This window comes from Amycolatopsis sp. NPDC043889, assembly GCF_056435645.1.
This window is the reverse complement of sequence record NZ_JBWKEC010000009.1, coordinates 223,550-276,546: the sequence shown is the minus strand read 5'-3', so window position 1 is coordinate 276,546 and position 52,997 is coordinate 223,550. Positions and strand designations below refer to the sequence as shown.

43 protein-coding genes and 2 pseudogenes (1 of these 45 cut by a window edge) are annotated in these 52,997 nt (G+C 68.2%); 15 read left to right on the top strand and 30 right to left on the bottom strand.

The window, feature by feature from the left end:
• The 5 genes from AC0685_RS20075 to AC0685_RS20055 all read right to left on the bottom strand — a co-directional run.
• A partial coding sequence (locus tag AC0685_RS20075) for an SAV_2336 N-terminal domain-related protein (protein ID WP_478226903.1) occupies window positions 1-2,090 on the bottom strand: 2,090 nt, incomplete at its 3' end.
• A gap of 19 nt (window positions 2,091-2,109) precedes the next feature.
• Window positions 2,110-3,192, bottom strand: coding sequence for an AAA family ATPase (locus AC0685_RS20070; protein ID WP_478226902.1), 1,083 nt, complete (start codon window positions 3,190-3,192; stop codon window positions 2,110-2,112).
• Between the two features lie 13 nt (window positions 3,193-3,205).
• The gene (locus AC0685_RS20065; protein ID WP_478226901.1) at window positions 3,206-5,017 is read right to left on the bottom strand and encodes a VMAP-C domain-containing protein; all 1,812 of its coding nucleotides are present in this window, start codon (window positions 5,015-5,017) and stop codon (window positions 3,206-3,208) included.
• A 170-nt stretch (window positions 5,018-5,187) separates the two neighbouring features.
• Entirely contained in the window at window positions 5,188-5,904 is a 717-nt protein-coding gene (locus AC0685_RS20060) for a S1 family peptidase (protein WP_478226900.1), read from the bottom strand.
• Window positions 5,905-6,075: 171 nt separating this feature from the next.
• Window positions 6,076-7,110 carry a PucR family transcriptional regulator gene (locus AC0685_RS20055; protein WP_478226899.1) on the bottom strand — a complete coding sequence of 345 codons (1,035 nt, stop codon included), beginning with the start codon at window positions 7,108-7,110 and terminating at the stop codon, window positions 6,076-6,078.
• A gap of 96 nt (window positions 7,111-7,206) precedes the next feature.
• On the opposite strand from AC0685_RS20055, the gene AC0685_RS20050 reads away from it, so the two are divergent.
• Genes AC0685_RS20050 through AC0685_RS20035 form a run of 4 tightly spaced genes read left to right on the top strand, consistent with a single transcriptional unit; the run spans window position 7,207 to window position 12,773 of the window.
• The gene (locus tag AC0685_RS20050; RefSeq protein WP_478226898.1) at window positions 7,207-8,109 is read left to right on the top strand and encodes an alpha/beta hydrolase; all 903 of its coding nucleotides are present in this window, start codon (window positions 7,207-7,209) and stop codon (window positions 8,107-8,109) included.
• The gene (locus tag AC0685_RS20045; protein WP_478226897.1) at window positions 8,106-9,860 is read left to right on the top strand and encodes an ABC transporter ATP-binding protein; all 1,755 of its coding nucleotides are present in this window, start codon (window positions 8,106-8,108) and stop codon (window positions 9,858-9,860) included. The genes AC0685_RS20050 and AC0685_RS20045 overlap by 4 nt, the downstream gene beginning before the upstream one ends.
• Window positions 9,857-11,557 (top strand): ABC transporter ATP-binding protein, encoded by a 1,701-nt coding sequence (locus AC0685_RS20040; RefSeq protein WP_478226896.1) that lies wholly within the window; start codon window positions 9,857-9,859, stop codon window positions 11,555-11,557. The genes AC0685_RS20045 and AC0685_RS20040 overlap by 4 nt, the downstream gene beginning before the upstream one ends.
• Window positions 11,558-11,588: 31 nt before the next feature.
• Window positions 11,589-12,773 (top strand): GNAT family N-acetyltransferase, encoded by a 1,185-nt coding sequence (locus AC0685_RS20035; protein ID WP_478226895.1) that lies wholly within the window; start codon window positions 11,589-11,591, stop codon window positions 12,771-12,773.
• Here the strand turns inward: AC0685_RS20035 and AC0685_RS20030 are convergent, their stop codons facing one another.
• Entirely contained in the window at window positions 12,774-13,946 is a 1,173-nt protein-coding gene (locus tag AC0685_RS20030) for an MFS transporter (RefSeq protein ID WP_478226894.1), read from the bottom strand.
• A 178-nt stretch (window positions 13,947-14,124) separates the two neighbouring features.
• Entirely contained in the window at window positions 14,125-14,619 is a 495-nt protein-coding gene (locus AC0685_RS20025) for a MarR family winged helix-turn-helix transcriptional regulator (protein ID WP_478226893.1), read from the bottom strand.
• A gap of 189 nt (window positions 14,620-14,808) precedes the next feature.
• Here AC0685_RS20025 and AC0685_RS20020 point away from each other — a divergent pair, with 189 nt between their 5' ends.
• Window positions 14,809-16,014, top strand: coding sequence for an acyl-CoA dehydrogenase family protein (locus AC0685_RS20020; protein WP_478226892.1), 1,206 nt, complete (start codon window positions 14,809-14,811; stop codon window positions 16,012-16,014).
• 15 nt (window positions 16,015-16,029) lie between these two features.
• Here AC0685_RS20020 and AC0685_RS20015 read toward each other — a convergent pair whose 3' ends face one another.
• Window positions 16,030-16,566, bottom strand: a complete 537-nt coding sequence (locus tag AC0685_RS20015) for a dihydrofolate reductase family protein (protein WP_478226891.1) — start codon at window positions 16,564-16,566, stop codon at window positions 16,030-16,032.
• 90 nt (window positions 16,567-16,656) lie between these two features.
• Here AC0685_RS20015 and AC0685_RS20010 point away from each other — a divergent pair, with 90 nt between their 5' ends.
• A complete protein-coding gene (locus AC0685_RS20010) occupies window positions 16,657-17,244 on the top strand; it encodes a TetR/AcrR family transcriptional regulator (RefSeq protein WP_478226890.1) in 588 nt (195 codons plus the stop codon).
• 39 nt (window positions 17,245-17,283) lie between these two features.
• Here the strand turns inward: AC0685_RS20010 and AC0685_RS20005 are convergent, their stop codons facing one another.
• From AC0685_RS20005 to AC0685_RS19990, 4 genes are all read right to left on the bottom strand, one after another.
• Window positions 17,284-18,249 (bottom strand): sporulation protein, encoded by a 966-nt coding sequence (locus tag AC0685_RS20005; RefSeq protein WP_340685847.1) that lies wholly within the window; start codon window positions 18,247-18,249, stop codon window positions 17,284-17,286.
• A gap of 120 nt (window positions 18,250-18,369) precedes the next feature.
• Complete coding sequence (locus tag AC0685_RS20000) at window positions 18,370-19,674, bottom strand: erythromycin esterase family protein (RefSeq protein ID WP_478226889.1); 1,305 nt, start codon at window positions 19,672-19,674, stop codon at window positions 18,370-18,372.
• A gap of 232 nt (window positions 19,675-19,906) precedes the next feature.
• Window positions 19,907-20,749: a dioxygenase family protein gene (locus AC0685_RS19995; protein ID WP_478226888.1), complete on the bottom strand. Its 843-nt coding sequence runs from the start codon at window positions 20,747-20,749 to the stop codon at window positions 19,907-19,909.
• Between the two features lie 78 nt (window positions 20,750-20,827).
• Window positions 20,828-21,733, bottom strand: coding sequence for a helix-turn-helix transcriptional regulator (locus AC0685_RS19990; protein WP_340685844.1), 906 nt, complete (start codon window positions 21,731-21,733; stop codon window positions 20,828-20,830).
• Between the two features lie 134 nt (window positions 21,734-21,867).
• On the opposite strand from AC0685_RS19990, the gene AC0685_RS19985 reads away from it, so the two are divergent.
• The 4 genes from AC0685_RS19985 to AC0685_RS19970 all read left to right on the top strand — a co-directional run bounded on the left by AC0685_RS19985 (window position 21,868) and on the right by AC0685_RS19970 (window position 26,908).
• Entirely contained in the window at window positions 21,868-23,058 is a 1,191-nt protein-coding gene (locus tag AC0685_RS19985; protein WP_478226887.1) for a glycosyltransferase 87 family protein, read from the top strand.
• Window positions 23,046-23,795 carry an SDR family NAD(P)-dependent oxidoreductase gene (locus AC0685_RS19980; protein ID WP_478226886.1) on the top strand — a complete coding sequence of 250 codons (750 nt, stop codon included), beginning with the start codon at window positions 23,046-23,048 and terminating at the stop codon, window positions 23,793-23,795. Before AC0685_RS19985 ends, AC0685_RS19980 begins: the two co-directional genes overlap by 13 nt.
• Window positions 23,796-24,119: 324 nt before the next feature.
• Window positions 24,120-25,925: a ThiF family adenylyltransferase gene (locus AC0685_RS19975; protein ID WP_478226885.1), complete on the top strand. Its 1,806-nt coding sequence runs from the start codon at window positions 24,120-24,122 to the stop codon at window positions 25,923-25,925.
• A complete protein-coding gene (locus AC0685_RS19970) occupies window positions 25,922-26,908 on the top strand; it encodes a 3-oxoacyl-ACP synthase III family protein (protein WP_478226884.1) in 987 nt (328 codons plus the stop codon). The genes AC0685_RS19975 and AC0685_RS19970 overlap by 4 nt, the downstream gene beginning before the upstream one ends.
• A 484-nt stretch (window positions 26,909-27,392) precedes the next feature.
• Here AC0685_RS19970 and AC0685_RS19965 read toward each other — a convergent pair whose 3' ends face one another.
• On the bottom strand, window positions 27,393-27,659 hold the full coding sequence (locus tag AC0685_RS19965; RefSeq protein ID WP_478226914.1) for a transposase domain-containing protein: 267 nt from the start codon (window positions 27,657-27,659) through the stop codon (window positions 27,393-27,395).
• A gap of 207 nt (window positions 27,660-27,866) precedes the next feature.
• Here AC0685_RS19965 and AC0685_RS19960 point away from each other — a divergent pair.
• Window positions 27,867-28,069 (top strand): annotated as a pseudogene (locus AC0685_RS19960) (HNH endonuclease signature motif containing protein); the annotation flags it as partial.
• A 25-nt stretch (window positions 28,070-28,094) separates the two neighbouring features.
• Here AC0685_RS19960 and AC0685_RS19955 read toward each other — a convergent pair.
• From AC0685_RS19955 to AC0685_RS19945, 3 genes and pseudogenes are all read right to left on the bottom strand, one after another.
• Window positions 28,095-28,220 (bottom strand): annotated as a pseudogene (locus tag AC0685_RS19955) (IS30 family transposase); the annotation flags it as partial.
• A 29-nt stretch (window positions 28,221-28,249) separates the two neighbouring features.
• Complete coding sequence (locus tag AC0685_RS19950; protein ID WP_478226883.1) at window positions 28,250-29,446, bottom strand: FAD-dependent monooxygenase; 1,197 nt, start codon at window positions 29,444-29,446, stop codon at window positions 28,250-28,252.
• A 20-nt stretch (window positions 29,447-29,466) separates the two neighbouring features.
• Window positions 29,467-30,030 carry a TetR/AcrR family transcriptional regulator gene (locus tag AC0685_RS19945; RefSeq protein WP_478226882.1) on the bottom strand — a complete coding sequence of 188 codons (564 nt, stop codon included), beginning with the start codon at window positions 30,028-30,030 and terminating at the stop codon, window positions 29,467-29,469.
• Between the two features lie 763 nt (window positions 30,031-30,793).
• On the opposite strand from AC0685_RS19945, the gene AC0685_RS19940 reads away from it, so the two are divergent.
• Both AC0685_RS19940 and AC0685_RS19935 read left to right on the top strand, forming a co-directional pair.
• On the top strand, window positions 30,794-30,982 hold the full coding sequence (locus tag AC0685_RS19940; RefSeq protein WP_478226881.1) for a hypothetical protein: 189 nt from the start codon (window positions 30,794-30,796) through the stop codon (window positions 30,980-30,982).
• A gap of 142 nt (window positions 30,983-31,124) precedes the next feature.
• The gene (locus tag AC0685_RS19935) at window positions 31,125-31,316 is read left to right on the top strand and encodes a hypothetical protein (RefSeq protein WP_478226880.1); all 192 of its coding nucleotides are present in this window, start codon (window positions 31,125-31,127) and stop codon (window positions 31,314-31,316) included.
• A 7-nt stretch (window positions 31,317-31,323) separates the two neighbouring features.
• Here the strand turns inward: AC0685_RS19935 and AC0685_RS19930 are convergent, their stop codons facing one another.
• A complete protein-coding gene (locus AC0685_RS19930) occupies window positions 31,324-32,280 on the bottom strand; it encodes a GlxA family transcriptional regulator (RefSeq protein WP_478226879.1) in 957 nt (318 codons plus the stop codon).
• Window positions 32,281-32,366: 86 nt separating this feature from the next.
• Between AC0685_RS19930 and AC0685_RS19925 the strand changes: the two genes are divergently transcribed.
• Together AC0685_RS19925 and AC0685_RS19920 are read left to right on the top strand one after the other, a co-directional pair.
• Entirely contained in the window at window positions 32,367-32,510 is a 144-nt protein-coding gene (locus AC0685_RS19925; RefSeq protein ID WP_478226878.1) for a hypothetical protein, read from the top strand.
• A gap of 219 nt (window positions 32,511-32,729) precedes the next feature.
• The gene (locus AC0685_RS19920) at window positions 32,730-34,475 is read left to right on the top strand and encodes a BCCT family transporter (protein ID WP_478226877.1); all 1,746 of its coding nucleotides are present in this window, start codon (window positions 32,730-32,732) and stop codon (window positions 34,473-34,475) included.
• Between the two features lie 61 nt (window positions 34,476-34,536).
• Here AC0685_RS19920 and AC0685_RS19915 read toward each other — a convergent pair whose 3' ends face one another.
• From AC0685_RS19915 to AC0685_RS19855, 13 genes are all read right to left on the bottom strand, one after another.
• Complete coding sequence (locus AC0685_RS19915) at window positions 34,537-34,902, bottom strand: DoxX family protein (protein WP_478226876.1); 366 nt, start codon at window positions 34,900-34,902, stop codon at window positions 34,537-34,539.
• On the bottom strand, window positions 34,902-35,378 hold the full coding sequence (locus AC0685_RS19910; protein ID WP_340685831.1) for a carboxymuconolactone decarboxylase family protein: 477 nt from the start codon (window positions 35,376-35,378) through the stop codon (window positions 34,902-34,904). Before AC0685_RS19910 ends, AC0685_RS19915 begins: the two co-directional genes overlap by 1 nt.
• A 28-nt stretch (window positions 35,379-35,406) precedes the next feature.
• Entirely contained in the window at window positions 35,407-36,270 is an 864-nt protein-coding gene (locus AC0685_RS19905) for a sigma-70 family RNA polymerase sigma factor (protein WP_478226875.1), read from the bottom strand.
• Window positions 36,271-36,661: 391 nt separating this feature from the next.
• Window positions 36,662-38,554: an OmpL47-type beta-barrel domain-containing protein gene (locus AC0685_RS19900; RefSeq protein WP_478226874.1), complete on the bottom strand. Its 1,893-nt coding sequence runs from the start codon at window positions 38,552-38,554 to the stop codon at window positions 36,662-36,664.
• A 70-nt stretch (window positions 38,555-38,624) separates the two neighbouring features.
• Window positions 38,625-42,590 (bottom strand): ThuA domain-containing protein, encoded by a 3,966-nt coding sequence (locus tag AC0685_RS19895; protein WP_478226873.1) that lies wholly within the window; start codon window positions 42,588-42,590, stop codon window positions 38,625-38,627.
• A 13-nt stretch (window positions 42,591-42,603) separates the two neighbouring features.
• Window positions 42,604-43,626, bottom strand: coding sequence for a multicopper oxidase domain-containing protein (locus tag AC0685_RS19890; RefSeq protein WP_478226872.1), 1,023 nt, complete (start codon window positions 43,624-43,626; stop codon window positions 42,604-42,606).
• A gap of 14 nt (window positions 43,627-43,640) precedes the next feature.
• Window positions 43,641-44,516, bottom strand: coding sequence for a sugar phosphate isomerase/epimerase family protein (locus AC0685_RS19885; RefSeq protein WP_478226871.1), 876 nt, complete (start codon window positions 44,514-44,516; stop codon window positions 43,641-43,643).
• Window positions 44,517-44,526: 10 nt separating this feature from the next.
• Window positions 44,527-45,531: a sugar phosphate isomerase/epimerase family protein gene (locus tag AC0685_RS19880; protein WP_478226870.1), complete on the bottom strand. Its 1,005-nt coding sequence runs from the start codon at window positions 45,529-45,531 to the stop codon at window positions 44,527-44,529.
• Entirely contained in the window at window positions 45,528-48,620 is a 3,093-nt protein-coding gene (locus AC0685_RS19875; protein WP_478226869.1) for a ThuA domain-containing protein, read from the bottom strand. Before AC0685_RS19875 ends, AC0685_RS19880 begins: the two co-directional genes overlap by 4 nt.
• Before the next feature lie 218 nt (window positions 48,621-48,838).
• Entirely contained in the window at window positions 48,839-50,212 is a 1,374-nt protein-coding gene (locus AC0685_RS19870) for an alkaline phosphatase family protein (RefSeq protein WP_478226868.1), read from the bottom strand.
• Window positions 50,209-51,279 carry a metabolite traffic protein EboE gene (gene eboE, locus AC0685_RS19865; RefSeq protein WP_478226867.1) on the bottom strand — a complete coding sequence of 357 codons (1,071 nt, stop codon included), beginning with the start codon at window positions 51,277-51,279 and terminating at the stop codon, window positions 50,209-50,211. The genes AC0685_RS19870 and eboE overlap by 4 nt, the downstream gene beginning before the upstream one ends.
• On the bottom strand, window positions 51,276-52,139 hold the full coding sequence (locus tag AC0685_RS19860) for a TatD family hydrolase (protein WP_410652943.1): 864 nt from the start codon (window positions 52,137-52,139) through the stop codon (window positions 51,276-51,278). Before AC0685_RS19860 ends, eboE begins: the two co-directional genes overlap by 4 nt.
• A 4-nt stretch (window positions 52,140-52,143) precedes the next feature.
• Window positions 52,144-52,997 carry the 3' portion of an EboA domain-containing protein gene (locus AC0685_RS19855; RefSeq protein ID WP_478226866.1) on the bottom strand. It continues 559 nt past the right edge of the window, so only the last 854 of its 1,413 coding nucleotides appear in the window; its start codon lies off the right edge, out of view; the stop codon is at window positions 52,144-52,146.

The window sequence follows — 52,997 nt, the reverse complement described above, 5'->3', positions numbered from 1 at the left end:
ACCAAATCATAATCCTGAAGATGCCGATAAATATACTCAGTCGCCATCTGAGTCTTACCGATACCACCAAGACCATGCAACGCCGAAGGAAGCACGGCGGTGGTACCACTGCTCAATCGCTTGGTGAGCTGGTCGAGCAGTTCGTCGCGACCGGTGAAGTTGGGGTTCCGCGGGGGGACGTTCCCGAAGATCAGCGGCGGGTCGTCGGGCTGGCGGTCGGGGAAGTGCCGGAAACTGTCCGCCGCCGACGGGTGGACGATCCTGGTCGTCGGTTCGTTCGCGTCGGGCTCGCTGAGATAAGTCGACCGTCCCTGTGGCACAGGTGTCGAAGCAGGTGGACGTTCGGCCGTCTCAGGCATTTTTGGGCTCACAGCCTTCTTTATTGATTCAGATTCGAATGCGACGAGACCCCGGCCTCGTACCGCGTTCCGTAGCCGGTCGGCCCGGGACAGATACGGTCCGGAAAGCGCGCGCATGAGCGCGCTTTCCAATTCCACATCGGCCGGGGACTCGCGGGTGAGGTCTGGATCCGGTGTGTTGTTCGGGTCGGCGATGGCGTCCCGGAGGTGACCGAGCAACCTGATCCGGTCACCGAAATGGGTGGCGGCCACTCGGACGACACTGGCCGTTTCCGACCGTCGCGCGCCACTGAGCAGCAATTCCCGGACTGCCTCGGGAAAAGCGAAGACCCCGTCGGTGTCCCAAGTGGACTTGCCTTCCCTGAGTGCGGGAGCGTACATCATCCCCGAAAGCAAAAGCTCGAGGAGGTGCTCCACTCCCGCTTCCGGTACGAACCGTTGTCCCACCAGCTTCGCCACGTCGAGACGGACCGGTACCGCCGCGAGCAACTGCGCCAAGCGTAGCGCCGGCGGCGACGCAACACTGCGGAATCTGTGCACTCTTTCGGCGGGTGACAAAGTTACCGGCGGGTCCGCGAAATCGGACCGGGAACTCCGTTCCGCGGTGAGGACGACCGTTCCTTCGACGGCACCGGTGTTCTCGCCGGTCATCAGCCCGGCCCACCAGCCCAGCGACCGTGGCCGCAGTTCGAGCATCGGCACGGGGACGAGGTGGCCGGGCACTTCCGAGCCCGGTTCGAGCCAGGCGTCCGCGAGGTCGCAACCCCATCGGCTGTTGGGTGCCAACGCGTTCGGGACACGTAACCACGCCTTGTGCGGCTCCATTCCGCACCGGCCCCACAGCCATGGCGGGAGCAGGTGGACGATGCTCACCGGCATCCGCCTGCCCCAGCGCGCGAGCATCGGGTACAGCGCGTCCTTGTTCTGCCAGGCATCGCCGACACCGTCGGTCAGCAGCAATACGGCCCGCCGTCCCGAAGAATCCACGATCTCGTCCGGGTCGCGGGCGGGCGCGCCGGGCGTACCACCACGAAGAACGAGACCCTCTTCGCTGTCCTTCGCCGTTTCCAGCAGCCGGACCTGAATGGTGCGGAAAGCACCCACCTGCCGGAGTAATTCGACGAAGGCCGACACCCTCGGCCGCCACAAGGCCATCGAGGGACCATTGTCGAGGACGAGCGTCAGGTCCAGCCAGCGCTCTTTTCTCGATCGGGTGACCGGCCACCACCGGCCGGTCTCCGCGACCCGGACGGCGGTCGCCACTTCGTCCAGGACCACGTTGTTGTGTCGCCGCGACACCGTCTCCCGTTTCAGTGATCTCAGTGCGCGGAAGTACTCCAGCGATTCGAGGAGTACCACTCCCCCCGGCCCGGTGCCGTCCACCGCGGGTTCGGGCAGCTCACCGGGCACGGCCTCGATCCCGACGATCTCACCGTCGTCCCCGGCGGGCGCCTCGGTGTCGACGATCCGCGACGGCCGCGACTCGGGAGGTTCCGGGTTTTCCCCGCGTTCGGCGGGAGCATTGCGGATCCGCGTTTTCTCGGAAGGCCGCTCCGGCTCCTCGTCGGGCTCGGCTCGGTCTGCGGCCCGCCGCGGCGAAATGGCCGCGGCCAGCCACACGATGTCGGCGACGTCGGTCCAGCTCAGGTCCTCGAACCCGAACCGCTCGACCCCCTGGGGGGAACCGGTCTTCCGCCGCTCCGCCACCGGGGCGGAACGCGAGTCGGACACACCGCCCGGCCCCTCCATGTCACCGCACCGTCAGTCGTTGCCAGAGGGCGTCCACCAGCCGCGGCCATGCCTCCTGATCCGGCTGGTACGCGCCCGACGTCGCGAGATAGACGGCGTCGAGCAGCCTGTCGGTGGGGAGACCGCCTTCCGCCTTGCTCCGTTCGGCGAATTCCCGGATGAGCCTGTCCCGGTGTTCGCCGTTCTCGCCGACCAGATGGCCCGCCACGATCGCCGCGAGCTGCTCCTCGTCCGGGTTCTCGATCCGCAATTGGAGGCAGCGGCGCAGGAAGGCGGGCGGGAACTCCCGTTCGCCGTTGCTGGTCATGACGATGATCGGGAAGGCGTGGCAGGCGATCCTGCCGTCGCGGACCACCGCGGTGCGCTGCGGATCGGCGGTGTGCACGGTGACCTCGGGATGCCGGTTGCGCACGCGCGCCAGTTCCTCGATGGAGAATTCGCCGTCCTCGAAGACCGACAGCAGGTCGTTGGGCAGATCCGCCTCGGATTTGTCCAGCTCGTCGATCAGCAGTACCCGCGGCAGCCTGCTCGGGAGGAAGACGGTGCCCAGCGGGCCGAGCCGGACGAAATCGCCGATCGGTGGTTCTTCCGCCTCGCCGCCGCGCTGCGCCTGACTGGTCGCCGCGGCCTGGACCCGGCCGATCGCGTCGTAGCCGTAGAGGCCGGAACTCAGCGCGGTGTGGCTGGTGATCGCCCAGCGCAGCACCCTGCCGAGACCGAGTTCCCTGGCGATCCGGTACGCGAGGCTGGATTTCCCCGTCCCCGGGTTTCCGGTGACCAGCAACGGACGGCGCAGATACAGGGCGGCGTTGACCATGTTCAGCTCGCCGTCGTCGACGGTCAGCTCCGAAAGCGTGAACGCGGTGCCGAGACGGCGCTCCGCCTCGCCGTCGTCCGGCGGCGGCACGTCGTTCTCCGGTGGCGGGTCGCCGCGATACGAACGCCACGGCGGCGGCGCGGGCAGCAACTGCGCGAGGTCGATGTCGTGAATGGGCCTTCCGGTTCCCCGGTAGATCCACCAATCGGGTGCGTCGTGCTGAGGCGTCCGGCCGTTCACGGCCGCGTCCTGATCGTTCCCGCTCATCCGCGGCATCCCCTTACAGTCGAGTCGGGATCAACGGTTGGTCCAGAACGATCACCCGTTTCGGGTCGTCCCACATTACCACCAGATCGTGAGCCAGAGAATTCTTGAACGGTACCGCCGCACCCGAATTCGCCAGTTTGCGGCGATCCGGGAGTTCGATAAAACCGCTGTCCGCGGCCAATACCCAGTCGAGCAACTCGCGCAGGTTCTCCGGCTCGGCGTCCGGATGCCAGAGCACCACCGGAAGGCCGCTGCGGAGCGCGCTCGTCAGTTCGTCCGGCACGCCGCCCGGTTCCGCTTGGGGCGAAGGGGGTTTCGTCAATACCAGGCCGACCCAGTGATCGTCGCTCAGGATGGCGTCGATCGGATGATCCTCGAACTCCGCGCACCCGGAATAGTGCAGCCGATCGGCGGCGGGGTCCTTCACCATCGAATCCCAGCGAACATGCCATGCGCGATGCCAATGCCTCGCCCGCATCCTCTCCAAAGACCGTATTCCGAGCCGGTACCCGTAGCGCAACGGCTGGGGATGGCCGGTCTCATGTTCCTTCGCCCAGCGCTGCACGGGCAAATTGATCAACGTCCTCGGCAGCAGGAATTCCACCGACGCGGACACGCTCTGGCCGGACCAGACGCCTTCAGTCTCCAAGATGACGTCATCGACCCTGAACTCGACCTCTTCTATCCCGATTTCCCGCACTCCACCGAGTGACGGCGGCCAGACCTCCGGATCGTCCTGCCGCCAGAACGCGAGCGTGCACCGCGTGGGATCCCCGGAAACCGGTTCGAGCATGATCAACAGATGCAGATGGGGCCGCTCCGGAATCGGTGGCCTGCTCTGCCGCTGATGCAGAAGGGCGGGGCCGAGCCGCAACGACCTGGCCTGGTCGGCGATCCAGTTCGCGATCATGGCCGCGGGCTCGCCGTCCACGTTTTCCGCGAGCAGGCCCAGAAAAGTCATGGCCGGTGGGATACCGTCCGGCCCCGCGTTGAAGTCGGCGAGCAACTGGAAAGCACCCCACGCGTCGGTGATGCCCTCCAGCCGGGGCAAGGGGACCGCGGGGCCGAGCGCGCGGCTCACCATGACCGCCAAATGGGGGACTTCCAGCCGGGTCAGTCTTCGGTGCAGGCCGGCCAGATCCTTGCGGGGGATCAGCTCCAGAACGGCGCTGTCCAGGTCGGCCAGAAACAGGTCTTCGGCGGCCGGTACCGCCGGTTCGGGGAATTTGGCGACCGTCGCGGTACCTTCTCCGTGCAGTCGTAAATAAGCCGTTCCGGTGAAGGTCTTCACCGAAACGGGTATCGGACTGTACGACTCGGGCAACAGGCCCGGGTCCTTTTCGATGACGTCGGCGAAAAATCGCTGCGAACAGATGAACGCGATCATCCGGCCGGATTCCGCGAACGCGTCCTTCGCCTGTTGCGCGTCCAGAATGCGGAAAGCGATGTCGACCGCTTCCCCGACCCACCCGTTGCCGTCGTCGATCACCTCGCCGGAGTTGAAGCTCACCCGGAGCCGCATCTGCGCCTGCGGCGTCCGCGTGTGGTTGTACCGGCGGAGGGCGACCGCGATGCGATCCGGGAACAGGTCGGCGACCAGGCTTTTGGTCGTTCCGGGCGGCAGAAGGACCAGCACACCGTCGCCGCGGTCCTCGTGCGCGCAGGAATCGAAATCGATACCGCTTTCGGCGAAGGCCGTCTTCAGCACCTCGTACATGCCTTGGTGGACGGCGAGTCTGTCGAGCCGGTTGCGGTCCGGCGCGGTGAACCCCACGACGTCCACCACGACGATCGTGCGGTCGAGAGCCCGCGTCGGTCGCGCCACTGGCCCCCTCCCAAGGTCCACGGCGCCGCCCCACCGGCGCCGACCGCCACATTATCGCGTCGATCGGCCCTGAGGGTGAGTGTCAATTGACAAATAGGGTGCGGCGGGAGCGTGCTAGGGCTCGTGAGCGGTAAGGACGGTTCTAACCGTCCTTACCGCTCACGAGGCGGTCAGACGCCGGCGACCTGCTGGATCCAGCTGCGGTAACGGGTGATGTTGGTGTAGGCGGTGTTGTTCGACCGGTCGCTGGTCGAGGCGACGCCGACCTGGCGGCCGCCGGAGAACATCGGGCCGCCCGAGTCACCGCCGGCGGTGATGCCGTCGACGCGGTTCGCGCAGACCGCGACCCCGCCGTGGTAGTCACCGCAGTTGACCGAGTTGACCCGGACGGTGGCGACTTTCAGGTAGCGGGACTGGCAGTTGATCTCCGAACCGCACTGGCTGGTCGCGCCCCAGCCGTAGACCTGGACGTTCTGGCCGACCGCGACGTTGCTCGTGGTGCCGAGCGGCGCGTAGGTGGCGTTGACCGAACTCGTCAGCCGGACGATGGCGAGGTCCGCGCCCGAGTGGCGGGTGATGCTCGCCGCCGTGGCCATCGTGCCGCCGCTCTGCTGGTCGAGGCTGCCGATCCGGAACGTGTAGCTGCCACTGCTGGCGACACAGTGCTTCGCGGTGAGGATGTACTGCGGCGCGATGATCGTCGCGCTGCAGTTCTGCTGGCCGTTCACGAACAGCCGGGCCGCCCAGGGAGCGTTCTGCGCGTACTGACCACCGATGATCATCGGCTGCACGCCCGAGGGCTCGGCGGCGGTCGCGGTGGGGGCGGTCGAGCCGAGCAACGCCATGAAGGCGGTACCGGCCAGCAGGACAAGAGAGCGCAGTCGCATGTTCCGACTCATTTCTGCGGCGGGTTCCGGCCGCTTCAGTGGGGACGAACGCGCTGATTCTGTGTCGTGCCAAGGGAACCCGGAAACCGACGAAAGTTCGCGTCGGCTACCTATTTATTTCCATGACGCGCGGCGAAGGTTTTTGAGTATGCGCCGAAGATCATTAGGTAGTCACTCGCCGAGCAGCCGCCACGCGGTGAGGGCGAGCCTCGCCCTGGTCAGCCCGAACGGGTCGGTCAGGTCGACGGCCAGGCTCTTGCCGATCTGGGTCAGCCGTCGCGCGACGCTGCTGTGGTGCAGGTGCAGGGAATCGGCGGCCTGGCGTACCGAACCCGTGGCGCAGTAGGCGTCCAGCGTCCGCAGATCCTCGGGATCCGCCGCCAGCTTCGTGATCGCGACGACGTCGGCGTTGGCCCGCGTGTCCTCCTCCGGGATCCGCGCGAGCAGGGCCAGCGCTCCGAGGTCGTCGTAGTGGATCACCGGACGGCGCGCGGTCGTGAAACGCAAGGCCGTCTTGGCGTCCTGCCAGGACCGATGCGGGCAGCCGGTCTCCCCGATCCCCGCCCGGACGTCCTCCGGAAAGCGGTCCGGGTCCACCGCGGTGGCGAGGATGATGCCGACGTCGGTGAGCGACGCGGCCTTGACCGGGCGGCCGGGGCAGATCAGGTTCCCGATCTTCTCGAGCGGGAGCCCCGACCGGACGGCGACCACCCTGATCGACGCGTCGGCGGGGAAACCCAGCAGCCGCAGGGCCCGGCTCCTCGCGGCGTCGTCGCCGGCGGCACTGATCACGAGCTCCACCAGCGCCGGATCGGCCATGGTGGTACGGGCCGGTCCGTACCTTTCGACGACCGTCGCCACGGCGATCGCGAGCCGGTCCAGCACCGCTTCGTCGAGGGCGACGGGCGTTCCCTCGCGTTCCAGCCACACCGTGCCGATCTCCTCGTCGTCGAGGGTGACCGCCTCCGTGATGGGCGCGGGCGCGGCGGTCGGCGCGGCTTCGCGGCCGTCGGGTGCCATGCGGATGGTGCGTCCCGTGCTGTGGAGCCGGATGCCCGCCACGCATTCCGCCAAGCCCGCGGTGGCGCGAGCGAGCGCGGGGAGGTCGACCCGCCGCCGCATCAGGGTGTCGTAGAACATCACGACCCGGATCGCGCCTTCGACGTCGGGATCCAGATGCGACAACCGCGCGGCCAGTGCCTCCATGTCCGCGAGCGTACGCGGCGATCGTCGCACGAAGGGGCGATCACACGCGACGGATGGCGGCCGCCCTCCGGCCCCGGAGCCGGAAGGATCGTGGTCATGGATCCCGAACTCGAAGCCTTCATCGCCCTGTTCCCGCAGGCGAAACTCGACGACCCGGTCGCGGACCGCGTGAGCTTCGCGAAACTCGCCACGTCCGTGCCGCAGCCCGACACGTCGGACCTGGAGGTCGAAGACCGGACGGTGCCCGGTGAACCCGGCGTCCCGATCCGGATCTACCGGCCGCGTGAGGCACAGGGCGCCATCATCTGGCTGCACGGCGGCGGCTGGGTCATGGGCAACCTGGAGACCGAACATCCTTGGGCGGCGCGGCTCGCCGAAGCCTCCGACGCGACAGTGATCTCGGTCGAGTACCGGCTGGCACCGGAAAATCCGTTCCCGGCCGCGTTCGACGACGTCTACGCGGTGCTGAACTGGACGGCCGAGCACGCGGCCGAACTCGGCGTCGACCCCGACCGGATCGCGGTCGGCGGGCACAGCGCGGGCGGCGGGCTCGCGGCCGCGACGGCACTGCGAGCTCGCGACGAAGGCGGCCCCCGGATCTGCTTCCAGCTGCTCAACCAGCCGGGGCTCGACGACCGGCAGGAGTCCTGGTCGGCGCGGAACTTCACCGACACGCCATGGATGAACCGCGCCAAGATCACCGCAGCGTGGGGGCACTACCTGGACGGAAAGCCCGCGCCTTCGCCGTATGCCGCCCCTTCGCGGGCCACCGATCTCTCCGGGCTGCCACCCGCGTACGTGGCCTCCGCCGAGTTTTGCCCCAATCGCGACGAGAACATCGAGTACGCGCTCCGTCTGCTGCAGGCGGGGGTTTCGGTCGAGCTGCACCAGTGGGCGGGCACCTTCCACGGGTCGCAGGCCATCCTGTCCGCCGAGGTGTCCCGCCGTCAGATCGACGAACTCGGCGGCGTCCTGCGCCGCGCGCTGGCCTCGTCATGACCGCACCCACCGCGACACCCACGACGGCCGGGCTGCTGCGTCCGTTCGCCGGGAGTTTCGCCGCTGTCGTCGTCCTGCAGATCATCGGTGCCATCTCGGGGTTGGCGCCGCTGCTGGCGGTCGTCGAACTGGGCAGGGCGCTGCTGGTGCCCGGCCCGGCCGACGAGAGCCGGGTGTGGACGGCGGTGGCCGTCGGCGCGGCCGGGCTGTTCGTCCGGCTGGTGCTCACGGCCGCGTCGTCCGGGATCGGGCATCTGCTCGACGGCCGGGTCCAGCTCACGTTCCGCCGTCTGCTGGCCGCACGTCTGGGACGGGTGCCGATCGGCTGGTTCTCGAACCGCCGCACCGGTGAACTGGCCAAGGTCGTCGGCGAGGACGTCGGCGCCGTGCACCCGTTCATCGCCCACACCCCCGGCGAACTCGTGTCGGCCTTCGTCGTCCCGCTGGTGTCGCTGGTCTACCTGCTCACCATCGACTGGCGGCTCACCTTGATCACGCTGATCCCGGTGGTGCTGGCGGTGGCGCTGGTCCCGCTGATGATGACGCCCTCCCGCCTGCGCGAGCAGGAGGAGTTCGACCGGGGAATGGCGGGGATCTCGGATTCGGTCGTCGAGTTCGTCCAGGGCATCGCCGTGGTCAAGGCGTTCGGCGGCGCGGGCCGTGCCCATCGCAGGTTCCGCACCGCCGCGGACGCCTTCGTCGCCACCTTCACCCGGTGGGTGCACGGTATGGCCGGGCCGGCGGCGGGGATGCAACTGGCGCTGTCGCCGCCGTTCGTCCTGCTGGTGGTCCTGATCGGCGGCACGCTCCTGATCACCGGTGGCGGCCTCGCCCCGGTCGATCTCCTGCCGTTCCTGGTGCTCGGCCTGGGCTTGACCGCGCCTGTGGCCGCGCTCGGCCACGGCTTCGACGAACTCCAGGCCGCCCGTCGCGCCACCGGCCGGATCCGCGAAGTGCTCGCGGTGCCGTCGCTGCCGGAGCCGTCGAAGCCGGTCGCGCCGCGAGGCCATCGGGTGGAACTGCGCGGCGTCCGCTTCGGCTACGAGGCGGAGCGCGAGGTCCTGCGCGGGATCGATCTGGTGCTCGAACCGGGGACGGTCACCGCGCTCGTCGGGCCGTCGGGCGGCGGGAAGTCCACTTTGGTCACTCTGCTGCCGCGGTTCTTCGACCCGGCGGACGGTTCCGTGCTGCTGGGCGGCGTCGATCTGCGCGAGATCGGCAGCCGGGAGCTGTACCGCAAGGTCTCCTTCGTGTTCCAGGACGTCCGCCTGCTGCGCGCGTCGGTCGCGGACAACATCGCGCTCGCCGTGCCACACGCCGAGCTCGACGACATCGTGCGCGCGGCCCGGCTCGCGCAGATCCACGACCGCGTCCTCGAACTACCGCACGGCTACGAAACGGTGCTGCACGAGGAAACCGGGTTGTCGGGCGGCGAAGCGCAGCGGATCTCGCTGGCTCGTGCGCTGCTCGCCGACACTCCCGTCCTGGTGCTCGACGAGGCCACCGCGTTCGCCGACCCGCGGACCGAACTGGCCGTGCGCCGGGCACTGACGGCGGGGCGCGCCGACCGGACGGTCCTGGTCATCGCCCATCGCCTGGAGACGGTCGTCGACGCCGACACCGTCGTACTGCTGGAGAACGGCACCATCACCGAACGCGGGAAACCCGCGGAGCTGCTGGCGCGGAACGGGAGGTTCGCCGCCTTCTGGCGTTCCCACCGCTCCGCCGAACCACTGGGGGAACCTCGATGATCCGGATGTTGCTGAGCGTCCTCGGCCCCGACCACGCCCCGCCGGTGCGGCGCACCGTGGCGCTGATGACGGCGACCGCGATCGTCGAGGGCCTGTCGTACGCGCTGCTGGTCCCCCTGCTGCGGGCGCTGCTCGGGAGCACTCCGGGCGACGCCGTCCCGTGGCTGATCGCGTTCGGCGCGGCCTTCTCGGTGTTCGCGATCCTGCGTTACCGCGCCGATCTTTCCGGATTCCGCGCCGGGACGACGTTGCTGCGCGGGATGTACCACCGGCTCGGCGACCATCTCGCCCGGCTGCCGATGGGCTGGTACAGCGGGAAACGGGTCGGTGAGGTGTCGTCGCTGGCCGGACCCGGTGTCCTGCGGGCGATGGGCGTGATCGCGCATCTGCTGGCGCCGTTCATCGCCGCGTGTGTCACCCCGCTGACGATCGTGTTCGTGATCCTCGTCTTCGACTGGCGGCTGGGGCTGGCCGCGCTGATCGCGGCTCCGGTCGTGGCGGCCATCCAGGTCTGGACGGGTCGTTCGATGGCCGCCGCCGACGAGGAGACCGCGGAACGCGGGAACGAGGCCACCGGGCGGGTCATCGAGTATCTGCAGGCGCAGCCGGTGCTGCGCGCGGGTGGCCGAGCCGCGGAACGATTCCGGTTGCTCGACGACTCGCTGCGAGACCTTCAGCGAGCGAACCACCGGTCCACGCTGTCGGCGCTGCCCGGTGTCGTGGGGCTGACGTTCACGGTGCAGGCGATGTTCACCGGCCTCCTGGTACTGGGCGCGTTCCTCGCGCTCGGCGGGGGCATCGGGGCACCCGAGGTGCTGACGATCCTCGTCCTGGCCGCGCGCTGCGCGGATCCGCTGCTCTCGCTGACCGACATCGGCGGCAAGCTCCGCGGCGCGCGTACGGTGCTGACGAGGCTCGACGCGCTGCTGCGGACCGAACCGCTGCCGGAGCCGCCGGACCCCGTCCGGCCGGAGCGGCACGACCTCGAATTCGAGTCCGTCGTCTTCACCCGCGGCGGCCGCACGGTGCTCGACGGCCTCTCGCTGACCGTCCACGAAGGACAGAAGCTGGCCGTCGCCGGGCCTTCGGGCGCCGGGAAGAGCACGGTGCTGCAGCTGCTCGCCCGGTTCCACGACGTGGATTCGGGAGCGGTGCGCGTCGGCGGGGTGGACGTCCGCGCGATGAGCACCGAGGACCTGATGGCGCGGATCGCGATCGTCTTCCAGGACGTCCACCTCTTCGACGGCACGATCGAGGAGAACATCCGGCTCGGCCGCCCGGACGCCGGCGACGCCGAGGTGCGCGCCGCCGCGACGGCGGCCCGGCTGGACGAGGTGATCGAACGGCTGCCCGGCGGCTGGTCCGCGAACGTCGGCGAAGGCGGGGCGCTGCTGTCCGGCGGGGAACGCCAGCGGGTCTCGATCGCGCGTGCCCTGCTGAAGGACGCGCCGATCGTGGTGCTCGACGAGGTGACGTCGGCTCTGGATCCGGTCAACGAAACGGCCGTCCACGAAGGGATCGAGCGCCTCATGGCGGGCCGGACCGTGGTGATGGTGGCGCATCGGCTGCGGACCGTCGAACGTGCCGATCACGTGGTCTTCCTGGACGGCGGCCGGATCGTGGAGGAGGGAAGCCACGACGAGCTGGCCCGGCTCGGTGGCCGGTACGCCGGGTTCCTCGAGCCGCAAATCGCTTGACGCCACGCGCGAACGGCAATGCACTGTGGCGATGAAGATGCGTTCCACGACCGCCGAGGACCGCGACGTCTTCGTCGACACGATGTTCACCGCGTTCGCGCGTTTCCCGGACACCGCGGGCGAGACCTGGTCCGCGCTCGAACTGGACCGCGGCCTGCTCGCGGTGACGGAGGACGGGCGGTCCGTCGGCACGGCCGCCGCGTACTCCTTCGAGCTCACCCTGCCCGGTGAGGTCGTCGTCCCGGCCGCCGGGGTGACCGCCGTCGGTGTCCTGCCCTCGCACCGGCGGCGGGGTGTGCTCAGCGCGATGATGCGGCATCAGCTCGCCGAGTTCCGGGAGCGGGGCGAGTTCCTCTCCGTCCTGCTGGCGTCGGAGGCGCTGATCTACCGGCGGTTCGGCTACGGCCCGGCGACCTACACCCGGCGTCTGACGGTGCAGCGCCATCGGGCCGCCTTCGCCGGCGGGACGGCCGGTGGCTCGATCGAGGTGCTGCGCCGGGCCGAGTGCGGCGAGCTCCTGGAGGAGGTCTACGACCGGTATCGCCGTGCCCGGCCCGGCGCGCTGTCGCGGCCGCACCGCTGGTGGTCCTTGGGCGCCGGGCAGCCGCCGATCTCCCGGGCATCGCGCCACATCGCCGTCCACCGCGACGCCGACGGCGTTCCGGACGGGTACGCCTCGTACTCGCTCACCGAACCGAGCACCTTGACCGTCGACGAGACCGTCGCCGTCGACGACGAGGTGTCCACGGCGCTGGCCCGGTTCGTGCTCGAACACGACCTGATCACCGAGGTCGTGTTCGAGCACTGCCCGCCCGACCATCCGCTGCGGTGGCAGCTCGAGGACTTCCGCGCCGGCGAAGTCGGCGGTGACACGGACTGGCTCTGGGTGCGGCTGCTGGACGTGCCCCGCGCGCTCACCGCACGCGGCTGGTCCACCGACGGCGAGCTCGTCCTCGACGTCGACGACCCGGCGCTCGGCGAGCACGGCCGGTACCTGCTCACCGTCCGGGGCGGTGAGGCGGACTGCGTGCCGACCGACAGCGAACCCGACCTCTCCTTGGACGTGAGCGACCTGGGCTCGATCTATCTCGGCGGCACCACCCCGAGCCTGCTCGTGCGGGCCGGACGCGTCCGAGCCCATCACCCGGGTGCGGCCGCGCTCGCCGACGCTCTCTTCCGTACCGAGCGTTCGCCGCACTGCCTGCACTGGTTCTGATCAGGTCCGGCGGGTGCCGACCGTGAACAGCAGCGACGCCGCGGTCAGCACCACGCCGAACCACACCACGCTGGTGATCCCGGCGTGGTCCGCGAGCAATCCCGCGAACAACGCGCCCAGTGCGATGGAAGTGTTGTACGCCAAGGTGTTGAGCGACATGGCGGCCTCGAACGTGTCGGGTGCGGACCGCTGCGTCATGGTGAGCTGGCTCAGCTGCACCACGCCGTAGGACAGTCCCCAGAGCACGAGCGCGATCATCGCCCCCGCCTGCCCGTGGCCGATCGCGAGCAGCAGCAACAGTGACGCCACGAGCCCGGCCGCTCCGACCGCGAAGCTGACGAGCACGTTCTTCGCCACGAAATACCCGGCGACGAAGTTCCCCGCGGCTCCCCCGGCACCGAAGACGATCAGGCACACCGTGACGAAGGCGGGCGACGCCGACGAAGTGCCTTCCAGGAAGGGCCGGATGAAGGTGTAGACACCGAAGTGCCCGAGCACGAACAGGACCACCGTGATCAGGACCGATCGCAGGCGCGCGTTCACCCGCGGCAGGCCGAAGACCTCACGGACCGGGACCGCGTTCGCCGACGGCAGGGACGGGACCAGGACGAGCACGGCGAGGAAGACCAGGACGCTGAGCCCGCTCCAGATCAGGAACGTGGCCTGCCAGCCGACGAGACGCTCCAGGACGGTGCCCAGCGGCATCCCCAGCACGGTGGCGACGGAGATACCGGACATCACGACCGCCGCCGCCCGGTTAGCGTGGCGGCCGGGGACGATCCGCACCGCCATCCCCACGCCGATGGCCCAGAACGCGCCGTTGGCGAAGCCCATGACGAGCCGGGTCGCCAGTACCAGCGGATAGCCGGGCGCGAGGGCGGTGATCAGGTTGCCCGCGGTCAGGATCGCGAGCAACGCGGAGAGCAGGACGCGCCGGTTGATCCGCCGCGTCCACGCGACCACGAACGGCACGCCGAGCCCGGCCGAGACGCCGTAGAGCGTGACCATCAGGCCGGCGGCGCCCACCGAGATGTCCAGGCTGGAACTCACCGGGGTGAGCAGGCCGACGGGCATCAGTTCGGTGGTGAGGAAGACGAACAGGCTGGCGGTGATGGCGGCGACCCCTGCCCAGCCCTTCAGGGTCGAGTGCGCGTTTTCGGTTCGGGTGACCATTTCTTCTCTCTCGATTCACGAGCATGACGAAGAAACCCCTGCGGGCACGGCGATTCCGCCCCTGGGGTGCTTCGCTCCAGAAGGATCGACGGCGCGCGGGACGACCCGCGAACCTCTTAGCGCTAAGCTATTCGATGCTTAGCGCTAAGTCAAACTAGTACCCGAGAAGGTTCGCGCGTCAGTCGTCGAGGGCGACATCTCCCAGTGACCGCAACAGGTTTCGCAGCAAGGCGGCCAACTCGTCCCGTTCCTCGGCGCTGACCGCGCTCAGGAGCCGATGCTCGGTGTCCACATGATCGGGCAGGGCACGGTCGATGAGCTCGCGCCCTTCCTCCGTGAGGTCGACCAGCACGCGGCGGCCGTTCGTCTCGTCGGGCGCGCGGACCACCAGTCCGCGTTGTTCGAGCCGGTCGAGCCGCTGGGTGACCGCGCCGGAGGTGATCATCGCCGAACGCATCAGGTCGGCGGGGGTCAGCGTGCCCGCCCGGCGCAGGGTCGCCAGGACGTCGAACGACGACCGGTCGAGGTCGTGGCGGGCGAACGTCTTGCGCAGTTCGCCTTCCAGGACCCGGGTCAGCCTGGTCAGCCGCCCGATGACCGCCATCGGGGAGACGTCCAGGTCGGGACGGGCTTCGGCCCACTGGCGAAGAATGTGATCAACGTGATCCGGCACGACCGGAGATTACCCCGGTCCCAGAGCGCGGACGTTCGTTGACACCCCCGTAGCGCCACTGCTCTACTCGGACGCATGCTCCGTACGGCCTGAATCAGTGTCCGCCCAATTCGGTGAAAACCCGGGAATTCCGGGCGCTCCGTCCTGCCCGGAAACCCCGTTCGCCCTCGCACAGAACGGAATTCGCCCATGACCACGACCGAGAACCGGATCCGATCAGCCAGTGAATGGCTGGCGGCCGCGAAAGACGTCGCCGCCGAACTCGCGGTGGACGCCGCCGAGCGGGACCGTGAGAACGAGACGCCCTACGCGGAAGTACGACTACTCAAGGATTCCGGCCTGGTGACCCTGCTCGGCCCGGTCGAACACGGCGGTGGCGGCCAGAGCTGGGAGACCGCCTACCGCGTGATCCGCGAGGTCGCGCGCGGCGACGGCTCGATCGGCCAGCTGCTCGGCTACCACTACCTCTGGGCGTGGGCCGCCCGGCTGGCGGCGACCGACGAGCAGATCGCAGCGGTCGAAGAACTGTACACGCGGAACAACTTCGTCTTCGGCGGCGCGGTCAATCCCCGTGACTCCGATCTGAAGATCACCGAAGACGGCGACGAGATCGTCTACAACGGACACAAGTCGTTCTCCACCGGCAGCAAGGTCTCCGACCTGACCGTGCTCGAAGGTGTCCTCGAAGGCACCGAGGACCATGTCTTCGCCATCGTTCCGTCCGAACAGGACGGTATCGTCTTCCACGACGACTGGGACAACATCGGCCAGCGGCTCACCGAATCGGGCAGCGTGACCATCTCCGGCGTGCGCGTCCCGTGGGCGAGCGCGGCGGGCTACGTCGATAAGAAGTTCCGTCCCTTGACCTACAACACGCTCAACGTCCCGGCGATCCAGCTGGTGTTCACCAACTTCTACCTGGGCATCGCGCAAGGGGCACTGGAAACCGCACTGGCGTACACGCGCGAACGCACCCGCGCGTGGCCGTACGGCGGCGACAACAAGACCTCCGCCGGCGAGGAGTGGTACATCCTCGACGGCTATGGCGATCTCCAGTCGAAGCTGTGGGCGGCCGAGGCACTGGCGGACAAGGCCGGAACCGCGATCTCCGCCGTGCTGCACGCACCGCGCGAAGACCTGACACCCGGGGCCCGCGGCGAGGTCGCGGTCCTCATCGCGGCCGCCAAACAGCGCGCGATCGAAACCGGCCTCGAAATCGGCACGAAGATCTTCGAGCTGACCGGCGCGCGGGCGAGCGCCACGAAATACGGCCTGGACCGCTTCTGGCGGAACCTGCGCACGCACTCGCTACACGATCCGGTGGCCTACAAGCGCCGCGAAGTCGGTGCGTACGCGCTGCTGAACGAACTCCCGGAACCCACCTGGTACACCTGACCCCCGGGCGGCCGGCTAGCGCGCGACGGCGTAGGTGAGCAGCAGCGCGCCCGAAGCGAACCGTCGGTCGTCAACGAGCGTGAGCGCCGTCTCGGCGTACTCGCCATCGAACAGCCGCGTCCCGCCGCCGAGGAGCACCGGGTTCATCACGAGCCGCACTTCGTCGAACAGCCCGAGCCCGGCGGCGGACGTCGCGGCCCCTCCCCCGGCGAAGAGCGCGATGTCACCTTCGAGACCGGCGAGCGCCGAGGCGTCTTCGATCACGTGGGAGTTGTGCCAGTTCGTGGCTCGGAGAGTGCGCGAGAGGACATACTTCGGCAGTTCGTGCATCCGGCGCCGCTGCGTGGCCGAGACCTCGTCCCCGGCGGCCGGCCAATAGCCGGCGAGTTCCTCATAGGCCTTGCGACCGAAGGCCATGCCGTCGATCGACTCCAGCAGCTCGTCGATATGCCCCTGGAACTCGTCGTCGGCGAACCGCCAGTCGATGTCGCCCGCGGCGTCGGCGATGTACCCGTCGAGCGAAACGTTGATGTGCAGGAAGAGCCGCCCCATGTGAACTCCTCGGTTAACTTCTTGAACGAATGAACAAGAAGTCAAGGTACACTTCTTGAACGCACTGTCAAGAAGTCGTACGATGGCGCCATGCCACGCACGGGACGGCCGCGCTCCTTCGACGAAGACCAGGTGATCGGGGGTGCGCTCGACGTCTTCTGGCGGCGGGGTTACGCGGCCACGTCGATGCGCGATCTGAAGGAGGACCTCGGCATCCTGCCGGGAAGCCTGTACGCCGCGTATGGCGACAAGCACGCCCTCTTCCTGCGAGCACTGGAACGCTACGCGGGCGGCGCCGCGAACCAGGCGGACACTCTCGCCGAAGGACCGGTCCTCGCGCATCTGCGTGAGCTTCTGCTCAGCGTCCTCGAAGCGGCGCGGGAAACCCCGGGACGCGGATGCCTGCTGGGCAACACCGCCGCCGAACTGCTACCCGCAGACGAAGCCGCGGGAAAGATCGTCCACAGTGGATTCGACGCACTGGAAACCGGTATCACGCAAGGACTCGAAGCCGCCCAGCGGTCCGGCGAGGTCCGCGCGGACATCGACTGCGGGGCGCAGGCACGGCTCCTGCTCATCGTCATGCAGGGCCTGCACGTGGTGGCCAGGGCGGAGGCCGATCCGCGCCGGCTCACCGACGCGGTCGACGCCGCTTTGGCGCCCTTGACCGCGAAGTGACCCCTGGGCACACCAGCGCCGGCGTGCCCAGGAGCCGGATCACTCCTCGAAGCCTTCGTCGCCGCCGTCGAAGGCGTCCTCCATGACCTCGCCGAGGATCATGCCGCCGACCACGCCTGCCGCGGCACCGGCGACCACGCCGCCCATCCCCGGTCCACGCCTGCCGTGGTGCCCGTGGTGGTCGTAGTCGTGGCCGTAGTGCTCCTGGTGCCCGCCGAACATGGCGTGCCCGCCGCCGGACTCGGCGACCTTGGCCAGCCAGCCGTCGATGGCCGCCGCCCAGTCGGTGCGCAGGGCCTCCTCGTGCGAAACGTGGAAGCGGCCGAAGGAGTCGCCGCCGGAGCGGAACATGCCACCGCGCCGATCGGCCTCCAGCACCACCACGAGGTCGTCCGGGCCGGCGACGAAGGTCAGCTCCACCTGGCTGACGCGGCCCGCGTAGCGCGACGGCGGGAAGAACTCGATCTCCTGGAAGAACCCGAGCTCCTGCCGGACGCCGTGCAGCCGGCCGGCTTCGACGTCGGCGCTGCGGAACGAGAAGCCCAGCTCGCCGAACGCCTCCAGCACCCGATCCTGCGATTCCAGCGGCCCGACCAGCACCGGGTCGAGGTCGCCCTTGTCCGGCGCTCCGGCGATGACCAGTTCGGTCCGCACACCGACGACCATACCCGGCAGTTCACGTCCGCCGACCGCGCTGATCGGCGTCTCCCAAGGCAGCGCGATCTGGAACGGAACGGTGGTCAGCTGTCCCGCCGTCACCTTCACCTTGCGGCCCGCGCTGACCCGCAGGAACTCCGCGGTTCCGGCGCGCTCGTGGTCGCCACGCTCGACCTCGACCCGGGTGACCAGCGAAAGCAGGATCTCCTCGATCTGGGCGTCGCTCGAACCGCCCTGGATGCGGACCTGGCCGGTGATCACCTCGCCGGGAACGGCGTGCGGTGAGTCGAGCACGGTGTCGACGGACGGACCGCCGACCCCGAAGGCGCTGAGCATCCGTTTGAACATCAGGGATTTCCTCCGCTGGGTACTGGAACAGGGGGTACCGGAACACTTCGACTACTACCGAGATCCGTCGCGGCACGCCAGGTAAACCGGGTTAAAACCCCCTAAACGGGCGCAACGTCACTACCTTCTCAGATCGGCCTGGCGGACGTCGTGCAGGTGGATGACGACGTCGTAGGACCGCCCGAGCGAGATGGCCGCGGGGTCGACGGGGAACAGCGTGCCGATGGTGCGGGTGGGCCGGGCGGTGTCCAGCCAGGCGCGGGCGGCGGGCGGCGCGGTGCGAAGGTCCAGGTAGAAGTCCTCGAACCGGACCTGGTCGAGGGTGTCCTCGTTCGTCCCGGACGGCGCGGCCGGGACGGAGAACCGCTTCCACTCCCCGCCCACCGCGGTGTCCTTGGACAAGAAGGAACCCTCGTCGAAGCTGAACCCGATCGGCAGGTAGCCGCGGCCCAACGTCTCGCTCAGGAAGGCGCCTTGGGTCTTCGGGTAGATCGCCGGCATGTCGGGGATGTACGCGACGTGGGCGTTGTGCGCGGAGAGCAGGATCTTGTGCCCGGTCCGCCGCTGCCACCAGGCGACGTTCTGCGCCATCGCCTGGTCGCGCAGGATCTGTGCCGCGGGCAGGCCCTTCGGATCCGCGAGGTCGACGGCGAGGAAGCGGGCGGTCTGCGCGACGAACCGGGCGTGCTGCTCGGTCCAGCCGTGGGCGTCCGCGCCGGTCAGGCCCTTGACCAGCTCGAAGGCCTGCTCCGCCTGCGTGGCGAGCCGCTGTCGCTCGTCGACGGGTTTGCGCAAGTAAGCGAACGCGTCGTCGATCGGGCGCAGCCCGGTGTACAGCTCGTTGAGCCGGGGCAGCGCCTCCGGGTGATGGCGGCCGACATAGTCGGTGATCCGCGCGAAGAACCCGTCGTTCACCGATGGCGCGCCGAGGTCGTCACCGACGAAGTGCACCGTGCGGTCGGGGTGCGCGCGGTTGTGATCGCGCATCCACCGGATCAGGCTGACGAACTCCTCGCGGTCCCACGGGGAGCCGGCCAGCGTGCGCTTCGCGATCTCACGGGCGTCGCCGCGCCCGCTCTGGACGTACTCGTCGATCTCCAGGCCGGCTGACCAGCTGAGCTCCAGCGCGAAGGCCCGGAACCCCTTTTCCTCGACGAGGTAGCGGAACACCCGCTCCTTCATGGTGAAGAACTCGTGGGAGCCGTGCGTCGCCTCGCCGAGGCCCACCACCTTCGCGCCGCCGATCATCCCGCCCAGCGCCCGTAGATCGGCGGTGCTCCGGCCGGGCTCGGTCGAGCGCAACGGATGTGCCGCCCGGTCCAGCGACCGCACCGGATCCCGCCAGGCGGAGGTCGTCTCCGCCGCGAGAGCCGGACTCGCCGCGGGAGCGAGCACCGCCCCCGTCACCACCACCGCCGCGGCCACCAATCCGCGTCTCCCCCACCGTTTCCGGCGCTGTGTCATTACCGTCCACCCCTTCGCTCCGATGTCGAAGACGATCATCGTCCGCGGACCGGAGCGGCGCACTGAAGCAAAGCTCCCACTTGGGGTGAGGAAAACCCCACCCCACGAGGAAGCGGGTGGACCCCGCCGCCGGGGTGTGGGTCCCGGCGGCGGGAGTCCACCCGCGTTTATCTCCCTCCGCAGCGGCTGTCCGTCACTCCGCGCGCCACAACGCGGGTGTGGACGGCGGCTCCCAGCCTGGCTGGGCCGTGTGCGCCTGCAAGCACACGTAACCGCGACCGCTGTAGGTGACCCGGGCGCCCGCGGAATAGCCGGTTCCCGCCGCCCAGGTCGTCCCGCCGGGCGGGTTGGAGGTCGAAGTCGACGTCGTCGGCGTCGTGCTGGTCGGCCGCGAGGTCGACGTCGGCGTCTGCGGCACGTTCAGCACGAAGTCGAACGCGGCCTGCTTGCCGGAAGGCTGATCGCGCACGGTCATCAGCAGCCGCGGGTCGAAGATCGAGTCGGTGTTGTTGCGCGGCTCGTTGGGGAAGTAGAGCTGCGTGGTCAGCACCGGCCTGCCGGGCGCCTGGACCTTGACGTGGATGTGCCGCGTACGGCCGGGGTACAGGCCGGGCACGATCGTGCTCAGCGAGAACGCGCCCTGGTCGTTGGTGAACTGGTGACCGCGGAAGGTGTACCCCACGTTGTCGTAGGCGCCGTTGACGTCCGCCTGCCAGAAGTCCAGCAGCACCCGCGAGATCGGAAGGCACCCGAGACCGAAGACGTAGCCGGAGACGGTGAGCCTCGTCCCTTGCGTGTTCGGCGTGACAAGCGACGTCCGCTGCGGGGAATTCGGCTTGAAGTAAGGACCTTCGGTCTGCGGCGGGGTCGGGTCGTCACCGTCGTCACAGGCGGGGGTCAGCTCGGGTGCCTGGCCGCTCTCAACGGTGGTGCGCGCGAGAGCCGGGCCGCCGATCAACGCGACCGGAGCCGCCACACCCGCGGCGAGCGCGGCCTTCAGCACGGTCTTCCGGCTGAGCTTGTTCTCTTCGTCCATACCTGCTCCTCGTGGGGGCTTCGGGAATCACCCTCGACGGTATGGAGAAGATCAGCTGCGGACGATGGACTGAGGTGGTCAGTCGTGGTGAATCTCCGGGGGCGCGTCACCGGTCCTGCGGTAATCGCCGGGGCTCAACCCCGTTTCCCGCCGGAAGAACCGGCAGAAATAGGCGGGATCCGCGAATCCGACCCGGCTGGCGACCTGCCGCACGGTGAGATCCGTGCCGCGCAGGAATCGTTTCGCCTCCCTCGTCCTCGCCTCGCGCATCAGTTGTGCCGCCGTCCGGCCGGTCGCCGTTTTCACCGCGTCGGTGAGATATCCCGGCGTGACCCCGATTCGCTCCGCGAGTGCGCCGACCGACCACAGCCCCAGATCCGGCCTGCCGAGCAGCCGGGCGAATTCCGTGCCCACCGCCTGTGCCCTGGCGGGCGGGCGCGGGTCCGCCAATCCCGGAAGGCGTCCCGCCCGCACGATCAGCACGTGCATCAGGGCCCGCAGCACCGAATCGGTACCCTGGCCGCCACAACGGAATTCCTCGTCCAGTTCGGCGACCATCCGGGCCGTCTCCTCGGCCGCGCGCTCGTCGAGCCGCCACGGCTGCTGGCTGAGCCTTCGCAGGGTTTCGCGATCCGACGGATGTTCGAGCAGGAAATCGTCGGTGAACAACACGACGAATCCACTGAGATCGCGGGCATCCCAATGGTGCACCTGCCCCGGTGTTATGACGGCGAGCTGCGGCGGCCCCAATTCCCAGCGGGTGAAATCGATGACGTGGTCGCCGGTACCGCCGGTGACATGGACGATTTCGTAGAAAGTGTGCCGATGCGGGAACGCCGCCCGCGACATCGGCCCGATCGTGTCGAATGTGCCGACCGTGAACGGCAGAGCGTCCGGCGCGCGGACCTCCAGCCGATGCAGTGGCAATTCCCCCGCCTTCGGTTCGAGGCAAGGCGTCCTCGGCAACACCGTCGTTCCGCGCATGGACCGGTCCCTTTCACCACACTGGGAATGAAAAGTCTAGACCAATGACGGATCGCTGACTGCCGACGGAAGTCGCTTGTCGCCGTCGGGGTACAGTCAGGAGCATCGACGCACGTCCGAAGGGTCACCACGCGATGTCTCCCACCAAGTCGCGCGGTCGGACCTGGTGGCCGGTCGGCGCGTTCGCCGCACTGGTACTGGCGTGCGCCGTGGCCTGGGCGACGACGGGCGCTTCCCACAGCGACCTCGAGATCTACCGCTTCGGCGTCGACACCCTGTGGAACGGCGGCGACCTCTACGGCGCGTTGCCGCTTTCCGACGCGGGCATCCCCCTGCTGTTCATCTATCCGCCGTTCGCCGCACTGGTGCTCACCCCGCTGGCGCTGGTGCCCTGGACCGGCGCGGTGCTCCTGTTGTTCGCGCTCAGCCTGGCCGCGCTGGGGATCACCTTCTACGGGATCACCCGCACGCTGTGGCCGTCCGGGGACCGGCGGAAGGCGCTGCTCGTCGCGTCGCTGGCGATCACTCCGGCGCTCTTCCTCGAACCGGTCCGCCAGACGCTCGGCTTCGGCCAGATCAATCTGTTGCTGATGGGTCTCGTCGCGGCCGACTGCCTGCTGACTCGGGGCCGCTACCGGGGAATCGGCGTCGGTCTCGCGGCCGCGATCAAGTTGACGCCCATGGCGTTCTTGTTGTTCTTCCTGGTGCGCAAGGACTTCCGTGGCGCGTTGACCTCGTCGGGCACGTTCGTGGCCGCGTCCGCCGTCGCGTTCGCGGTCGCCCCGGAGGCTTCCGCGCGGTATTGGTTCGGCGGACTCGCGGGGGCGTCCGGGATCAGCGGTACCTCGTTCCACACCAACCAGACCTTGCAGGCTGTGCTGGCGCGATTCGGCGTCGAGGGCGCCGCGAAGCCGCTGTGGATCGTCCTCACCGGCGTTCTGCTGATTCTGGTGACCCTGACCATGTACCGCTCGGCCACGGTGCCGGCGCTGCTGCTGAACGCGACGTTCGCCCTGCTCATCTCGCCGACGTCGTGGTCACACCACTGGGTGTGGATCGCCCCGGCGCTGTTCACCACCGCCGCCTGCGCGGTACTCCATCGCCGAGATCGCCGCCGGGCCGCGGCCTGGCTCGCCGTCACCGGGGTCGCCGCCACGATCTTCGTCGGGGCACCGTTCCGGTACTTCCCCGCCTTCGACCGGCCGGGCCAGACGTGGACGACCGCCCAGCAGTGGCTGGGAAACTGCTACGTCGCCGCGGGCCTGGTCTTCCTCGTCGTCGCGGCCGTTCTCGCGCTGCGGAAAGGACCTCGATGCTCGACCTGAGCGGCACCACGACCCTCGTCACCGGGGCCAGCGGCGGCATCGGCCACGGCATCGCCCTGCGCTTCGCCGGAGCGGGCAGCGCCGTCGCCGTGCACTACCACCGCGATGAAGCTTCCGCGCTCGCCGTCGTCGAGCGGATCGAGGAAGCGGGCGGCACCGCCAAGGCGTTCTCCGCCGACCTCACCGACGACGGCGAATGCCGCCGTCTCGTGGCCGCCGCCGCGGCATGGACCGGACGGCTGGACACGTTGGTCAACAACGCCGGCGTGCAGCCGATAGACCCCTTGCCGGAGATGTCGGCGGAAAGCTGGCGCGCCGTCCTCGACGCGAACCTCACCAGCGCCTTCTCGTGCACGCAGGCCGCCGCCGACGTGATGGACGGCGGCAGCGTCATCCACATCGCCTCGATCGAAGCGGCCCACCCCGCGCCGGGACACGCGCACTACAGCAGCGCCAAGGCCGCCCTGGTCATGCACGCCCGCGCCGCCGCGCTCGAATACGGACCGCGAGGCCTGCGCGTCAACGCGGTCTCCCCCGGCCTGATCGACCGCCCCGGCCTCGGCGACGCTTGGCCGGAGGGCGTCCGCCGCTGGGAGCAGGCCGCACCCCTTGGCAGGCTCGGCACCCCCGGCGACGTCGCGAACGCCTGCCTGTTCCTCGCGTCGCCGCTCGCGGCGTGGGTCACCGGGCACAACCTGACCGTGGACGGAGGCGTCTCCGCACGTCCCACCTGGTGATCACGGACGCCCGCCCTGCTATGACCTCCGCCACATGCCGCGGAATGGCTTGCTCTCACTTCGAATCAGCCCGACACACCATCGGGTGGGAATTCCGGCGGGCTTCATCAGATCTGATTGCCTTCACCGTGACGGATTGTCGATCGCCGTGGCGGTAAACGATTTCCGCACTCGCTCGTGCGTACAGCAGGCTGCGGCATACACCTCAAGACGCTCCGTCACCACGCTGCTACAGTCCGCGCTAGTCCGGTTTCCGTAGAGTTTTCGGGCTTCTCCCACGATTATTTCGCCGATTTCCGGCGATTTCTCCAGAAAAGGCATCACTTGACGGATCTCAACCACCCGTGGATCGTGACCGCGTTCCTCGGGGCCGACACCTGCCTGCTCGGATCCGTGCGCGAACTCCGCGCGCGGATCCTGTTCGACCGCGGCCGCCGCCCGTCCTTTCGCCGGGCGGACGGTGCGCACATCGACGACCAGGACCTCGACTTCGGGGCCTGGCACTTCATCGCACGGCAGCGTCCGGACGGTCCGCCGCTCGGCTACATCCGGCTCTCCACCCCCGCCACCGGCGAAAACTTTCAGTCACGGACCTACCTCGGCGTCGAGCGGTACGAGGAATTGCTTGCCGCACAAGGCGTCGAACCGGGCCGGGTCTTCGAACACAGCAGGCTCGTCGTCGAGCACCGGTCCCGGAAGCTCGGACTCGGGCAGTACCTCAACGCGCTCGCGATCGGCGCCGCGCACCACCTCGGCGCCCACGCCATGATCGGCACTTCGGGCACGAAGGACGGCCAGGACCGGTTCCACGCGCAGTTCGGTTTCCGCGCGATGCCGGGCACCCGCCGCTATGTCGAGCAGTACACCGAAGACGTCGTGATCATGTTCCACCGCACCGCCGACGGCGCCGGGCGGCACCACGATCTCGTCACCCGGCTGCGGGACGAATTCCCCCGGATCGCCGCTTCCACGCCTGCGCTCGCCACCACCGAGGCGCCGTCGGGCAGGCCCGCGCCCGCCGGGCTCACCACTGCCCCCGGACCCGACCGCGACCTGTGGCGCCCGACCCTGCTCACACCCCGCAACGCGATGGATTTCCAAGCCCTGACGGCGTTGCTGGCCTACGGCGACGTCCGCGAGATCCACGACACCATCGACGAGCAACTGACCGAACTGGTCCGAAGCCGTGAACCGTCGTGCCGGGAAGAGACCGATATCGAGGTCAGGAAACGGGAACAGCTCGCCGGGATGGCGACCTGGGAGTACGGCACCTGGGTCTGGTACCCGTGGTCGCGGCGGCTCGTGCACGTCCTGCCGCGCGATGAGTTCCGGCTCGTGCGCACGGATCGCAACCGCGGCAAGATCGACCGGCCCGAACAGCGCCGCCTGCTCGGCAAGCGGATCGGGATCATCGGCCTTTCGGTCGGCAACAGCGCGGCGCTCACCTTCGCCCTCGAAGGCATCGGCGGCGCCTTCAAACTGGCGGACTTCGACGACTTCAGCCTCTCGAACCTCAACCGGCTGCGCGCCGGCGTGCACGAACTCGGTGTCAACAAAGCGGTCCTGTCGGCGCGCCAGATGTTCGAGATCGATCCGTACCTCGACATCGAGATCCACCGCGGCGGCCTGACCGAGGACAACATCGAGGCGTTCTTCACCGGCGGGCAGGGCGCGATCGACCTCCTGATCGAGGAGTGCGACACCCCGTGGGGCAAGGTCGCGGCCCGCGAGTACGCGCGCGATCTGCGCGTCCCGGTCGTCATGGACTGCAACGACCGCGGCATGCTCGACGTCGAACGCTTCGACCTCGAGCCGGACCGGCCGCTGCTGCACGGCCTGCTCGGCGACATCAAGTCCGTGGACGTCACCGACCTGAGCCGGCAGGAAAAGGTCGACCTGATCCTGGCCATGGTCGACGCCGACCGGATCAGCCCGGAACTGGCCGCCTCCTTCGGCGAACTCGGCCGCACCCTGAGCAGCTGGCCGCAACTGGCCTCCGGGGTCGCGCTGGGCGGCGCGTTGTGCGGCGAGGCAGCGCGGCGCATCCTGCTCGGCCTGCCGTGCGCGTCCGGCCGGTTCTACACCGACCTCGACCGGCAGATCGCCCCGGAGCGGAGCACCGTCGCGTGACCCCGCTGCCCGTGCGGATCGCCGGCACCGGCCTCCACCTGCCCTCGGACGTCGTCACCAACCGGCGGCTCGCCGAAACGCTCGACACCTCCGACGAGTGGATCGTCCACCGCACCGGGATCCGGGAACGCCGTTGGCTCGCCCCGGATCTCGCCACTTCGGACATGTGCGTGGCCGCCGCTCTTCCCGCGCTCGCGGCGGCGAACTGTACCGCGAGGGACGTCGACGCGATCATCGTCGCGACCTACACCTACGACCAGCCCTTGCCGTCGACGGCTCTGATCGTCAAGGACGCGCTCGGCGCGTTCCGAGCGCTCACCTTCGACATCACGCAGGCCGCCTGCGCCAACGGTGTCCAGGCGCTGTTCCTCGGTTCCTTGCTGGTGCGAACCGGTGCGGCGAAACGGGTCCTGGTGATCGCGGGTGACTGCGCGTCCCGCGTGACCGATCCGGAGGACCGCACCACCCGGGTCTTCTTCGGCGATGCCGCGGGTGCCGCCGTCCTGACCGAGGCGACGACACCGGGCACCGGCCTGCTCGGCTGGGACTTCGGCGCCGAACTGTCCTACGACGTCGAGATCCCGGCCGGCGGCTCACGGCAGCCCGCCGGGACGACGACGTTCGCGGACCGGCGGCACTACCTCAAGATGAACGGCCGGGCCGTCTGGGACACCGCCACCCGATGCCTGCCCGACAGCGTCCTGAACGCCACCGCCCAGGCCGGGCTGACCGTGGACGAGGTAAGCCATTTCTTTCTCCACCAAGCGAATCTGAACATCGTGCGGGCGGCGATGGACAAACTCGGCGTGCGGCGTGACCGTGCTCCGATCACCGTCGACAAGCTCGGCAACACCGGTTCGGCCGGCGTTTTCACCGTTCTGCACAAGGGTTTCTCGGCGGGCATGGTGCGGCCGGGCGACGCCTTCGTCGTGTCGGCGATCGGGGCGGGATTCCAGTGGGGCACTTTGTGTTTCAGGGCTTAGGCACCGGTTGGTCGTGAGTGGCGATTCGGGTTATTGAGGGGTAGGGCAATCGTGACGTGTCCTGGTGGCGAGCCTCGTGAGTGGTAAGGACGGTTCTAACCGTCCTTACCACTCACGAGCCCCACCACGTTCCGCCGCTCAGGTGGCCACCTATTCGCTTCGCGCCCTCTATCGAAGGGAATAGCACATGTAGGTGCCACATAAACGTGTGATGGCACAGATGTTCGAATGCGGGTAGCGTTGTGTTCGTGGCCAGCGACAACGCATCCCAGAAGACGCCCACTGAGTGGTGGCGCGGTACCGACGATCGCGTGGGTACCACACTCCCCGAGACCAACCCGCGCACCAGCCGGAAAGCGCTCACCCCACGGCCGCCTGACGAGTGATCGAATTCCTTGTTGTTCTCCGAAGTTTCCGGAACGTCCAGGATCACACCGTCGATGGCCATGACACGCCAGGAGTCGAACCAGGCGCCACGAGTTCCTCACCGCCCCATTGGCCTGGCCGCCCGATGAAAGAGTTCCTCCAGCGGCTCCGACCCTAATCGCTGACGAGCTTGCGAAATAGCGCTTGTGGTTGGCACATTCCAATCACCTGACCAGTTCCTCAGGAATCGGAGCGCGCCAACCAGTCGCCGCATCACCTCCTCGTATGCTTCCCCGAAGAACAGTCCCATTGCCAGCACGTAATAGACCACAACATGCGCTGACAGCAATCGCGAACGCTTCTCTCTGCAACCAGTTTCGGCAATGATCTAATCCATCAGATCGCGCGGAAACAATCGCGTCAGAACGCCGATCGAGATCCGATCTATCAGCTTCACATCATGGGCATCACGAGCAGCCATGCAGAAATAATAGACCCATTCATGGCCTATTTCATGCAGCGACAACAACGACACACTGGCCGAAATCCACGAGAAAGAGATAGGTGTACTTTTCACCTTAACTTAGCGGCATTGCACCACATCGCTTTCTGGCGCCACCACGGCGAAACGAAGATCGACAACCTGGTCCTGCTCTGCGCTCGGCACCACCAGCTCATCCACCACAGCGAATGAAAAGTCCAAATCGCCCAAGACGGACTCCCCGAATTCACCGCCCCCGCCTACCTCGACCCACAGGAGAACCCAGACGCAACACGATGCACCTCAGGACATAGCCGAACCGCGTGAACCTCCGAAACCCTTGGTTGAGGCATTCGACTGGGTCCCGATCGCCGAACCGCTGTCTCTGCCCATGATCAGATCGCCTTTCCCGTGCCTTGGGATCGCTCGGTCGTCGGCTTCGGCCGGGCGTTCGGAGATCGGGACCGTCGGGAAGCCTCAGGACATAGGCCGACTCACCGGCTCCGGATCTCGGTCCCGTGTCTCAGATTCGTCACCAGCGCCGTCGACTTGCCCGTGACGGCGGTCGCGAGTGTCCGTTCCAGTCCCGGAAGCCTTGCAACACGCAGGAAAATCCGGCGCGCCTGGAGCAGGAGCCGGTTCGCGGGCAGGAACCATCGCGCACCTCGGCGAGCGACCTGCTGCTTCTCGGTCACCACCGGCCGGACCAGCTTCTCGTACTCGGCGAACGCGGCTTCGATCGAGGGCGCCTGGGTGAGTTGTTCGGCCAGTACGAAAGCGCCCGCGATCCCGAGCGAAGCGCCCTGACCGGCGAGAAGTGAGACGGCGTAGCAGGAATCACCGGCCAGGACGACCCGGCCGCGGCTCCACGACGACATCTCGATCTGCGCGACCTGGTCGTAGTACACCTCACCGGGTGGCGGGCAGCGATCGAGTGCTTTGGGAACCGCCCAGCCGAGCAAACCATAGGTCGCGCGCAGTGCCGCCCGTGCGTCGCCCGGCAGAGCCGGGTCTGTCGCGCGGTGCACGGCGAACGCCGCGAGCTTGCCGTCGCGGAGACCGTAGAAACCCATCTGCATCCCGACGGTGTCGGTCAGGCAGAACCGCTCCCCCACCCGTGCGCGGATCTCCTCGTCCTCGAAGACGAACGCCGCCGTGTGAAAGCCAAGGTAATGCAGGAACCTTTTCTCTTCACCGAAGACCAGCCGCCGTACGGTCGAATGGATCCCGTCGGCACCGACCAGCAGATCGGCTTCGACCATCTCGCCATCGGTCAGGGTGATCCGCACGCGGTCGCCGAGATCCTCGGCTCCCGTGACCCCGGCGCCGAACCGGACGTCCACTGTGGACGGAAGGCTCGTACGCAGGACGCGTTCCAGGTCGGGCCGCATGATGCTGCACAGCCTGCCCCGAAACGACTTCGCGAACTGGACGTAGTCGATCGCCGCCCGTCGGCGGCCGCGGTCGTCCAGCAAACTCGCCTCGTCCACCTGGTACGCCACGTCTTCGACCCGAGGGAGCAGACCCATCTCCTCGATCGCGTCGAACCCAGGGCCGAAGAAGTCGATCATGTAGCCCTGTTCTCGCGGCCCCGCCGCACGTTCCAGCATCACGACCTCGACGTCCAGCGTCGCGAGCCGGTGCGCCAGCGCCAGTCCGGTGATCCCGGCACCGCAGATCGCCACCTTCATCAGGGTTCCTCCCTTTCGGTTCAGCCGACCAGCCTGCACAGGACCGCGAAGGGCACCTCGCTGCCAGATTCCGGTTCGAGCGCGCGATGCAGCAGCAACCCGTCCACCGTGGCGAAAAGCACCGCGGCCGTGCCCTCTGCGTCGGCAACGCCACGTTCCGCCAGCCAACCGCCGAACCGGGCGCGCAAATCGGCGAGAAGCTCGCGGATGCCCTGGCGCAAGTTGTCGTCGCGGGTCGCGGCCAGGTAGGCCTCGGCGAACAGCAACGACATCGGATCGGTGCCGGAATATTCGCCGACCGACGCCAGCAGCGCGTCCACCGCTTCCGCCGGGGTCTCGACGGTTTCCAGCGCCGGTTCGAAAGCGCCCGCGACCTCGCGCATCGCACCCAGCACGGCCTCGATCATCAAGGCCTGCAACGAGGGAAAGTGGTAGTGCACGACGCTCGGCGTGACACCCGCGCGTTCGGCCAGGATCCGGGTACTGACCGCGGACCAGCCGAGCTCGGGCACCAACGCGACCGCGGCTTCGAGCAACCGCCGCCGGGCGACCTGACCACGTTCCGCAGCCGGAGAACCTGCCACCGTCGCCTCCTAGGGCGTTCGTCCTGTACGACTGCCCTGATCTTATGCCCTGGTCCGTTCGGCGCGCAAACTCGGTGGTCACGGCGTCGTCCGCTCCCTACAGTTCCGTTTCCGACGAGAAGAGAACGCACCACGGTGAAACTGGACGGGTACAGATGGCGCACGCTGATCAGTCAGGTCCACCTCGGCAAGGACACCTACCGCGTCATCCGTCCGGCACGCCCTGTCCTCTCGTCCAAAGCCGGCACGGCGCGGAGCCCGACGTGTACACGGCGTCGGCACACGAACTGGCCGCCGCCTGGTGGCTGGCCACACGCTCCCGCGCAGTCTGGTGTATCTGCCCTATCGCGCGTGCCGGACAGCCCGCCAACAGGACCACGAAGGCTGCCGCAGAACGCCTTCCCGGTCTTCAGCAACGAAGAACACCTGAGCTACCGAGGCGACCGCGGTCAGCTTCGCCCGGGCATCGCCGCGGACACCCTTTCCTCGTGGCAGCCGCCGTGCCTTCGAACTCGAGGGCACCCAGCTTCGTGACCTCGCCGAGGACGGCTCAGCAGAGATCGGTGACCCACCGGCCAGGCACGACGCCGCGGAGATCGGCCTCGGCCCGAGGTTCGTCGTCCACGCGACGAGTCGCCTGCCCGGCGGCACGCTGCATGCCGTACTCCGCTGAACCCCCTGAAATTCCGGACGCGGCAAAAATGACCTCTCTCCGCGTCAATGCCGTCGCCAGGCTTGCTCTTCCGAACCCCTTGGAGGACACATGGTCTCGAAACCCCGCGTCGCACTGGGAATGCTCGTCTTGGCCGCGCTGTCTGGCGGGCTCCTCGCGTTGCTCATCTCGCTCGAAGTAGGCACCTTCTGGGCCAAGACGCTGCCACTCGTCTTCCTGGTCGGCGGTGCGACCTTCGCCCAGTCTCTCGGCTTGTTCACCAAGAAGCCGAAGGACTAGGGACCGGTCCCCTCGGCCGCCACCAGGGTCCTGCCCGTGACCGAGCCGGGTGCGTACGTCGAACGCTTCGAGACGAATTCGCGCAGGCGCGCGCTCCGGGGCGTGACCGCGATAGTGAACGTGGAAAGAGCCCACCACGATCGTGCCGTGGACCGCGGTCGTGGTGGCCATCGACCACACCAGGAAGAACATCCTCGCCAAGGCGTTCGGCGGCGATGTCGGCTGTCTCGTCAAACTCACCGACGGCAGGAAGATCCTCATCAACGGATTCACCGAAGGCGCCGACCTGTTGGCACACGACATCTTCGAGGCCGTCGGACGGCGTTCCGCCTGAAGGAAGGTCAAACTCGCCGCGGCGCGAAGGTCCGGCGATAGTCCTGCGGGGAAACGCCGACGACCTTGTGGAAATGGTGCCGTAGCAAGGCTCCCGAACCGAAACCGCAGCGGCGCGCGACCTCGTCGATGCTCATCGTCGTCTCCTCCAGCAGGGACCGCGCGTGCAGAACCCGTTGTGTCGAAAGCCATCGGTGCGGCGTGGTTCCCGTCTCCGCGACGAACTTGCGCGCGAAGGTGCGCTCGGACATCCGGGCCCGGCGGGCGAGATCGGCGACCGGATGTTCGTGGGCGATGGTGTCGAGCATCCAGGTGAGCACCGGCTGCAGGCTGTCCCCAGTGCACTCCGGGATCGGCACCTCGACGAACTGGCGCTGCCCGCCTTCCCGTTGCGGCGGCACCACCATGCGCCGCGCGATCGCGGTGGCCGCGGCGGAGCCGAGTTCGCGCCGGACCAGATGCAGGCAGGCGTCGATGCCGGCGGCCGTGCCCGCGCTGGTGACGATGTCGCCGTCGTCGACGAAGAGGACGTCCGGATCCAGCTGGGCCTGCGGGAACCGCTTCCGGAACGCCGCGCTGTGGCGCCAGTGGTTCGTGCACCGCCGTCCGTCGAGCAAGCCGGCGGCGCCCAGCACGAACGCGCCCGTGCAGACCGAAAGCAGCGTGGCGCCGCGCTCCGAAGCCGCCCGGAGCGCCTCGAGCACCGCGGGCGGGTACTCGTCGCGTACGTCGCAGGCGGGGACGACGACGAGATCCGCGTCCTCCGTCGCTTCGAGACCGTGCTCCGGGGTCACTTTGACGCCGTGGCCGAGGCTGAGCGGTTCTCCCGCCCGCTCCCCGCACACGCGGAAGTCGAGTAGTGGCACTCCGTCATCGGTGCGGTCGTAACCGAGCACCTCGCAGACGACACCGAACTCGAAGGCGGCGAAATCGTCCAGCAGCACCACGGCGACGCTCTTCAGCATGGCCGGAGCATAGCTGGCAGGATATTGTCGCACAACGACAGAACTGCCACTTTTGGCAGGATCTCTGGCGGCGCAAACTTACTGCCATGACCGCAATCCTCGTCACCCTCGCCCTGATCGCCCTCGTCGGCTACCTCCTGGAGCGCAACCACACGCGCCAGGGTCGCCCCGGCACCGCCGGCGGAGACCCGCTCGTCCGCCCCTTCTGGAGAGGCGGCGACACGGCCTGAGGACACCGGGCCGCGAAGGCCCGGTGTCACGAGCGCCACGTTCCCCGCCCGGACCGCGAACCCGACCGTCATCCGCCGAGGTCAAACCCACAATCACGGCTTTAAACCACTTCGCCCGCATTTTCTGCCGGTTACCAGTTTTCTGGTTAGGGTGCAGTGGTGCAAACGGGTTAACATCGGGCGGAAGGAGAGCGCGCCGCAGTCGGCGCGTCACTGAACATGAGTTCGCAGGACGGTAAACAAGCGGAAGAAGAGGTCGTCGCGGAGACCGCGGCCGACCTTGCCCACGCACCGGACACGACGGGCCCGGGCCACCCGCCCGATGAGCACGTCCCCCTCGACCTCGCCTCCGAACGACCCGCCGAGACCGACCGGACCGTTTTCGGTGTGGCGGCGGTGCTCGCGCTCGCGATCATCGTCTGGGGCGTGCTGGCCCCGGAAAACCTGGCGAGTGTCGCGTCGACCCTGTTGAACGACGCCGTGATCCCTTACGGCGGTTGGGCTTTCGTGCTGACCGCGAGCGGTTTCGTGCTCTTCGCGGTCTGTCTGGCCATAAGCCGCTACGGCCGGATCCCGCTGGGCGGGGACAAGGAACTGCCCGAATTCCGGACGTCGTCGTGGATCGCGATGATGTTCAGCGCCGGCATGGGCATCGGCCTGATGTTCTTCGGGGTGTACGAACCGGTCTCCCACCTCGCGAGCCCGCCCCCGGGCACCGCGGCCCCGAATTCCGACGAAGCCGTCCACACCGCGATGGCGACGACGTTGTTCCACTGGACCGTGCACCCGTGGGCGATCTACGCCGTCGTCGGTCTCGCGATCGCCTACAGCACCTTTCGCAAGGGTCGCAGCCAGCTGATCAGTTCGGTGTTCGCGCCGCTGATCGGCAAGCGGCGCACCGAAGGCCCACTGGGCAAGGCGATCGACATCATGGCGATCTTCGCCACTCTGTTCGGTTCCGCCGCTTCCCTCGGCCTCGGCGCGCTCCAGGTCGGTGGCGGCATGGGCGCCGTCGGCTGGATCGACGACCCAGGCAAGGGCCTGCTGGTCGCGATCATCGCGATCCTCACCATCGCGTTCATCGCTTCGGCGGTTTCCGGTGTGGCCAAGGGCATCCAGTGGCTGTCCAACATCAACATGGTGCTCGCCGCGGTACTCGCGGTGTTCGTCCTGGTGGTCGGGCCGACCGTGCTGATCCTCAACATCGTGCCGGGCGCCATCGGCGACTACTTCCGCGAGCTGGCCGAGATGTCCGGCCGCACCGGGATGACCGGCGGCGAGGAGATGCAGACCTGGCTCGGCGGATGGACGGTCTTCTACTGGGCCTGGTGGATCTCGTGGACCCCCTTCGTCGGCATGTTCATCGCGCGGATCTCGCGCGGCCGCACGATCCGGCAGTTCATCTTCGGGGTCATCGCGATCCCGAGCATCGTGAGCCTCATCTGGTTCGCGATCTTCGGCGGCGCGGCGATCAGCAGGCAGCGAGCGGGGACGGACATCGCGGGCGCGGGCAGTGCCCAGTCGGCGACGTTCGAGCTGCTCGAGACGCTGCCGTGGTTCCTCCCGATCGCCATCCTGGTGATGATCCTGGTGTCCATCTTCTTCGTCTCCGGTGCGGACGCGGCGTCGGTGGTGATGGGTACCTTGTCCCAGCGCGGAAGCGTGCATCCGAAGAAGACCGTCGTGATCTTCTGGGGCGTGCTGATGGGTGCCGTCGCGGCGGTGATGCTGCTGGTCGGCGGGGACAAGGCGCTGACCGGTCTGCAGAACCTCACGATCCTGATCGCGGTGCCGTTCGTGTTCGTGATGGTCGGGTTGTGCGTCTCGGTCTGGAAGGACCTGCGCAACGACCCGCTGATGAAGCAGGAAGACGCGATGATGTTGTCGCTGAAGGAACTCCACGAGGAACGCACGAACGGCCACGGCCGCCGTCGCATCCTCGGACGATCGAAACAGCGCACCTGATCTCGTAAGTACATGAAGGCCCCCATCCCCAGGCGCCTGGGGATGGGGGCCTTCATGTACTTCAGGCGCGCCCGATGGCGACGAAAGCGCACAGCGCGAGGTAGGCCAGGTCCAGCAGCGCGACCAGGGGCTCCCGGCGGCGCAGCCGGACGACCACGGCGCCCGCCATGACCAGCGCCAGCCCGAGGGCGGCCAGCGGCACGAGTCCCGGCGCGATGTCGAGCAAGGCCGGAAGGATCAGGCCGACCGCGCCCAGGATCTCGACCAGCCCGATGAACTTCACCGTGCCGGGGCCGAAATCCAGTACCCAGCCCGCGGCCGACGCCACGCCGGCGATCTTTTCCCTTTGCAGGAACAGTTTCCCGACGCCGGACACGAAATACATGACGGCCAGTAGCCAGGCGACGATCCATAGTGCGGTGTCCATCAATGCCCCGCGAACTGGCCTGGCGTGTAGTCGCCCGCCGGCTGCCGGGTGATGACGTTGAGCCGGTTGAAGGCGTTGATGAGCGCGATCTGGGTCACCAGCGCCACGAGCTGCTCGTCGTCGTAATGCTTGGCGGCGGCCGCCCACGCCTCGTCGGTGACACCGCTGCCGTCGGCGAGGCGGCAGCCCTGCTCGGTGAGCTCCAGCGCGGCGCGTTCGGCCTCGGTGAAGACCGTCGCCTCGCGCCAGCACGCGACCAGGTTCAGCCGGGTCGTGGTCTCCCCCGCGTGCGCCGCGTCCTTGGTGTGCATGTCGAGGCAGCCCGAGCAGCCGTTGATCTGGCTGGCCCGGATGTTCACCAGTTCCCTTGTCGCCAAAGGAAGTTCGCTGCCGTCGAGCACCTTCGCGGCCGAGACGAGGTGCTTCACCAGCTTCGGCGCGAGAGCGGTCTTGAGGTAATCGATCCTTGCCTGCACGGGATTTCTCCTTCTCGTCGGTGTTCACTTACTTCGACGAGGAGGACTCCCGGGAGGTAACACCCATGGCCGCGAGGCGACGCGGGTCACTCACGGAATCGATTTCGACGATACGGCCGTCGACGATGGTGCAGGACATCACGCCCAGCAGCTTGCCGGTCCGGCTCCACGACACGATTCCCGGTTTGCCGTTGACCAGCGCGGGACGAGTGGTGACGACGGCGCGCGCGCCGCGCTGGACCCGCGTGGCCACCTCGGCCGCGCCGAGCCGCACGACCTCGCCGTGCCTGCTCCGCGAACGCCACGTCACGCCGGGGTCGAGCATCTCGACCAGTCCTTCGAAGTCTCCTTCGCGCGCGGCGGCGAGGAACGCCTCGACGACCGCGTGCTGCCGAGGCTCGTCGGCTGGACGCCGTCCTTGCACCTTCCGGCGGGCCCGGCTGGCGAGCATCTTGGCCGCGTCGGCGGATTTGCCGAGGATCTCGCCGACCTCGGCGAACGGGACCGCGAACAGGTCGTGTAGGACGAACGCCAGCCGCTCCGCCGGGCCGAGGGCGTCGAGCACCACGACCAGCGCCACCCCGACCGATTCGGCGAGCAGCGCGTCCTCTTCCGGCGAGTCCTCCAGCACCAGCAGCTCGGGCGGCTCGTCGTAGGAATCCTCGGGGCGGGTCTTGCGGGAGCGCAGGACGTCGATGCAGACGCGGCCGACGACCGTGGTCAGCCAGCCGGAGAGGTTGTCGATCGTGTCGGCGTCCTGGCGGGCCAGCCGCAGCCAGGCCTCCTGGACGGCGTCCTCGGCGTCCGCGCGCGAGCCGAGCATCCGCTGGGCCACGGCCACCAGACGCCCGCGCTGTTCCTCGAACGCGCTGGCCAGGGCTTCGCCGGTCATGTCGATACCTTTCTCGCGCCGAATCCGTCATGTCCATGACGAGCGCGACGCGAGAAAGGTAACCGGCGGCCGGTCGAGTGCGCAGGTCCGTGAAGGCCTCCTTGCCTACCCTGAAGGTAGGGAAGGAGGCCTTCACGGACTACGTGATCGCCATCCGCGGCCTCAGCAACACCACCAGCTCCAGCAGTCTCAGTGGCGGCGCGGGAAGCGAGCAAGGGCGGCGGTGGCAGGGTGGGGCACGTCTCGTGAGTGGCAAGGACGGTTAGAACCCGAATCGCCACTCACGACACACGTGACCGACCCGGTTACCGAAGGTGACAGGCACAGGCGTGTGAAGCCCCTTCCCTCGGCTGGGCAGAGAGAAGGGGCCTTCCGCGCTACGAGGAGCCGCTCAGACGTCCCGGATCGGCGTCTTCACGGTCTTCTTCATGCCGGGGTTCTTCGTCTCCGGCTTCTTCTTACCGGGCTCCGGCTCGGGCTCGGCGGTCGAGCCGCCGATACCGGAGTCGATCGCCGCCGTGACGATCAGGTTCCGCTCGTCGGACGAGATGACCTCGCCGTCGAGGAGCTCCTGCGTCACGGCCCGCACGTAGGTCACGAACTGCTCGTTCGACGAGTAGTCCGACTCGTCGTCGATCACGTCGTTGATCGTGCAGCCGTTGCCGGTGTCGCGGTTCTCGACCTGGCTGTCCGCCGTGCCGAGGATCACGGTGTCCCGGACGTCGGAATCCGGGCAGGCGTCCGGGCCCGGCGGCGCGGCGACGATGGTGAACGCGCCGCCCTGTTCCGCCGAGACGTTGCCCGCCTTGTCCGACGCGCGGTAGGCCAGCGTGTGCGTGCCGAGCTCAGTCACCTTCACCGGCGCGGTGTAGACCGTCCAGGCCCCACCGTCCAATTTGTACTCGATCTTGTCGACGCCGGATCCGGTGTCCGTCGCGGTCAGGTTGATGGTCGCGTCTTCGATGTACGACCAGCTTCCGTCCAGATCGCCGCTCACCACCACCGAGACGGCGGGCGCGGTGCTGTCGTCGCCCTCGACGATGGTGAACGTCGCCGTGCCTTCGGCCGAGACGTTGCCCGCCTTGTCGGTGGCGCGGTACTTCACCGTGTGCGCGCCGACGACGGTGAGCGCGAGCGGCGCCGAGTACGTCAGCCACGGACCGCCGTCCAGCTGGTACTCGACCTTGCCGACCCCCGAGCCGGCGTCGGTGGCCGTGATGGCCACGGTCGCCTTGCCGACGTAGTTCCCGGCGGTGTCCTTGGTCCCGGTCACCTCGGAGGTCACCGTCGGCGCGGTCGTGTCACTGCTGACGATCGTGAAGTGCGCCATGCCCTCCGGCGAGACGTTGCCCGCCTTGTCCGACGCGCGGTACGAGACCATGTGCATCCCCGGCGCGGTGACCGCGACCGGAGCGGTGTACGCGGTCCACGCGCCTTCGTCCACTTTGTACTCGACCTTGCCGACGCCGGTGCCGGCGTCGGTCGCGGTGAGCTTCACGGTGGCGGTGTCGAGGTAGTTGCCCGCGGGGTCCTTGGTCCCCGTCACCTCGGAAGTCACCGTCGGCGGAGTCGTGTCACCGGGCTGCCCGGTGACGACGGTGAACGACGACATCCCCTCCGGCGAAACGTTGCCCGCTTTGTCGGAAGCGCGATAGTGGACCATGTGCGAACCGGCCGCGGTGACCGCCACGGGTGCGGTGTACGCGGTCCACGCGCCGCCGTCGAGCTGGTACTCGACCTTGTCCACTCCGGACTGGCTGTCCGACGCGGTCAGGTTCACCGTCGCGGAACCGACGTAGTTCCCGGCGGTGTCCTTGGTGCCGGTCACGTTCGCGGTCACGGTCGGCGGAGTGGTGTCGGCGCCGCCGCCGTCGGTGACGACGAACTCGCCCATCATCTTGGTGTGGCCCTGGATCGTGCAGTAGTACCGGTACTTGCCCGGGGTCAGCGTCACCGTGGCCTGGTGCACGCCGTTCTTGTCGTCATAGGGGTTGGCGAGGATGTTCAGGTTCACGTCGTGGTTGTAGCCCGGGGTCGCCGTGTCGAACGTCAGCGTGTGCGACATCGTCGAGCCGAGCTCTTCGGTGTTCTTGAAGACGATCGTGGTCTCACCCGCCACCGCGGTGGACGGCGCGCTGAGGTAGTGGTCGGTGCTGTCGCCCGCGGTCCATTCCAGGGTCTGGACGGGTGCGGCGGAGGCGGGAGCGGACGAGCCCGGTAACACCAGGCCCGCCAGTGCGAGCGTCGCGGCCACCAGGGCCACGACGAGGGTTCTTGGGGACATCGCAGGGAAACCTTCCGTACAAGGGACACCGGCCGGGCACGCGAACCCGCGCGCCCGGCCGGCTTTCGCGCTACAGCTGCCGCACCCGGATGTTGCGGAACTCCATCAGGTCGTTGTCACCGTGGTTCTGCAGACCGATGAACCCGCTGACGAACTGCCGGAAGTCGGTGGACGGATCGCCCGCCCGCGACGACTGGATCCCCGGCGCGTTCTCGAACTCGTTGATCACCACACCGTTGCGGATGATCGTGTACTTCTGCCCGACGACCTTGACCTCGTACTCGTTCCAGGTCCCCTTCGGCTTCACTCCCGCCTGGTCCAGCGGCCGCGGGTCGAAGTTGTAGATCGACCCGGTCTTCTGCGGTTCACCGGTGGCCCCGTCGTACAGCTGGACCTCGTGGCCGCAGTAGATCGCGACCCAGGCCTGCGACGTCCTCGCCGAACCGACCGTGCCGCAGCTGCCCGGCGGACGCTGCTCCAGCGGGGTGCGCGGGTCCGGGAACCGGACGAACACACCGCTGTTGGCGCTGCCGGTCGGCGCGATGTCCTTGAACTGCAGCTTCACCGAGAAGTTGCCGAACTGCCGTGCCGAGTACCACAGCATGCCCAGCCCGCCCGACGGTCGCAGTGACCCGTCCGGCTGGATGGCGAACTGCCCGGACGGCGCCTGTGACCAGTTGCGGAACGATTCGGGCGTGCCGTCGTAGATCGCGTCGTAGCCGGTGACGCCCTTGTTGCCGATGGGCGACGCGGCGGCCGCGGCGTTGATCTTGTCCGACTCGGCCGCGTTCAGCACGCCGAGGTCGCCGAGCCGGTCCACGGCCTGGGTGACGTGGTTGACGAAACCGGCGTGGGAGGTCCACGTGCTCTCGTCGTCGATCATGTCGTCGACCGTGCAGCCGCCACCGGCGTTGCGGTTGGTCACCCCGGTGTCGGTGTCTCCGATGGTCACCGTGGCACTGGGATCCGCCACGAGACACCCGACGTTCACCGAGTTCCGCGTGGTCACCGTCTCGCCGTTCGCGTAGGTCACGGTCAGCTTGGCGGTGTACAGGCCCGTGCGCGGGTAGGTGTGCCGCGGGTCGGGCTGCGTCGAGATCGTGCCGTCGCCGAACTCCCACTTGTAGGAGACGCCGCCGGACTTCGACCCGGTGAAGGCCGCGGTGAGCGGCTTGTTCTGCACCATGGTCGAAGACGCCGCCGCGGCCGGCGTGGCCTCGCCGCCGGTGTAGCTGATCTTCAGCAGCTTCTGGTTGTTGGTCAGGGTGAAGAAGCCGCCGCCGTAGTCGAGCGCGTACAACGCGCCGTCCGGCCCGAACTTGGCGTCCATCCACTGGTTCAGCTTGGTGTCGCCACCGCCGGTCGGGATGATCTGCCGCACGGTCTCGGCGAACACCGGCGGATCCTGCTTCGCGACGCCGTTCGGGTCGAGGGTGACCGCGATCCGGTTCTGCCCGTTGCTCTGGTCACCGATGAACCACTTGTCGTTCCAGTAGGCGGGCCACGCGACGCCGCTGTTGGTGTTGACCAGTTCGCGGTGGTACGTCGGACCGGTCATGACCGCCTGGCCGCCGCCCTTGAGGTAGGGCTGCGTGTAGGTGGCCTCGGCCGCGTTGTACGACGGGACGGAGCTGTTGGGCCGGTTGGGGAACACCGGCCCGCCGCCGTCCGGCGAGTACCAGATCATGTTCTTCTTGATCGGCGGAAGGTTCACCAGACCGGTGTTGCGCGGCGAGGTGTTGACCGGGTTGTCGCAGTCGTACCAGCCGGTGAGCACCGCGGCGTCGGTGCTGCTGCGGTCGCGGTACGGCTGCTTGTTGCCCATGCAGTACGGCCAGCCGTGGTTGCCCGCCTCGGTGATGACCGTGGCGGTCTCGTACTTGGCCGGGCCGAGTTCCGGGCTCGGCGAGGACGCGTCCGGGCCGACCCACGCGGCGGTCAGCCAGTTGGTCTTCTTGTCGACTTGCAGCCGCGAGATGTTCCGCACGCCCATCACGTAGATCTCGGGCCTGGTCTTGTCGCCGGGGTCGTTCGCCTCGGGGAACAGGTTCCCGGCCGGGTTGGTGTAGGTACCGTCCGGCTCCGGGTGGATCCGCAGGATCTTCCCGTTGAGGTCGTTGGTGTTACCGGCGGTGCGGCGCGCGTCCTGGAACGAGACACCCTTGTAGTCCTGGGTCCAGTTGTTGCCGGAGTACCCGTTGGAGCCCTGCGACGAGTTGCTGTCACCGGAACCGATGTAGAGGTTCCCGTCGGAGTCGAAGTCCATCCCGCCGCCGGCGTGGCAGCAGCTGTGGATCTGGACGTCCCACGACAGCAGGTCCTTGCGGGTCGCCTGGTCCAGCGTCTGGTTCTTCAGGTCGTAGGTGAACCGCGAGACCGTGCGCTTGCCGATCCGCTTGTCGAGGTCGATCGACGCGTGCGGCATCCAGTAGGCGTACATGAAGCCGTTCTCGCTGAACTTCGGGTCCAGCACGAGACCGAGGAGGCCTTCCTCGTTCTTGACCAGTTCGTCGCCGCTGCCGCGGTTGCCCATCACCTTCAGCGTGGTGAGCAGCTTCGGCTTCTTGGTGACCGGGTCCCACTGGTGGATCGTGCCGCAGCCGGCGCCGATCTCGGGGTTGGTCCAGTCGTTCGGCGCGGGCACCACGTTGCCGGCGCAGGCCGCGCGGCCGATGTAGAAGACCCGGCCGTTCGGCGCGATGGTGAGCCCGTGCGGCTCGCCCATCTGGTCCAGCTGACCGGGCTGGTTGATCCCGGTCAGGCGTTCGACCTTGTAGTTGGCCGCGATCCCCGCCTTGCAGTCACCGCGCACCATGCCGGTGGTCCACTTCAGCGCGCCGAGGATGTGGCTGCGGAACTGGGCTTCGCCGTAGCTCGCCTCGGTCCGGCCCATGCCGGTGTAGAAGGAGCGGCCGCCGTCGTAGTCACGGCACCACGAGATCGGGTGGAAGGCGCCGTTCGCGCCGACTCCCGGCTTGTAGGTCGATTCCTCGACCTGCGCGACCGTGTGCACGGTGCCGACCGGGTTGACCTCCCAGTTGAGCCACCGGTCGGTGCGGACCCACTTCTGCGGCAGGCCGGCGGTGGCCGGGTTCGCCTTGTCGAGGACGTCGACCGTGGCCTGCGCCGGGTCGCTCTCCGGCGGCGGCGGGGTCGTCGAGTTGTCCTTGAACAGCTTGAAGTCGGCCAGCTGGGTGGCCGATTCACCGGCGTTGGCGGTGATGTTCAGCCGGTAGTTCGAGTACGCCGTGGTGTTGGCGAAGGTGAAGGTCCGGCTCTGGAACCGGTCGGCGAACACCTCGTTGGTACGGGTGTCCAGATCGGTCCACGCGGTCCCGTCGTTGGAGCCCTGCAGGGTCCAGCTCTTGGGGTCACGCCCGGCGAAGTCGTTCGCCGAAACGAGCGCGTAGCTGCTCACGGCGACCGGGGCGGCCAGCTTGTAGGCGATCCAGCCGCTGTTCGCGAAGGCCAGCCACTTGGTGTTCTCGTTGTTGTCGGCGAGCTTTTCCTTGGTCTCGTTGGGCGGGTTCTCCGCGCTCGCGGTGATCGAGGCGACAGCCTCCGGAGTGGGACGCGCCCCCACCGGGCGCGCGCCGATCAGCCCGGAGAACCACTGCGAGCCGTCCTGCGCCCGCGCGGCGTCGGAGAGGCCGAGGAAGCCGCCGCCCGCCTTCATGTAGTTCTGCAGCGAGGTTTCCTGGTCACGGTTCAGCGTGATGCCCTGTGCGGACAGGAAAACGACGCCGCGGTACTTCGCGAGGTTCGCCTGCGTGAACACCGCGGGGTCCGAAGAGGACGAAACGGAGATGCCGTTCGCCTGCCCCAGGCTCGCGATCGCGTCCGTGGCGCGCAGGACGGGGTCCTTCTGGTCCGCGGCGGTGCCGTGGAAGACCAGGACGTTGATCGGGACGTTCGTCGCGGCTTCGGCGGTCACCGGTGCGATGGCCAGCGGAAGCCCGGAGATGACGACGGCGCCGACCGCCAGCGCGGCCAGTGACCGTCTGCGGAGCCGACGTTGCGAAAACACTCGTCTCAAGTTCTCGCTCCTTTCAAGACTGGTGGTGGGTATGGGCGGAAGCGCCGGTGGCGTCCGGAGTGGACGTCGGGTGCTGATGTCCCTTGAAGCGGTCGATCGCCTCCTGGGCGCCCGCGGGCATCCCGCCGTCGGCGTTGCGGACCAGGAACACCCCGGACATGCCGTCGTCCGAGTGCTGCTGGACGTGGCAGTGGTACATCCACGCGCCGGGCCCGACGCCGTCACCGGCGATCACCTGGAAGCCGAAGGAGTTACCGGGGTCCAGGGTCTTGTTGTCGAGGATCGGCGCGTTGTCGGTCGCGCTGGTGAGCATGCCGGTGCGGGTGTCCGCCCAGCGGTGCGCGTGCAGATGGAAGGTGTGCATCAGGTTGCCGTGCCCGATGCAGATGAACTCGACGCGTTCGCCGAGGTTCGCCTCGAAGATCGGCGTGTTCGGGGCGACCTGGTGGTTGATCCACATTTCGGTGAACACCACGGTGAACTGCTTGCTGGGCAGCAGATCCCCGCGTTTGCGCACGATCAGTCCGCCGTACAGGCCCTTCATCAGGCCGACGGTGCCGTGGTCACCGCCGAACGCGTGGTCGTGGTAGTGCCAGTACCCCGCGCTGCCGGGCATCCAGAAACCGTTGGCCGCCTGGTAGGCCGTCCGGGTCTTCCAGGTGTAGGTCTTGGTCTCGTACGGCTTGTTGAAGGAATCGTTGAACGGCGAGCCGTCCGACTTGGTGTCGTAGTTGACGCCGTGCGGGTGGATCGAAAGCCGCTGGTCGGTGTTGTTGACCAGCTCGATCACCAGCGTGTCGCCCTCGTAGCACTCCAGGAGCGGCCCGGGGATCGTCGGTTTCCCGGGCTCCAGCCCGTAACCGACCCGGGTCGAGCCGGGAACGTAGTCGGCGTAGACGGTGATGTTGCGGGTCATCCCGGCCGCGGCGGCCGGTGCCGAACCCGCGCTGGCCGACACCACGACCGGGGCGATGACCCCGGCCGCGGTGCCCGCGAGCATCGATCTGCGGGACAGCCCGCGTTTCTTCATGTCCATTGTGGATTCCCCAGTCAGAATCGGACGTTGCGGAGATAGGTGAATCCGGTCTGGGCGGTGCTCAGGGGATCCGTGGGGTTGTCGTGCTCGACGATGTACTCGGCGAGGTGGGGACGGGTGTGCCGGAAGATGCGGGGGAAGTCGATGACGCCCTTGCCCGGGTCGACCATCTGACCGTCCGCCGTCCGGTCCTTGACGTGGTACTGCACCACGCGCGGGCAGTGCCGCCGGTACAGCGAAACCGGGTCCATCCCGCCTTCCACCGCCCAGAACAGGTCGATCTCCAGGTGCACGTAACGCGGGTTCGTGTTCCTGGTGAGCACGTCGTACGGGCGCACGCCGTCGATGGGCGCGAACTCGTGCGCGTGGTTGTGGTAGCCGAGCGGGATACCGGCCTGGCGGAACTTCCGTGCCGCCGTGTCCATCCGGCCGGCGAACTGCTTCCAGCCGTCGAGGGTGTCGAAGTTCGCCCACGGCACGTTGGCGCGGGTGTTCCCGAGGATCTTCGCGTCCGCGATGGTCTTGTCGAGGTCACCGTCGATGCCGACGTGCGTGGACGTCGCCTTGATGTGGTTCTTGTCCAGCAGCCCGCGGAACTCCTCGGCCGTGCGGCCGTAGGTGCCCGCCAGTTCGACCTTCCGGTAGCCGATGTCCGCCAGCGCGGACAGGGTTCCCGGCAGATCGGCCTGCAGCGCGGTGCGCAGGGAGTAGAGCTGGATGCTGATCTTGTCCACCGGGACCCGGCCCCGACCGTGGTGGCCGGATCCCTCGGTGGCCGCACTGGCCACGCTCGGCAGGGCTACCGCCGCGCCCACCGCGACCGCCGCCGTCGCCGCGCCGCGCAGGAGCGCCCGTCGAGAGTGGAACTGCTCAGCTTCTTCACCGCACATGAAACCGCCCTCACTTCTGGTTGCTGAAAGCCGCGTCGAAGGCCGCCGACGGCTTGTCGAACAGGAGCCCCCGCAGAAAGGTCACGGCTTCCGCCGCGCCCCGGAGCCGGTCCATGCCGGCGTCCTCCCACTCCACCGAGATCGGACCGGCGTAGCCGATCGAATTCAGTGCGCGGAAACAGTCCTCCCAGGGCACGTCGCCGTGCCCGGTCGAAACGAAGTCCCAGCCGCGTCGGGGATCTCCCCAGGGGAGATGCGAGCCGAGCCGTCCGTTCCGCCCGTCGAACCGCTTCCTGGTGTCCTTGCAGTCCACGTGGTAGATCCGGTCGGCGAAGTCGAGGATGAAGCCGACCGGGTCGAGGTCCTGCCAGATGAAATGCGAAGGATCCCAATTCAGCCCGAATGCCGGACGGTCGCCGACAGCTTCGAGCGCTCGTTTCGTGGTCCAGTAGTCGTAAGCGATCTCCGACGGGTGGACCTCGTGGGCGAACCGCACGCCCACCTCGTCGAAGACGTCGAGGATCGGGTTCCACCGGTCGGCGAAGTCCTGGTAGCCGTCGTCGATGACCGCCTGCGAGACGGGCGGGAACATCGCGACGTACTTCCAGGTCTTCGAACCGGTGAAGCCGATCACCGTGTCCACGCCGAGTTTCGCCGCCGCGCGGGCGGTGTCGGCCATTTCCTTCGCCGCCCGCTGCCGGACACCTTCGGGCTCACCGTCCCCCCACACCCGAGCGGGGATGATGGTCTGGTGGCGTTCGTCGATCGGGTCGTCACAGACGGCCTGACCGACGAGGTGGTTGGAGATCGCCCACACCTTGAGGCCGTGCTCGGCGAGCAGCTTGAGACGGCCGGGCACGTAGTCCTCTTCGGACAGTGCGCGGTCGACCTCGAAATGGTCACCGGAACACGCGATTTCGAGGCCGTCGTAGCCCCATTCACTGGCCAGCCTGCACACCTCGGTGAACGGGAGATCCGCCCACTGGCCGGTGAACAGGGTGATCGGACGGCTCATGCTTGCTCCTCGAAGGTGATCGCGTCTACGTCGAACAAGCCGCCGGAACCGCCCTTGAACACAAGGAACAACGGGCCGGTGCCGCCGGGGTCGGTGATGGCGGAAGCCGGGATGTCGGCATAGGTGTCCCAGCCGCCGGTGTTGGCGACGGTGACCGTCTGGACCAAGGGTCCGTCCAGCGCGCCCGAGCGGACCTCGATCGTGCCGCCCGCGCCGCCGGACGAGACCCGGTAGCCGATGCCGCTGACACCGACGAGGTTCACCGGGTCGAATTTGATCCAGTCACCGGATTCGATGTGGCCGACGCGTTTGCCACCACTGGCGCCGGCGTGCACGACGACCTCGATCCCGCTGGACTGGGTGAAGAACTCCGCCTGCTTCAACTTCGGCTGCAGGATGGACTCGGCCTCGCCGGTGAGCGCGGGCACGCCGTTTCCGCCGTTGTCGGTGTAGCTGGCGTTGATGACGCCGAAGACGTTGGCGTCCGCCCCGTGTCCTTCGTCGGCGGGCGTGGCGATGGTGCCTTCACAGCCGGTCGCACGGCTCAGCGGATGTCCGTGGCCCTCGTGGCCGAGGATGTATTCGACGGTCACCTTCGAGCAGTCGATCGGGTTGTCCTCGGCGTCGGTCACCTCGACCTTGAACGGGACCATGTCCCCGAAGCTGAACACGCTGCCGTTGGCCGGCGTCTTCAGCGTGACCACCGGCGCGGTGTTGCCGACGGTGACGACCACGCTCGCCGAACCGGTCAGCCCGGTGGAGTCGGTGACCGAGAGCTTCGCGGTGTACTGGCCGTTCGCGGCGTAGGTGTGGGAAACCGGGGTGGCCTCGGTGGAATCGGTCGTGCCGTTCCCGTCGAAGTCCCACGCGTAGGTGAGCGCGCCGCCGTCGGGATCGTTCGTCCCGGCCGGGTCGAACTTGACGGTCAGCGGCGCCTGGCCGGACGTCTTGTCCGCGGCCACCTTGGCGACCGGCGTGCGGCGGCCCTTGGTGTAGTCGATGCGGTAGACGGCGGATTCCTTGGAGCCGCCGAAGTAGCCGGTGCCGTAGTCGAGGACGTAGAGCGCGCCGTCCGGGCCGAACTCGAGGTTCATCGGGCGGACGAGGTCCATCGAGTCGAAGAACGGCTTGATGGCGCCGCGTTCACCGTTCGCGCCGACGGTGATCTCCTTGATCCAGCCGCGTTCCCATTCGTAGGCGAAGGTCTTGCCGTTGAAGTACTCCGGGAACTTGGTCTGCGACGGGTTCTTCGCGTCGAACTGGTAGACCGGGCCGCCCATCGGCGACTCGGGGCCGGTGCCGAACTCGGGCAGCGAACCGCCGTCGTAGGCGATCCACGCCTTCTCGACCGGCGGCAGATCGGTCAGGCCGGTGTTGCGCGGGCTGGTGTTCTTCGGTTTGGCGCAGTCGAAAGCGGCGCCGGACTGCTTGGTGGCGAAGTCGTAGTCGATGAACGGCTGGTTGTCCCCGACGCAGTACGGCCAGCCGAAGTTGCCGGGCTTCTTGATCAGGTTGAACTCGACCGTGCCGCCGGGACCGCGCTTCGGGTCGGCCGCGCCGGCGTCGGGACCGTAGTCGGCCAGGTGGATCCAGCCGGTCTTACGGTCGACGGCGAACCGGAACGGGTTGCGGAAGCCCATCGCGTAGATCTCGGGTTTGGTCTTGGCCGTGCCACGCGGGAACAGGTTGCCCTTCGGGATCGTGTACTTGCCGTTCGCGCCGACCTTGATCCGCAGCACCTTCCCGCGCAGGTCGTTGGTGTTGGCCGAGGTGCGCTGCGCGTCGTAGACCGGGTTGCGGTCGGCGCGTTCGTCGATCGGGGTGAAGCCGTCGGAGGCGAACGGGTTGGAGTCGTCCCCTGTGGACAGATACAGGTTGCCCCGCGCGTCGAAGTCGATCTCACCGCCGGCGTGGCAGCAGATACCGCGTTCGGCGGGGACCTGCAGGATCTTCTGCTCGCTCGCGAGGTCGAGCTTGTTGTCGGTGCCCAGCTTGAACCGCGAGAGCTGGTTGTAGCCCTTGAACGGCTCGAAGTCGGCCGGGGTGCCGTTCTCCGGCGCGTCACCGGCCGGGGTGTTCAGCTTGGGCGCGTAGTAGAGGTAGACCCAGCGGTTCTTGGCGAAGTCCGGGTCGATGGCGACACCCTGGAGGCCGTCCTCGTCGTGGTTGTAGACGGGGATCTGCCCGGCCAGCGACGTCGTCGCCGACGAGCTGGTGTACCAGACGCGGCCGTCACGCGAGGTGTGCAGGACGTCGCGATTGGGCAGTACGGAAAGCGCGATCGGCTCGCCGGTCTTCTCCTCGCCCTTGGCCAGGGTGATCTGGTCGAAGTCCGCGTCGACCGGGTCTTCCTGGGTCTTGGCGCAGCCCGCCTCGCTCAGCTTGGTGGCGTACTTGATGCCGCCCGCCAGATGCTTGAGGAAGGCAGGCTCGGCGTAGGAGGCCTTGGTGTGCCCGCCGCCGGTGTACCAGGAGCGGCCGCCGGAATTCTCATGGCACCAGGCGATCGGGTGGTCGCCCATCGCGCCGTCGCCGGGCTGGTAGCTCTTCTCGTCCAGGCTCGCGAGCACATGGACTTCGCTGCGCGGGTTCTCGCGGTAGTTGTACCACTCGTCGGTGCGCGGCCAGGTCTCCGGCAGGGCATGAGTGGACACATGCTCGTGGTCTTCGACCTTGACGTTCGCCTGCTGGATCTGCGGGTGGGACTTGAAGTACGCCCCGACCAGCTCGCCGTACCAGGGCCAGTCGTACTCGGTGTCGGAGGCGGCGTGCACGCCCACGTACCCGCCGCCTCCCTTCACGTACCGCTCGAACGCGGCCTGCTGGTCCGCGTTCAGCACGTCACCGGTGGTGGAAAGCCAGACCACCGCGTTGAAGCGCTTGAGGTTCGCGTCGGTGAAGGCCGCCGCGTCCTCGGTGGCCTCCACCGCGAAATGGTTCTGCGCCCCCAGTTCCTTGATCGCCTTGATGCCGTCGGGGATCGAATCGTGCCGGAAGCCCGCGGTCTTGGAGAACACGAGCACCGTGGCCGCTTCGTGCGCCGATGCGGTCTGCATCGGTAGCGCGACGCCTGTCAGAGCCGTGACCATGGATGTGACGAGCACACCCAATCGTCGTTTCAAAGACATAGCAGTGGCGATCCTTTCGATGAGCGGCGGCGATCAAGGAAGGACTTGCGGGTGGAGCGTTCCTTTCGTGAGGTGGGGAGGGAGGGCGGCGTGTGGGGATGGGTCGGGTTGGTCGTGAGTGGCGATTCGGGTTCTAACCCGAATCGCCACTCACGACCCCCTGTACCGAAGCCCTACTGTCACTTCAGGCCTTGCAGGGACAACAGCAGCGGATGCACGTCGGTCGCCCCGACGCGACCGGACGGCTGGAAGGCCGGATCCGAACACAACAACACCGGACCGTCCTCAGTGGAATCGGGCAGCCGTCCGTGCGAACCGCGCACCCAGCGCGGATCGGTCGGAACGACGTCCATCGCGTACCGGAGCCCGGCGAACTTCTTCGCCAGGTTGAGCCCGGCCCGCGCCTTGGCGAACTTGTCCTCCGGATCGAAGAACAGCTCGGCGGGGTCGTAGCCCGGTTTGCGGTGGATCTCGACGCCGCGCGCGAAGTCGGGCTTCCGCTCGTCGTCGAGCCAGTAGTAGTAGGTGAACCACGCGTCCGGCTCGGCGACCGCGACGAGCTCGCCTGCGCGCTCGTGATCCAATCCATAGCGAGCCTGCGCCTCGCGGTCGAGCACCTCGTCGACGCCGGTCAGTTCACCGACGATCGACCGCACTCGCTCGATATCGGCGGAGTCGCGGACGTAGACGTGCGCGACCTGGTGGTCGGCGACGGCGAACGCGCGCGACGCCCACGGGTCGAGGTACTCCATGCCCGCCTGGGTGTAGACCTCCAGCAGACCCTCGCGCCGCAGCGCCCGGTTGATGTCGACCGGGCGGTGCACGTTGGTGATCCCGTATTCGCTGAGCGCGACCACGGTCGCCCCGGCGTTGCGGGCGTCGTCGAGCAGCGGCGCGAGCGCGTTGTCCAGCTCCCGCGCCGCCCTGGCCGCCTGCGGAGCGTCGGGGCCGAAGCGCTGCAGGTCGTAGTCCAGATGCGGCACGTAGGTCAGCAGCAGATCCGGCCGCTTCTCCCGCAGGATCTGCCGGGACGCGCCGATGACCCACTTGCTCGACTTGAGCGACGCCGTCGGGCCCCAGTACTGGAAGAGCGGGAACTCCCCCAGCGCGCCGGTCAGCTGATCGTGCAGCTCGGGCGGCCGAACGTAGGCGTCCGGCGACTTGCGGCCGTCGGCGTGGTAGATCGGCCGCGGGGTCACCGTGACGTCGGTGCTCATCCCCATCGCGTACCACCAGCAGACGTTCGCCGACGTGTAGCCGGGGTGCGCCGCCCGCGCGGTCTCCCACAGCTTCTCGCCGCCGACGAGGCGGTTGTGCTGGCGCCACAGGAAGATCTCGCCGAGTTCGCGGAAGTACCAGCCGTTGCCGACGATCCCGTGCCGCGCGGGCATGAGCCCGGTGAGGAACGTCGACTGCGCGCTGCAGGTGACGGCGGGCAGCACCGTGCCCAGTTCGGCCTGCCAGCCGTCGCGGGCGACGGCGGACAGTTTCGGCATGTCCCGCAACGCCTTCGGGGTCAGCCCGACGACGTCGATGACGACCAAGGGTTTCACGCGGACACCCCTTCCTTGACGAGGTTGGCCTGTGCCCATTCGAGTTCGGCGGCGATCCCCCCGACGAGGTCACCCGCGTCCGGGAGCACGCTCCAGGTGTAGGTCTCGACCTCGATATGCGGTTCGCCGGGCAGTCCCGCGGCGATGGTGCGCAGCACGTCCGTCGTGGTGGACAGCGGTGTGGCCGGCGCCTGGTGCAGCGGCATGTGGAAGTGCACGCGCCACGGCCCCTCCCCCGGCAGCTCGGTCCACGCCTCGGGCAGGTCGTCGGCCTTGCGCACGACACCGCCCGAAAACTCGCGGACCTGGTGCAGGTACCGCGGTTCGGCGAACGCCGCCAACGCTTCACGCGCATCGGCGGGCTTCTCGACATGCAGCGCGGCGGAAGCCTGCACCTTGACGATGTCCACATCGGACTCCGCGATCGCCTTGAGAGTCTCCGCCGGGTCGGCGAACGACACCGCGAGGTGACAGGTGTCCAGGCACAGCCCGACGTACTCCGGGTCGACGCGACCGGACAGCCAGCCCAGCGCGTCGGCCACCGTGTCGAGCACACAACCTGGCTCCGGCTCGACGGCCAGCTTGATCGGCCGGTCTCCGATCGCCCGGACGACCTGACCGAACGCCTCGGTGGCGCGACGATCGTCCTGTTCGGCCCACGGTTCACGCCAAGCCAACGGCAGCGTGGATATGCTGCCGTAAGAAGCGTCCTCGGCGAGCAGATCGGACAGCACGTTCACGCAGTCGATCGTGTACACGACCCGGTCCGGGTTCGTCCACTCAGGACGATAGACCGCGTGCTTGACGACGTCGTCGTGGAAACCGCCGTACGGGAACGCGTTCAGCGTGTACACCGAAAGCCCGCGAGCGTCGAGTTCGGCGCGGAAACGCTTGCGGGCTCCGGCGTCTTCGGCGAGTCCGCGCGCGACCGGCGCGGAGAGCCACAGCCCCACGCCGAGCCGATCGGCGCCCAGCCGCTCACGCACGGGCAGCGCGTACCGCTCCAGCTGCGCGACGATGCCGTCGACGTCTTCGGCCGGATGGACGTTCGTACAGTAGGAGATCATTTGCGGGCACCTCGCAGGACCGAGTTGCCCTCGAAGGTCACGGCCTCGCCGGTGAACCCGGGCAGCGGATCGAGGGTGAGCCTGCCGCTGAGGCCGTAGAAGTCGACGGGGTTCTGCCAGAGCACCTTGTCGACGTCGGCCTCGGTGAAACCGCCGTCGAGCATCGCCTGTCCGGTCTTGGCGGTCTTCAGCGGATCGGACCGGCCCCAGTCGGCGGCCGAGTTGACGATCATGTTGTCCAGCCCGTACTGGCGCAGGATCTCGACCATCCGGTGTTCGTCCATCTTGGTGTCCGGGTAGATGGAGAAGCCCATCCAGGCACCGGAATCCTTGACCAGCTTGACGGTGACCTCGTTGAGGTGGTCGACGACCACGCGCTCCGGCGCGACACCGGCTTCCCGCACGACGTCGAGGGTGCGCTTGGTGCCTTCCAGCTTGTCGCGGTGCGGGGTGTGCACCAGTACCGGGAGATCGTGCTCCAGCGCCATCGCCAGCTGCCGCGAGAAGACCTCGTCCTCTTCCTTGGTCATCGAGTCGTAGCCGACCTCGCCGACCGCGACCACGCCGTCCTTGGCCAGGTACCTCGGGAGTACGTCGAGCACCTCGCGGCAGCGGGGGTCGTTGGCCTCCTTGGGGTTCAGCGCGATCGTGCAGTGGTGCCGGATGCCGAACTGGGCGGCGCGGAACCGTTCCCAGCCGATGAGCGCGTCGAAGTAGTCGGTGTACGAGCCGACACTGGTGCGCGGCTGCCCCAGCCAGAACGCGGGCTCGACCAGCGCGCGGACACCGGCCGCGTACATGGCTTCGTAGTCGTCGGTGGTGCGGGAGGACATGTGGATGTGGGGATCGAAGATACGCACTGGCTCAGTTCTCCTTGAGGAGTTCGAGGGCGTCGCCGGGTACGTCACGTCCGGCCGCCCTGCGTTCGTCGGCGAAATCGGCGAGCATCCGCTTCAGCTCGTCGTCCGCGCGGGAAGTGAGGTCCGCGACGGCGGCCAGCGGCACACCGACGAAGACGCATTTGAGGACGCCGTGGCGCCACGTGTGGTCGTCCAGGAACCGGGCGAAGGCACCCATGGCGGCGGCGACCAGCCTGATGTCGTTGGCGCGCAAGGCGTCTTCGACCAGCTTGATCCCGGCATCGGTGACTTCGGCGCCCGGGGACTTCAGCGCGTTGAGCGCCCGCAGGACCCCACGCCGCTCGGCGTCGTCGCCGTAGCGATAGAGGTCGCGCAGTTCCGTGGCCAGCGCGGCGTCGTCGACGACGTCGGCCAAGACCGCCACGAGCCGGACCCGCGCCCGGTCGTCGACGGTGCCGTGGACCAGGCCCTGCGGATCGGTGTCCGGGCGCAGCGCCTCACGACCGACCTCGCGGCCGACGGCCGGGAAGAGCGAGCCGATCACCGACGGCTTCTCCCGGATCCGGCGTTCCGCCTTGGCCGACCACGTCTGCGGCATCGCCGCGGTGAGCGCCTCGAAGGCCCGCCGCGCGGTGTCCGGCGCGGCGTGGCTGTGCCGGGGCAGTTCGACCGCGGCCAGTCCGGTGTAGCCGATCTCCGCCAGCGCGGCGAGCGTCCCCGGCAGATCCAGGTGCCCGTCACCGAACTCCAGATGCTCGTGGACCCTCGGCAGCATGTCGTCCAGCTGCACGTTCCACAGCAGCGGGCCGGCGAGGCGGACGCATTCGGCCGCGTTGACCGGCTCGACGGCGACACAGT

Excerpts from the sequence above, each read along its gene's own strand:
- AC0685_RS20070 (WP_478226902.1), bottom strand. The coding sequence starts at position 3,192 with ATGAGCGGGAACGATCAGGACGCGGCCGTGAACGGCCGGACGCCTCAG.
- AC0685_RS20060 (WP_478226900.1), bottom strand. The coding sequence starts at position 5,904 with ATGCGACTGCGCTCTCTTGTCCTGCTGGCCGGTACCGCCTTCATGGCG.
- AC0685_RS20055 (WP_478226899.1), bottom strand. The coding sequence starts at position 7,110 with ATGGAGGCACTGGCCGCGCGGTTGTCGCATCTGGATCCCGACGTCGAA.
- AC0685_RS20050 (WP_478226898.1), top strand. The coding sequence starts at position 7,207 with ATGGATCCCGAACTCGAAGCCTTCATCGCCCTGTTCCCGCAGGCGAAA.
- AC0685_RS20045 (WP_478226897.1), top strand. The coding sequence starts at position 8,106 with ATGACCGCACCCACCGCGACACCCACGACGGCCGGGCTGCTGCGTCCG.
- AC0685_RS20040 (WP_478226896.1), top strand. The coding sequence starts at position 9,857 with ATGATCCGGATGTTGCTGAGCGTCCTCGGCCCCGACCACGCCCCGCCG.
- AC0685_RS20035 (WP_478226895.1), top strand. The coding sequence starts at position 11,589 with ATGAAGATGCGTTCCACGACCGCCGAGGACCGCGACGTCTTCGTCGAC.
- AC0685_RS20030 (WP_478226894.1), bottom strand. The coding sequence starts at position 13,946 with ATGGTCACCCGAACCGAAAACGCGCACTCGACCCTGAAGGGCTGGGCA.
- AC0685_RS20020 (WP_478226892.1), top strand. The coding sequence starts at position 14,809 with ATGACCACGACCGAGAACCGGATCCGATCAGCCAGTGAATGGCTGGCG.
- AC0685_RS20015 (WP_478226891.1), bottom strand. The coding sequence starts at position 16,566 with ATGGGGCGGCTCTTCCTGCACATCAACGTTTCGCTCGACGGGTACATC.
- AC0685_RS20010 (WP_478226890.1), top strand. The coding sequence starts at position 16,657 with ATGCCACGCACGGGACGGCCGCGCTCCTTCGACGAAGACCAGGTGATC.
- AC0685_RS20005 (WP_340685847.1), bottom strand. The coding sequence starts at position 18,249 with ATGTTCAAACGGATGCTCAGCGCCTTCGGGGTCGGCGGTCCGTCCGTC.
- AC0685_RS19995 (WP_478226888.1), bottom strand. The coding sequence starts at position 20,749 with ATGGACGAAGAGAACAAGCTCAGCCGGAAGACCGTGCTGAAGGCCGCG.
- AC0685_RS19990 (WP_340685844.1), bottom strand. The coding sequence starts at position 21,733 with ATGCGCGGAACGACGGTGTTGCCGAGGACGCCTTGCCTCGAACCGAAG.
- AC0685_RS19985 (WP_478226887.1), top strand. The coding sequence starts at position 21,868 with ATGTCTCCCACCAAGTCGCGCGGTCGGACCTGGTGGCCGGTCGGCGCG.
- AC0685_RS19980 (WP_478226886.1), top strand. The coding sequence starts at position 23,046 with ATGCTCGACCTGAGCGGCACCACGACCCTCGTCACCGGGGCCAGCGGC.
- AC0685_RS19950 (WP_478226883.1), bottom strand. The coding sequence starts at position 29,446 with ATGAAGGTGGCGATCTGCGGTGCCGGGATCACCGGACTGGCGCTGGCG.
- AC0685_RS19940 (WP_478226881.1), top strand. The coding sequence starts at position 30,794 with ATGGTCTCGAAACCCCGCGTCGCACTGGGAATGCTCGTCTTGGCCGCG.
- AC0685_RS19930 (WP_478226879.1), bottom strand. The coding sequence starts at position 32,280 with ATGCTGAAGAGCGTCGCCGTGGTGCTGCTGGACGATTTCGCCGCCTTC.
- AC0685_RS19925 (WP_478226878.1), top strand. The coding sequence starts at position 32,367 with ATGACCGCAATCCTCGTCACCCTCGCCCTGATCGCCCTCGTCGGCTAC.
- AC0685_RS19920 (WP_478226877.1), top strand. The coding sequence starts at position 32,730 with ATGAGTTCGCAGGACGGTAAACAAGCGGAAGAAGAGGTCGTCGCGGAG.
- AC0685_RS19915 (WP_478226876.1), bottom strand. The coding sequence starts at position 34,902 with ATGGACACCGCACTATGGATCGTCGCCTGGCTACTGGCCGTCATGTAT.
- AC0685_RS19905 (WP_478226875.1), bottom strand. The coding sequence starts at position 36,270 with ATGACCGGCGAAGCCCTGGCCAGCGCGTTCGAGGAACAGCGCGGGCGT.
- AC0685_RS19900 (WP_478226874.1), bottom strand. The coding sequence starts at position 38,554 with ATGTCCCCAAGAACCCTCGTCGTGGCCCTGGTGGCCGCGACGCTCGCA.
- AC0685_RS19890 (WP_478226872.1), bottom strand. The coding sequence starts at position 43,626 with ATGGACATGAAGAAACGCGGGCTGTCCCGCAGATCGATGCTCGCGGGC.
- AC0685_RS19885 (WP_478226871.1), bottom strand. The coding sequence starts at position 44,516 with ATGTGCGGTGAAGAAGCTGAGCAGTTCCACTCTCGACGGGCGCTCCTG.
- AC0685_RS19880 (WP_478226870.1), bottom strand. The coding sequence starts at position 45,531 with ATGAGCCGTCCGATCACCCTGTTCACCGGCCAGTGGGCGGATCTCCCG.
- AC0685_RS19875 (WP_478226869.1), bottom strand. The coding sequence starts at position 48,620 with ATGGTCACGGCTCTGACAGGCGTCGCGCTACCGATGCAGACCGCATCG.
- eboE (WP_478226867.1), bottom strand. The coding sequence starts at position 51,279 with ATGATCTCCTACTGTACGAACGTCCATCCGGCCGAAGACGTCGACGGC.